This window comes from Streptomyces sp. NPDC058000 (assembly GCF_042886435.1).
Taxonomy (GTDB): domain Bacteria; phylum Actinomycetota; class Actinomycetes; order Streptomycetales; family Streptomycetaceae; genus Streptomyces.
In genome coordinates this window covers 1-55894 of sequence record NZ_JBHVQS010000023.1, presented here as the reverse complement: position 1 = coordinate 55894, position 55894 = coordinate 1, and the positions used below count along the sequence as shown (strand labels likewise).

Genomic DNA, 55894 nt, shown 5'->3' with positions numbered 1-55894 from the left:
CCCGGGCGCGCTGTGGCAGATCAAGCTGACCGGCAAGCTGGCCGACGGCTGGATCGAGTTCTTCTCCGTGATCCTGGTGGGCCTGGCGATGGTCGCCCTGGTGGTCTTCGTCGAGCAGGCGCAGCGGCGCGTTCCGGTCCAGTACGCGAAGCGGATGATCGGCCGTCGGTCCTATGGCGGTACGTCCACTTACATCCCGCTCAAGGTGAACCAGGCAGGTGTGATTCCTGTCATCTTCGCGTCGTCGCTGCTCTATATTCCGGCGCTGATCGCACAGTTCAGCGGGTCGAAGGCGGGGTGGGCGACCTGGATCGCCACCAACTTCACCAAGGGAAATCACCCCGTTTACATCGTTACGTACTTCTTGTTGATCGTTTTCTTCGCCTTCTTCTACGTGGCCATCAGCTTCAACCCCGAAGAAGTTGCCGACAACATGAAGAAGTATGGTGGCTTCATCCCGGGCATCCGGGCTGGTCGCCCGACGGCCGAGTACCTCAGCTACGTGCTCAACCGGATCACGTGGCCGGGCTCGCTGTACCTGGGGCTGATCGCGCTCGTACCAACAGTGGCGTTGGTGCTGTTCAACGCGAACCAGAACTTCCCGTTCGGCGGGACGAGCATCCTGATCATCGTGGGTGTGGGTCTGGAGACCGTGAAGCAGATTGAGAGCCAGCTTCAGCAGCGCAACTACGAAGGGTTCCTCCGCTGATGCGAATCGTCCTCGTCGGACCCCCGGGGGCCGGTAAGGGTACGCAGGCTGCGTACCTTGCCAAGAACCTCGCGATCCCGCACATCTCCACGGGGGACCTTTTCCGGGCCAACATCTCGCAGGGCACGCCCCTGGGCGTTGAGGCGAAGTCCTACATGGACGCCGGAAACCTCGTGCCGGACTCGGTCACCATCGGAATGGCCGAGGACCGCATGGAGCAGGCCGACGCGGCCGAGGGCTTCCTGCTGGACGGCTTCCCGCGCAACCTCGGCCAGGCCGAGGCGCTGGACGCCTACCTCCAGCGCAAGGGCCTCAAGCTCGACGCCGTCCTGGACCTGGAGGTCCCGGAGGGCGAGGTCGTCAAGCGGATCGCCGGCCGGCGGATCTGCCGCAAGGACTCCAGCCACGTCTTCCACGTCGAGTACAACACCTCGCAGGTCGAGGGCGTTTGCGACGCCTGTGGCGGCGAGCTGTACCAGCGCGAGGACGACCGCGAGGACACCGTGCGCAAGCGGCTGGAGGTCTACCACTCGGAGACCGAGCCGATCATCGACTACTACAAGGCCCAGGACCTGGTCGTCACGATCCCGGCCCTCGGCAAGGTCGCGGAGGTCACCCAGCGGGCGATGAACGCCCTGGGTCGCGGCGAGTAAAGCGTTGCTTCTGTACGGCCGCGGTGCCCGGCACGGGTGCCGCGGCCGTAGTGTTGGTTGGGCGGGAATGACCCGCGGACGAGAGTGAAGGCGGAAGGCACCGGCATGCTGGAGATCAAGAACCCCGCACAGATCGCGAAGATGCGCGAGGCGGGGCTGGTGGTCGCCGCCATCCACGCGGCCACCCGTGAGGTCGCGGTGCCGGGCGCCACCACCAAGGACCTGGACGACGCGGCGCGCAAGGTGCTCGCCGAGCACGGCGCGAAGTCCAACTTCCTTGGGTACGGCGGCTTCCCCGCCACGATCTGCACCTCCGTGAACGACGTCGTGGTGCACGGCATCCCGTCCGCCGACACGGTGTTGCAGGACGGCGACATCATCTCCATCGACTGCGGCGCGATCATCGAGGGCTGGCACGGCGACGCCGCGTACACCGCCTTCGTCGGGTCCGGACACTCCGCGGAGCTGGTCGAGCTCAGCCGGGTCACCGAGGAGTCGATGTGGGCGGGGATCGCCGCGGTCGCCAAGGGCAACCGGCTGGTGGACATCTCCAAGGCGATCGAGGGCTACATCCGTCGCCAGCCCCGGCCGGCCAGCGGCAAGTACGGCATCGTCGAGGACTACGGCGGCCACGGCATCGGCTCGCAGATGCACATGGACCCGCACCTGCTGAACTACGTCGACCGCAAGCGCGGCCGCGGCCCGAAGCTGGTGCCCGGCTTCTGCATCGCCATCGAGCCGATGGTCAACCTCGGCACCGCCAAGACGCACGTCCTCGAAGACGACTGGACGGTCAAGTCCAACGACGGCAGCTGGTCCTCGCACTGGGAGCACTCGGTCGCGCTGACCGAGGACGGTCCGCTGGTGCTCACCGCTCCTGATGGCGGCAAGGCCAAGCTCGCGACCCTCGGTATCACCGCGGCGCCGGACCCCCTGGCCTAGTCCGGCCTCTGCCCCGGGCCCGTGACGATCAGGAAAGTCCCCGACGCCTGGTCCGGGCCCAGGTGCATAACGATCTCCGCGGGCGGGCAATAACCCTGGATTCGTCTTTTCTCAGGCGCTGACGTAGACTGACGCGTCGGCTCTCGTGCACCCGTGTGCCCGCACGTCGGGTTCGGCAGTGCAAGTGAGTTGATCAAGGTAGCCGATCGGAAGGCGAAGCGTGGCCAAGAAGCAAGGTGCCATCGAAATCGAGGGCACCGTGATCGAGTCTCTGCCGAACGCAATGTTCAAGGTGGAGCTCCAGAACGGTCACAAGGTCCTCGCGCACATCAGCGGCAAGATGCGGATGCACTACATCCGTATCCTCCCGGATGACCGGGTCGTCGTGGAGCTCTCTCCCTACGACCTGACGCGTGGCCGTATCGTCTACCGCTACAAGTAGATCTTGCCGACGCCCCGCTCCCGTGGGGCAGCGGCACTGACCCGGAGAACCTCACATCCCATGAAGGTCAAGCCGAGCGTCAAGAAGATCTGCGACAAGTGCAAGGTGATCCGCCGCCACGGCCGGGTCATGGTCATCTGCGACAACCTGCGCCACAAGCAGCGCCAGGGCTGACGCACGCCGACCAACCTGCATTTCGCAGTTTTCGCGCGACGCAAGCACAAAACGTACATAAGCAGTCACCCGACCCCCGCATCTGTCGCGTGGGGACGACACCCCCGGCTCGGAGGCCGGGGACCCGGCTCGTAATTCTGCAGAGTCTTACGGGAACGGTGCTGCGGAAGACCTCCGAATAGCCATCAGGAGCCACATCAATGGCACGCCTCGCAGGCGTTGATCTCCCGCGCGAAAAGCGTGTGGAGGTCGCCCTCACCTACGTCTTCGGTATCGGGCGGACGCTCTCGCAGCAGACCCTCGCCGCCACCGGCGTGAACCCGGACACCCGGGTGCGCGACCTGGCCGAGGAAGACCTGATCAAGATCCGCGAGTACGTGGACAACAACCTCAAGACCGAGGGTGACCTCCGTCGCGAGATTCAGGCCGACATCCGCCGCAAGGTCGAGATCGGCTGCTACCAGGGTCTGCGTCACCGCCGCGGTCTGCCGGTGCACGGTCAGCGCACCAGCACGAACGCCCGTACCCGCAAGGGTCCGCGTCGCGCGATCGCCGGCAAGAAGAAGCCGGGCAAGAAGTAGTCCTCAGCAGGACCACGACAGCGGTCTTCGCTGTAGGACCGACTACCTCCACGGGAGATTTTGAATGCCTCCGAAGGGCCGTACGGCCGGCGCCAAGAAGGTGCGCCGCAAGGAGAAGAAGAACGTCGCCCACGGGCACGCTCACATCAAGAGCACGTTCAACAACACGATCGTTTCGATCACCGACCCGACCGGGAACGTGATCTCTTGGGCCTCTGCCGGCCACGTCGGCTTCAAGGGCTCGCGCAAGTCCACCCCCTTCGCCGCGCAGATGGCCGCCGAGTCGGCTGCCCGTCGCGCGCAGGAGCACGGCATGCGCAAGGTCGACGTCTTCGTCAAGGGTCCGGGCTCCGGCCGTGAGACCGCGATCCGCTCCCTCCAGGCCACCGGCCTTGAGGTGGGTTCGATCCAGGACGTCACCCCCACCCCGCACAACGGATGCCGCCCGCCCAAGCGTCGCCGCGTCTGACCCACTGAAGTAGGAGACAACTAGACAATGGCGCGTTACACCGGGGCCGACTGCAAGCGTTGCCGTCGGGAGAAGCAGAAGCTCTTCCTCAAGGGGAGCAAGTGCGAGAGCGCGAAGTGCCCGATCGAGATCCGTCCTTACCCCCCGGGTGAGCACGGTCGCGGGCGCACCAAGGACAGCGAGTACCTGCTCCAGCTTCGTGAGAAGCAGAAGTGCAGCCGTATCTACGGTGTCCTTGAGAAGCAGTTCGTGGGCTACTACAAGGAAGCGAACCAGAAGACCGGCAAGACCGGTGAGAACCTTCTGCGCATCCTTGAGACCCGCCTCGACAACGTGGTCTACCGGGCCGGCTTTGCCAAGTCCCGTGACCACGCTCGTCAGCTGGTCCGCCACGGACACGTTCAGGTCAACGGCCGCAAGACCGACATCCCGTCGGCCCGCGTCGCCGTGAACGACATCATCGAGGTCCGCGAGGGCTCCAGGAACCTGACCCCCTTCGAGGTGGCCAAGGCGGAGGCCGGCGAGAAGACCGTCCCGGCGTGGCTGGAGGCGATCCCCTCGCAGCTGCGGATCCTCGTGCACAGCCTGCCCGAGCGCCAGGTGATCGACACCCAGGTGCAGGAGCAGTTGATCGTCGAGCTCTACTCCAAGTAAGAGCTTCAGCGGAATGGTCCGGGCGGTACGGAGCCAATGGCGTCGTACCGCCCGTACCCTTTGAAGTACAGCGGGCGTCAAATAGCGGGCGTCCACGACTGAAGGAAAGACACCATGCTGATTGCTCAGCGTCCCTCGTTGACCGAAGAGGTCGTCGACGAGTACCGCTCCCGGTTCGTGATCGAGCCGCTGGAGCCCGGCTTCGGCTACACCCTCGGCAACTCCCTGCGCCGGACCCTGCTCTCCTCGATCCCGGGTGCGGCGGTCACGTCCATCCGCATCGACGGTGTGCTGCACGAGTTCACCACCGTGCCGGGCGTCAAGGAAGACGTCACCGACCTGATCCTCAACATCAAGCAGCTGGTCGTCTCCTCGGAGCACGACGAGCCGGTCGTGATGTACCTGCGCAAGCAGGGCCCGGGTCTGGTCACCGCCGCCGACATCGCGCCCCCGGCCGGTGTCGAGGTGCACAACCCCGACCTGGTCCTGGCCACGCTGAACGGCAAGGGCAAGCTGGAGATGGAGCTGACCGTCGAGCGCGGTCGCGGCTACGTCTCCGCGGTGCAGAACAAGCAGGTCGGCCAGGAGATCGGCCGGATCCCGGTCGACTCGATCTACTCGCCGGTCCTCAAGGTCACCTACAAGGTCGAGGCGACCCGTGTCGAGCAGCGCACCGACTTCGACAAGCTGATCGTCGACGTCGAGACCAAGCAGGCGATGCGTCCGCGTGACGCCATGGCCTCGGCCGGTAAGACCCTGGTGGAGCTGTTCGGCCTCGCTCGCGAGCTGAACATCGACGCCGAGGGCATCGACATGGGCCCGTCCCCCACGGACGCCGCCCTCGCCGCCGACCTGGCGCTGCCGATCGAGGAGCTGGAGCTCACCGTCCGCTCCTACAACTGCCTCAAGCGTGAGGGCATCCACTCCGTGGGTGAGCTCGTGGCGCGCTCCGAGGCGGACCTGCTCGACATCCGCAACTTCGGTGCGAAGTCGATCGACGAGGTCAAGGCGAAGCTGGCCGGCATGGGCCTGGCGCTCAAGGACAGCCCGCCCGGATTCGACCCGACCGCTGCCGCCGACGCCTTCGGCGCGGACGACGACGCGGACGCCGGGTTCGTCGAGACCGAGCAGTACTGATCTGCCTGACGGCGGGGTGGCCGAGTGGTTTCGGCTGTCCCGCCGTCCCGGCTGAGGTGTTCGTCCTCAAGCGCCGGACGGGCTGATTTTTCCCAGCTGGAGGTCCAGGGGATATCCCCTGGACCAAATGCTGTGCGACTTCCGCGGGGCGGCCGCCTCGTGGGAACTGACACCGGTACCTGATACGGCCGGTGCAGCAATGAAGGAGATACACCATGCCGAAGCCCACCAAGGGCGCCCGTCTGGGCGGCAGCGCTTCGCACCAGAAGGCGCTCCTGCGCAACCTGGCGACCAGCCTCTTCGAGCACGGCCGCATCACCACGACCGAGGCCAAGGCCCGTCGTCTGCGTCCGTTCGCGGAGCGTCTGGTGACCAAGGCGAAGAAGGGCGACCTTCACAACCGCCGCCAGGTCATGGAGCTGATCTCGGACAAGAGCGTCGTGCACACGCTCTTCACCGAGATCGCGCCGCGGTTCGCGGAGCGTCCGGGTGGCTACACCCGTATCACCAAGATCGGCAACCGTCGTGGTGACAACGCTCCCATGGCCGTCATCGAGCTGGTCGAGGGCGAGATCGCCAAGAAGGCGACCGTCGCCGAGGCCGAGGCCGCGACCAAGCGCGCGGTGAAGGAGTCCGAGGCCGCGGCCGAGGCTCCGGCCGAGGAGTCGAAGGACGCCTGAGTCCGTCGTCGCTGAACGGTGAGCGGGTCCGTCCCTTCGGGGGCGGGCCCGCTTCCGTCTGTGGTGGGCCTGAGAGGATTGCTGGTGTGAGTGACGAAGTGAAGCCCGGGTTCGTCCGGGTGCGGCTGGACCTGTCGTACGACGGCGCGGAGTTCTCTGGATGGGCCAAGCAGCGTGAACGGCGCACGGTCCAGGGGGAGTTGGAGGGCGCGATCCGGACGGTGACGCGGTCGGGCGAGACGTACGAGCTCACCGTCGCCGGGCGGACCGATGCCGGGGTGCACGCCCGTGGGCAGGTGGCGCACGTGGACCTGCCGGCGGAGCTGTGGGCCGAGCACGGCGATCAGCTGCTGCGGCGGCTGGCCGGGCGGTTGTCCAAGGACGTCCGGGTGTGGCGGATCTCCGAGGCGCCGTACGGCTTCAACGCGCGGTTCTCGGCGATCTGGCGGCGGTACGCGTACCGGGTCACCGATCACCACGGGGGTGTCGATCCGCTGCTGCGGGGACACGTGCTGTGGCACGACTGGGAGCTGGACGTGGAGGCGATGAACGCCGCCTCGCGGCCGCTGCTGGGGGAGCACGACTTCGCGGCGTACTGCAAGCGGCGGGACGGTGCGACGACCATCCGCACGCTCCAGGAGCTGAGCTGGGAGCGGGACGCGGCCGGGATCATCACGGCGACGGTGCGGGCGGACGCGTTCTGTCACAACATGGTGCGGTCGCTGGTGGGGGCGCTGCTGTTCGTGGGCGACGGGCACCGGCCGGTGGACTGGCCGGGGAAGGTGCTGGCCGCCGGGGTGCGGGACTCCGCCGTCCACGTCGTCCGGCCGCACGGGCTGACGCTGGAGGAGGTCGGGTACCCGGCCGACGAGCTGCTGATGGCACGGAACAAGGAAGCGCGCAACAAGCGGTCGCTGCCCTCGTGCGGCGGCTGCTGAGGCGGTGCCCGCCCCGGGCCGCTCGGGCGGGGGTGGGCACCACTTCGCGGGTCAGGAGGTCTGGCCGGCCTTCCGCTGGGCTTCCTTGAGCTGCTGCTCGGCGGCCTTGGCGGCCTGGTCCTTGCCGCGCTGGGCGATCTGGGTGAAGGCGTAGGCGCCGCCGTCCCGGCCGATCTGCTGGGCCGGGTTCGCGCCGCCGGCGACGTCCTTGCCGTTGGTGTAGCCGGCGATGGTGAAGTACGCGTAGCGGCCGGTGGCGTTGGTGGTCATCAGGCACTTGCTGCCCTGGCAGAAGTTCGCGGGGACGCCGCCGCCGGCCAGCGGCATGAGGTTGGGCTTGTTCTCGTTCATCACCGCGGCGGCCTTGGCGGGCGAGTCGAAGACCGCGACGCCGATGGTGACCGCGACCCCGCCCTGGGAGTAGGTGGCGCGCAGCAGCTGCTTGCAGCCGTTGTGGCTGAGCGAGGAGACCAGGGCTCCCTGGGCGCCGGCGGTGCAGTCCGCGGAGCTGTCGGTGCTGGTCTGCGGGTAGCTGTGCTCGCCGACGACCATGCTCTTCTGCGAGAAGAGGGTGGCGGGGGTGAGCGGCGCGGTGTCCTTCTTGGGGTCGGAGATGTAGTCCTGCGGGTTGGGCGGGGGCGGGACCGAGACGTCGGGGAAGGACGGCTTGTCGTCCGGCAGGGCGGACTGCCCGGAGGCGCTGGGGTGGGCCGAGGGGTTGCCGTTGGAAGAACTGGTGCTGTTCATCACGGCGGCGGCGACGATGCCGGCGACCGCGAGCACGGCGACCGCGCCGCCGCCGATCATCATCCAGCGCTTGCGGCGGGAACGCGCCTGGCTCTCGTCGGCCAGTGCCTCCCAGTTCGGAGTGGAACCCCCCGGGCCGTCGAACGGCCCCCCTTGCCCAAAGCTCATGCCGCGCATCCTAATGGGCGGAGCCGGCGGTGTGGCGGGGGGAGCGGATCCGGTCGGGGCCGGTGCGGGGGCCGGGTGCCGTGGGCTGCGGTGACGGCCCGGATCCGGGCCGCGGGGCGGGATGCGGACGGGGTCGCCGATGCGGCGACGGGGACTCGCCCGCACGTCTGTCCGGGGCGCGTTTTGACCCGTACGGGGTTGGGTCAGTATCCTGCTGGTTCGTTATGCGTATGGGCTTGCTCTATCTCACGTGAGGGGCCTTACGCCGGCTAGCCGAGTCGCTGACCAGCGGTGGACGATCGGGTTGCGTCGCCCGTAGTGCCACCTCACTGTGTGAGCAGTCGCGGTGCCAGTACAGGACCCTTCCCCGAGGTCCCATGGACCTGGGGTACCCCAACTCACGAAGCGAAGGCTAAGACGTGCGTACGTTCAGCCCCAAGCCCGGCGATGTTCAGCGCCAGTGGCACATCATTGACGCGCAGGACGTTGTCCTGGGCCGTCTGGCCAGCCAGACTGCGTCCCTCCTCCGGGGTAAGCACAAGCCGGTTTACGCCCCTCACGTTGACACCGGTGACTTCGTCATCATCATCAACGCCGAGAAGGTGCACCTCTCCGGCAACAAGCGCACCCAGAAGATGGCCTACCGCCACTCCGGTTACCCGGGTGGTCTGCGCTCCGTCCGTTACGACGAGCTGCTGGCCAAGAACCCCGAGAAGGCCGTCGAGAAGGCCATCAAGGGCATGCTCCCCAAGAACACCCTCGGCCGTCAGATGCTCTCGAAGCTGAAGGTCTACGCGGGCGCCGAGCACCCGCACGCTGCGCAGCAGCCGGTCCCGTTCGAGATCACCCAGGTCGCGCAGTAAGTCCGGCCACCCCCTAAGACGACAGAGAATTCTTAAGGAGCATCGTGGCTGAGACCACCCCCGAGACCCCGCTGGACGAGGTTGAGGTCGAGGAGTACACCACCGAGACCGAGGTTCCGCTGGAGGGCGAGTACACCTCCGAGTCCCTCGCGTCCCGCTTCGGCGAGCCGCAGCCGGCCGCCGGCCTGGGCCGTCGCAAGAACGCCATCGCCCGCGTCCGGATCGTCCCGGGCACCGGCCAGTGGAAGATCAACGGCCGCACCCTTGAGGGCTACTTCCCCAACAAGGTGCACCAGCAGGAAGTCAACGAGCCCTTCAAGGTGCTCGAACTGGACAACCGCTACGACGTCATCGCCCGCATCGCCGGCGGCGGCATCTCCGGCCAGGCCGGTGCGCTGCGCCTGGGCGTGGCCCGTGCGCTGAACGAGGCGGACGTGGACGCCAACCGTCCCGCCCTGAAGAAGGCCGGGTTCCTCAAGCGTGACGACCGTGCGGTCGAGCGCAAGAAGGCCGGTCTCAAGAAGGCCCGCAAGGCTCCGCAGTACAGCAAGCGCTAGTCGCGCGCTGCACGCAGGCAGCTCTTGGCGAACGCCCCGGTGGCACTTCCGTGCTGCCGGGGCGTTCGGCTTTTGGGGACCGGCGGCGTATACCTGGAATCCAAGCCCCGGTCACAGCTCATCTACTTCGGAGGACACCAGTGGCACGACTCTTCGGCACGGACGGTGTGCGCGGTGTCGCCAATGCGGACCTGACGGCGGAGCTGGCGCTCGGTCTGTCGGTCGCGGCGGCGCACGTGCTGGCCGAGGCGGGAACGTTTGAAGGACACCGGCCGGTGGCCGTGGTCGGACGCGATCCGCGGGCGTCGGGGGAGTTCCTGGAGGCCGCGGTGGTCGCCGGCCTGGCCAGTGCCGGTGTGGACGTGCTCCGGGTGGGCGTGCTGCCGACCCCGGCGGTGGCCTACCTGACCGGGGTGCTCGGCGCCGACCTGGGCGTGATGCTCTCCGCCAGCCACAACCCGATGCCCGACAACGGCATCAAGTTCTTCGCCCGCGGCGGTCACAAGCTCGCCGACGAGCTGGAGGACCGGATCGAGAAGACCTACCGCGCGCACAGCTCCGGTGAGCCGTGGGAGCGGCCGACCGGCGCCGGGGTGGGGCGGGTCACCGACTACGACGAGGGCTTCGACAAGTACGTCGCGCACCTGGTCGGCGTGCTGCCCAACCGCCTGGACGGGCTCACGATCGTCATCGACGGGGCGCACGGTGCGGCCGCCCGGGTCTCGCCGGAGGCGTTCGCGCGGGCCGGCGCCGAGGTCGTCACCATCGGCACCGAGCCGGACGGGCTGAACATCAACGACGCCTGCGGCTCCACGCACCTCGAAAAGCTCCGGGCCGCCGTCATCGAGCACGGTGCCGCCCTGGGTGTCGCCCACGACGGTGACGCGGACCGCTGCCTGGCCGTGGACCAGGCCGGCAACGAGGTCGACGGCGACCAGATCCTGGCCGTCCTGGCGCTCGGGATGCGCGAGGCCGGGACGCTGCGCAAGAACACCGTCGTCGCCACGGTCATGTCCAACCTGGGCTTCAAGCTGGCCATGGAGCGCGAGGGCATCGACCTCGTGCAGACCGGGGTGGGCGACCGGTACGTGCTGGAGGAGATGAAGGCGCACGGGTTCGCGCTGGGCGGCGAGCAGTCCGGGCACGTCATCGTGCTGGACCACGCCACGACCGGCGACGGGACCCTCACCGGTCTGATGCTGGCGGCCCGGGTCGCGGCGACCGGTCGGTCGCTGGCCGAGCTGGCGGGCGTGATGGACCGGCTGCCGCAGATCCTCATCAACGTCCCCGACGTCGACAAGGCGCGGGTGGACAGCTCCGCCGAGCTGGCCGCGGCGGTCGCCGACGCGGAGCGGGAGCTGGGCGCCACCGGGCGGGTGCTGCTGCGTCCGTCCGGCACCGAGCCGCTGGTCCGGGTGATGGTCGAGGCGGCCGACATCGAGCAGGCGCGGGCGGTCGCGCAGCGGCTCGCCGACGCGGTCAAGTCCGCGCTGGGGTAACGGAGTTCCACCACGGCGGGGTCGCCCGTGGACGGCAGTGCCGCTGCCGTTCGGGGCGACCCCGCCGTGGTGTCTACAGCTTCCGCAGCGACAGTCGCTGCACCTTGTGGTCCGGGCCCTTGCGGAGGACCAGGTTGGCGCGGCCGCGGTTGGGGGCCACGTTCTGCTCCAGGTTGGGCCGGTTGATGGTGCGCCACATCGTGCGGGCGTAGTCCAGTGCCTCCTCCTCGGAGACCTGGGTGTACTTGCGGAAGTACGAGGACGGGTCCTGGAAGGCGGTCTCGCGCAGCTTGCGGAACCGGCCGAGGTACCACCGCTCGATGTCCTCGGTGCGGGCGTCCACGTAGACCGAGAAGTCGAAGAAGTCAGCGAGGCCCAGGCGGGTGCGGCCGTCCTTGCCGGGCAGGGCCGGCTGGAGGACGTTGAGGCCCTCGACGATGAGGATGTCGGGCCGGTGCACGGTCAGCTGCTCGCCGGGCACGATGTCGTAGATCAGGTGCGAGTAGACGGGCGCGGTGACCTTCGCCTTGCCGGACTTCACGTCGGCGACGAACCGGGTCAGCGCCCGGCGGTCGTAGGACTCCGGGAAGCCCTTGCGGGACATCAGTCCGCGGCGGTGCAGCTCGGCGTTGGGGAAGAGGAAGCCGTCGGTGGTGACCCGCTCGACGCGCGGGTGCTCGGGCCAGCGGGCCAGCAGCGCCTTGAGGAGCCGGGCGGTGGTGGACTTGCCGACCGCGACGCTGCCCGCGACGCCTATGACGAACGGGGTGCCGGGCTGGGAGCCGTGGCCGTTGCCGGTGTCGTCGAGGAAGGTGTTGAGGGCGCCGCGCAGGTTGCTGGTGGCGCCGACGTAGAGGTTGAGCAGTCGGGAGAGCGGGAGGTAGACGTCGCGGACCTCGTCGAGGTCGATGACGTCGCCCAGGCCGCGCAGCCGCTCGACCTCCTCGGCGGTGAGCGGCAGCGGGGTCTTCTCCCGTAGGGCGCTCCACTCCGCGCGGGTCAGGTCGACGTACGGCGAGCTGTCGGTGCGGCGTCGTTGCTGCGGATCCGTCGTCTGAGGCACGGGCCCATTGTCCGGGGTGGGCGCGGGCGGCCCGCGGCGGGGTGGCGGTGCGGCGGCCGGGCCCGACCGGACCTGTACGTCTGTACCCCGCGGGCGGTGCCCGGTACGGTCGGTGACCGGGGGCGGCGCCAGGGGCGCGCCGTGCGGACACAGGGGGGCGGCGTGCGGGCACGCCTGGTGGAACTGTTGCGCGAGCGGGCCGGGGAGCGTCGGCTCCGGGCGGCGGGCGCGCGGTCCGCGGCGGACGGCTTCGAGGCCCGGGTCCATGCCGAACTGGCCGAGGAGTTGCCCGACGAGGACCTCGGGGAGGACTTGGCGGACTTCCTGGACCGTTACCGGCCCGGCGCCGACCCGGAGGCCGACGAGGAACTCCTCGAACGGGTCCGGGAGGCGCGGGACCGAATAGCTCGCGGGTATTGAGAAGGCCCCGGCGTAGGCTGCCTCCATGTGCGGAATCGTGGGATACGTGGGCGGGCAGAGCGCGCTCGATGTAGTGCTGGCCGGGCTGAGGCGGCTGGAGTACCGCGGCTACGACTCGGCCGGGGTCGCGGTGCTGGCTGACGGTGGGTTGGCGGCGGCCAAGAAGGCCGGCAAGCTGGCCAACTTGGAGAAGGAGCTGGCCGACCGGCCGCTGCCCACGGGCACGGTGGGGATCGGCCACACTCGCTGGGCGACGCACGGCGGTCCGACGGACGGCAACGCCCACCCGCACCTGGACAACGCCGGCCGGGTCAGCGTCGTCCACAACGGCATCATCGAGAACTTCGCCGCGCTCCGCGCCGAACTCGCCGAGCGGGGCCACGTGTTGGCGTCGGAGACGGACACCGAGGTGGTCGCGCACCTGCTGGCCGAGGAGTACTCCTCGTGCGGGGAGCTGGCCGAGGCGATGCGGCAGGTGTGCCGGCGGCTGGAGGGGGCGTTCACCCTCGTCGCGGTGCACGCCGACGCGCCGGACGTGGTCGTCGGGGCGCGCCGCAACTCCCCGCTGGTGGTGGGCATCGGCGAGGACGAGGCGTTCCTGGCCTCGGACGTGGCGGCGTTCATCGCGTACACCCGGGAGGCCGTCGAGCTGGGCCAGGACCAGGTCGTGGAGCTGCGCCGGGACGGGGTGACGGTCACCGACTTCGACGGGGCGCCCGCGCAGGTCCGGTCGTACCACGTCGACTGGGACGTCTCGGCCGCCGAGAAGGGCGGCTACGACTACTTCATGCTCAAGGAGATCGCCGAGCAGCCGAAGGCGGTCGCGGACACCCTGCTGGGCCGGGTCGATGCGGCCGGGGTGCTCGCGCTGGACGAGGTGCGGATCCCGCCGGCGGTGCTGCGGGAGGTCACCAAGGTCGTCATCGTGGCGTGCGGGACCGCCTATCACGCCGGGATGATCGCCAAGTACGCCATCGAGCACTGGACGCGGATCCCCTGCGAGACCGAGCTGGCCAGCGAGTTCCGTTACCGGGACCCGATCCTGGACCACCGCACGCTGGTGATCGCGATCAGCCAGTCCGGCGAGACCATGGACACCCTGATGGCGCTGCGGCACGCCCGCGAGCAGGGCGCCCGGGTGCTCGCCATCTGCAACACCAACGGGTCGACGATCCCGCGTGAGTCGGATGCGGTGCTCTACACGCACGCCGGGCCGGAGGTCGCGGTGGCGTCCACCAAGGCGTTCCTGACCCAGCTGGTCGCGGTCTACCTGGTCGCGCTGTACCTCGGGCAGGTGCGCGGGACCAAGTGGGGCGACGAGATCCGGGACGTGGTGCGCGAACTGGCGGCCATCGGCACGCAGGTGCAGCAGGTGCTGAGCACCATGGAGCCGGTGCGCGAGCTGGCCCGTTCGCTGGCGGACAAGAACACCGTGCTGTTCCTGGGGCGGCACGTCGGCTACCCGGTGGCGCTGGAGGGCGCGCTCAAGCTCAAGGAACTGGCGTACATGCACGCCGAGGGCTTCGCGGCCGGCGAGCTCAAGCACGGTCCGATCGCGCTGATCGAGGAGGACCTGCCGGTGGTCGTGGTCGTCCCCTCGCCCCGCGGCCGGTCCGTCCTCCACGACAAGATCGTCTCCAACATCCAGGAGATCCGGGCCCGGGGCGCCCGCACCATCGTGATCGCCGAGGAGGGCGACGAGACGGTGGTGCCGTACGCCGACCACCTCGTCCGGATCCCGCGTACGCCGGTGCTGCTCCAGCCGCTGGTGTCCTCCGTACCGCTCCAGGTGTTCGCGTGTGAGCTGGCCACCGCCCGGGGCAACGAGGTCGACCAGCCGCGCAACCTCGCCAAGTCGGTCACGGTGGAGTGACCGGGTGATCATCGGGGTTGGGATCGACGTTGCGGAGATCGACCGGTTCGACGCGGCGCTGCGGCGGACGCCGGAGCTGGCGCACCGGTTGTTCATCGGGACGGAGTTGATGCTGTCGAGCGGCGAACGGCGGGGCATCGCCTCCCTGGCGGCCCGGTTCGCCGCCAAGGAGGCGGTGGCCAAGGCGCTGGGCGCGCCGGGCGGTCTGCACTGGACGGACGCCGAGGTGTACGTCGAGGACAGCGGGCAGCCGCGGCTGCGGGTGCGCGGCACGGTCGCCGCCCGCGCCGCGGAACTCGGCGTACGGCACTGGCATGTGTCGCTCAGTCACGATGCCGGGGTCGCCTCGGCGGTGGTGATCGCCGAGGGGTAGTCGGAACGGGGGCCCGTGCCGTTGCTGCGCGCTGACCCGGTGTCATCCGGTGTCATCCGGTGTACGGGGCGGCCCGCGGAGGGCGTGCGCTCCCGCCCTCGCCGCGCCCCGGTGTGACACTTGGCCGCATGAGGACTGCCTACAGCGTTGAGACCGTGCGGGCCGCCGAGCAGGAGCTGATGGCCCGGTTGCCCGAGGGGGCCCTGATGCAGCGGGCGGCGGCCGGACTGGCCGTCGCCTGCGCGGAGTTGCTGGGCCGGGTGTACGGCTCCCGGGTGGTGCTGCTGGTGGGCAGCGGCGACAACGGCGGGGACGCGCTGTACGCCGGTGCCCGGTTGGCGCGCCGCGGCGCAGGGGTGGCCGCGGTGCTGCTCGCGCCCGAACGGGCCCACGCCGGCGGTCTGACGGCGCTCCGCGCGGCCGGCGGCCGGGTGTCGGCCGACCCGCTGCGCGACCTCGGGCGGGCCGATCTGGTGGTGGACGGCATCGTGGGCATCGGTGGCCGTGGCGGGCTGCGCCCGGAGGCCGCCCGGCTGGCCCGCGCGGCCCGGGAGGCGGCGATCGTGGTGGCGGTCGATCTGCCGAGCGGGGTGGACGCCGACACCGGCGAGGTGCCCGGCGACGCCGTACGGGCGGACGCGACCGTCACGTTCGGCGCGTACAAGCCGGGTCTGCTGATCGATCCGGCGCGCGAGCGGGCCGGGGCGCTCCGCCTGGTGGACATCGGCCTGCGCCCGTCGGTCACCGCCGACGTGGAGGCGCTCCAGCACGCGGAGGTGGCGGCGCTGTTGCCGCGGCCGGCCGCGGAGAGCGACAAGTACCGGCGGGGCGTGGTCGGGGTGGTCGCCGGGTCGGCGCGCTATCCGGGGGCGGCGGTGCTGGCGGTGGCCGGTGCGCTGCGGGGCGGCGCCGGGGCGGTGCGGTATGTGGGGCCGGCGGCGGACGCGGTGCTGGCGCGGTTCCCGGAGACACTGGTGCACGCCGGCCCGCCGGGGAAGGCCGGCCGGGTCCAGTCGTGGGTGATCGGGCCGGGGATCGGCGACGAGGCGGGGGCGTTGGACGAGGTGCTGGCGGCGGACGTCCCGGTGCTGGTGGACGCGGACGGGCTGCGTTTCCTGACGCCCGATCAGGTGCGGCGGCGGGCGGCCGGGACCCTGCTGACGCCGCACGCCGGGGAGGCGGCGGCGCTGCTGGGGCGGGGGCGTGCGGAGGTCGAGGGGGCGCGGCTGGGCGCGGTGCGGGAGCTGGCGGGGCGGTACGGGGCGACGGTGCTGCTGAAGGGCTCGACGACGTTGGTGGCCGATCCGGATGTCGGGGTTCCGGTACGGGTCAACCCCACCGGGACGGGCTGGCTGGCGACGGCCGGCAGCGGGGACGTGCTCTCCGGCCTGACCGGGGCGCTGCTGGCCGCGGGCCTCGCCCCGCGCGACGCCGGCTCGGTGGGCGCCTATCTGCACGGCCTCGCGGGGCGCCGGGCGGCCGGGCGGCACGGGGAGCCGATCGTGGCGTCGGAGGTGGCGGGGGCGTTGGGGGCGGCCTGGGAGAACGTTCTTTCCTGACGGCCTGCGTTGGGGCCGCGGGGGCGGTCGCGAACGCCTCCGCGCGCCGCCACGGCGCGCCTGCCGACCCCCGCGGGGACGGGGCGGAATGCGAAGCCACCCCCACCACAACGTGGGAAGGCGGCCGGCGCGGCGCCTCGCCTGCGACACTGAGGGGGATGAACGAGACAGCGATGCGAGCCCGTGCCGCCATTGACCTCGCCGCCGTGCGGTCGAACGTCCGTGCACTGCGGAAGCGTGCCCCCCGGGCGCAGCTGATGGCCGTCGTGAAGTCCGACGCCTACGGACACGGCGCGGTCCGCTGCGGCCGCGCCGCCCGCGAGGCCGGCGCGCCCTGGCTGGGCACGGCCCTGCCGGAGGAGGCGTTCGCGCTGCGCGAGGCCGGTGACAGCGGCCGACTGCTGTGCTGGCTGTGGACGCCGGGCGGGCCCTGGGGCCGAGCGATCGAGCAGGACGTCGACGTCTCGGTGAGCGGCATGTGGGCGCTGCGGGAGGTCGCGGCCGCGGCGCGGGGCGTCGGGCGCGCCGCGCGGGTGCAGCTCAAGGTCGACACCGGTCTCGGTCGCAACGGCTGCCCGCCCGAGGAGTGGACGGAGCTGACCGCCGCGGCCCGTGCCGCCGAGGCCGAGGGCGTGCTCACGGTCACCGGTGTCTGGTCGCACTTCGCCTGCGCCGACGAGCCCGGGCACCCGTCGATCGCCGCCCAGCTGGCGGAGTTCCACCGGGCGCTGGCGGTCGCCGAGGCGGCCGGACTGCGCCCGGAGGTGCGGCACATCGCCAACACCCCGGCGCTGCTCACCCTCCCCGAGGCCCACTTCGACCTCGTCCGGACCGGGATCGGCGTCTACGGGGTCTCGCCCAGCCCCGAGGTCGGCACGCCGGAGGACTTCGGGCTGCGGCCGGCGATGACGTTGGAGGCGTCGTTGGCGTCGGTCAAGCGGGTGCCGGGCGGGCACGGGGTGTCGTACGGGCACCACTACACGACGCCGGGGGAGACGACTCTGGCGCTGGTCCCGCTGGGGTACGCCGACGGGATCCCGCGGCACGCCTCGGGCACGGGCCCGGTGCTGATCGCCGGGAAGTGGCGGAGGGTCGCGGGGCGCATCGCGATGGACCAGTTCGTGGTCGACCTGGGCGGGGACCGCGCCGAGGTCGGTGAGCAGGCGGTGCTGTTCGGGCCCGGGGACCGCGGCGAGCCGAGCGCGGAGGACTGGGCGCGGGCGGCCGGGACGATCGGGTACGAGATCGTCACGCGGATCGGGAAGCGGGTGCCGCGCGTCTACGTGGACAGCGAGGTGCCCGCGCAGGCCGGGGACCGCAGAGAAGGGGACACGGCGTTGACGGGGGGTGTGGCATGACCGACGGTACGGAGGTCGCGGCACAGGCCGTCGAGACGGCCGCGGAGGCGGCGGGCAACTGGGCCAAGGCGGGCCGCCAGGCGGGCTTCGCGGGCCTGGCGATCGGCGTGGTCGCGGCGGGCGCGGCGGCCGGGGTGGCCATAGAGCGCCTGACGGTGGGCCGCGGGATGCGTCGCCGGGCCCGGCTGGCGCTGGACGCGGAGGGCCCGTACGGCACGCTGCGCGGCACCTCGGGAGCGGCGGTCGCCGAGGACGGGACCGAGCTGTACTACGAGGTCGACGAGGTGACGGACGGCCCGGCGGTCAGGGCCCCCAAGGGCGGCCGGGCGGGCAAGGAGGTCCGGGCGGTCCAGGAGGCCCGGGGCGGGCTGCACAAGCGGCTGACGGCGGCCCTGGGGCGGCGGTCCCCGGCGCCCACGGTCGTCTTCAGCCATGGGTACTGCCTCGGCCAGGACTCCTGGCACTTCCAGCGCGCCGCGCTGCGCGGCGCGGTCCGTACCGTCCACTGGGACCAGCGCAGCCACGGCCGCTCGGCGCGCGGCCACGGGCAGATCGACGGGACGGAACCGGTCACCATCGACCTGCTGGGCCGGGACCTGAAGGCGGTGCTGGACGCCGCGGTGCCCGAGGGGCCGATCGTGCTGGTCGGGCACTCCATGGGCGGGATGACGGTGATGGCGCTGGCCGACCAGTTCCCCGAGTACGTGGCGGAGCGGGTGGTCGGCGTGGCGCTGATCGGGACGTCGGCGGGCCGGCTGAGCGAGGTCGGGTTCGGGCTGCCGTCGATGGGCTCGAAGGCGTTCCACTGGCTGGCGCCGGGGGTGCTCAAGGCGATGGGGCGGCAGAGCGAGATCGTCGAGCGGGGCCGGCGGGCCACCGCCGATCTGTTCGCGGGCCTGATCAAGCGCTATTCGTTCGGCACCCAGGACGTGGATCCGGCGATCGCGCGGTTCGGGGAGCGGCTGATCGAGGCGACCCCGATCGATGTGGTCGCCGAGTTCTTCCCGGCGTTCGCGGTGCATGACAAGACCGAGGCGCTGGTGGCGTACGACGCGGTGCCCGCGCTGGTGCTCGCCGGGGAGGAGGACCTGATCACCCCGGCCGAGCACAGCCGGACCATCGCCGAGGTGCTGCCCGACGCCGAGCTGGTGTGCGTCCCGGACGCCGGGCACCTGGTGATGCTGGAGCGGCCCGAGCTGGTCAACGACCACCTGGTGGGGCTGGTGGAGCGGGCGAGCGCGGCGGCCCGCCGGTCGCGTACCGCGCGGGCCTGAGCCCGGCCCGCGGCGCCGGTCCCGGGCCCGGTACGGGACCGTCACCCCGTCCGGGCCGTACCATTTGCGGCATGAGCACCACTGGCGTGACCGCCCGCGTAACCGTCAAGTCCCCCGATCAGATGCAGGAGTTGGGTCGCCGGCTGGCGCCGCTGCTGCACCCCGGCGACCTGGTGCTGCTCACCGGTGAGCTGGGCGCGGGGAAGACGACGCTGACCCGCGGCCTGGGCGAGGCCCTGGGTGTGCGGGGTGCCGTGACCTCGCCGACCTTCGTCATCGCCCGGGTGCACCCGTCGCTCACCGGCGGGCCGGCGCTGGTGCACGTCGATGCGTACCGGCTCGGCGGCGGCCTGGGCGAGATGGAGGACCTGGACCTCGACGTCTCGCTGCCGGAGTCGGTGGTGGTCGTCGAGTGGGGCGACGGCAAGGTCGAGGAGCTGTCGGAGGACCGGCTGCACGTCGTCATCGGGCGGGCCGTGGGCGCGGACGCGCCTGGTGGGCTGGACGGGCACCCGGAGGAGGACGCGGATGACGTCCGCGAGGTGACGGTCACCGGGATCGGCGCGCGCTGGGCGGAAGCCGGGCTTCCGGAGCTGGAGATCTGCTGACAAAAGGGTCGTGAGGGCTCTTATCGGGCGAGGTGCGCCGGTAGTTTCCGACAAGCCGTCGGCAAGATGTTGCGCGGGCGGTGTCAGGCGTGGTCACATGGGGGAAGAGCCCTGGTTAGGTGTACCTAAGTAGAGCCTAACCCCTGTCGCTTGCCCCAGGAGCCCGGGAGGCGTCCATGTCCCCCCACCAGCCCTCTCCCGCGTCCGAACGGCACGCGGACGCCCCCGTCGCGGCGGCCGGGCGCGCCGAACGGACCGCGCGGAAGACCCCGCCGACCATGAACGAACTGCTCGCGGCCTGCGCCGCGGCCAACGCCGTCTCCACGCCGCCGGACGCCGCAGAGGAGTCCCGTGCGGGCAAACGGGACGACCCGGGCGAGTCGGGTGAGGTGAGGGAAAGCGTCGGGCCCGGCGGGCGGACGTCCACTCCGGGGCGCGACGCCGCGTAACCCACAGGGACGAAGCGGCAGGGCGCGGACCGGCCCGCGCCGCCGGCTCAGGGAACGACGACGACCTTCGCGCCGCGCACCGCGAAGTCCCACAGCGCCGCGCCGTCCTCGCGCGACTCCCGGATGCCACCGGTCTTCTTGGCGTGCGCACCGCCCGGGGTCGGCGTGGAGCCGTCGACCGCCGCGCTGAAGCCGACGACCACCCCGTTCACGTTGGCGAACAGCACCACGTGCTCGATCGCCACCCCGTCCGAGCCGGTCACGCTCACCGACCGCGAACTGACCGGGTACGTCCCCGGCACCGGGGACACCGTGCTCGGCGCCACCGTGAACGTCCGCTGCGCCGCACCGTCCGCGCCGACCAGCCAGACCCGCTTGGCGCCCAGCGCGTACACCACGCGCTTGCCGCTGCCGGACTGCGCCGGGACCGGGGCCGGGGCCGGCGGCTTGTCCTTCTTGTCGTGCTGGTCGCCGGCGGCCGGCTTCTTGTCGGCGGCCCGGGCGTCACCCCGGAGCGGGGTCAGCGGGCCGGAGGCGGAAGCGGATGCCTGGAAGCCGAGCAGGCCGATCGCGACCAGGGCGGCCGCGGTGAGACCGGTGACGATCGTGCTGCTCTTAGCGGGCACCGCGGTGCCACCTTTCCGTCCGCTCCCGGCCGCGGGCGGGGAGAATGCTGGGCTGGGCTGACTGGGGATCGACGGTAGCACCGGAACCGGCACCGCCGGCCGCGCCGTAGTCTTTAAGGCGTGCTGCTGCTAGCTCTTGACACCGCCACCCCCGCCGTCACCGCCGCGCTCCACGACGGCTCCCGCGTTCTCGCCGCCGCCGGTGAGGTGGACGCGCGCCGGCACGGCGAACTGCTGCTGCCCGCCGTCGACCGGGTGCTGGCCGAGGCCGGGCACAAGCTCGCCGAGGTCACCGACATCGTGGTCGGCGTCGGCCCCGGCCCCTACACCGGGCTGAGGGTGGGGCTGGTGACCGCCGCCACCTTCGGCGCGGCACTGGACGTCCCCGTCCACGGCCTGTGCTCGCTGGACGGCATCGCCTACGCCTCCGGGCTGACCGAACCCTTCGTCGTGGCCACCGACGCCCGCCGCAAGGAGGTCTACTGGGCCCGCTACGGCGACGCGCGGACCCGGCTCACCGAGCCCGCCGTGGACCGCCCCGCCGACCTCGCCGACCAGGTCGCCGGGGTCCCGGCGGTGGGCGCCGGCGCGCTGCTCTACGACACCGTCTTCACCGGCGTACGGCGCGACGGGCCCGCGCACCAGTCCGCCGCCGCGCTGGCCGGACTGGCCGCGCGGAAGCTGGCCGCCGGCGAGGAACTGCTGCCGCCGCGCCCGCTGTACCTGCGCCGCCCCGATGCCCAGGTGCCGGCCAACTACAAGGTGGTCACTCCGAAGTGAGTGGCCGAGCCGACGTCACCGGCCCGTCCGCCGAGCTGCGGGAGATGCGCTGGTGGGACCTTGACCCGGTGCTGGAGCTGGAGCGTGGCCTCTTCCCCGAGGACGCCTGGTCGCCGGGGATGTTCTGGTCCGAACTCGCGCACGCCCGCGGCCCGCTGGCCACCCGCCGCTACCTCGTCGCCGAGTCGGCCGGCCGGGTCGTCGGCTACGGCGGACTGGCCGCGATCGACGGCACCGGCGACATCCAGACCATCGCCACCGCCCGCGATCAGTGGGGCACCGGGCTCGGCGGCCGGCTGCTGACCGCGCTGCTGGCCGCCGCCACCGACTTCGAATGTCAGGAGGTGCTGCTGGAGGTGCGGGTCGACAACACCCGCGCCCAGCGCCTCTACGAGCGCTTCGGCTTCGAGCCGATCGGCTTCCGCCGCGGCTACTACCAGCCCGGCAACGTCGATGCGCTGGTGATGCGCCGCCCCACCCAGACCTCCTCCGAAGCACCCTCCGTACAAGGAACGTGAACATGGCTGACTCCCGCGGCGGACCGCTCGTCCTCGGTATCGAGACCTCCTGCGACGAGACCGGTGTCGGCATCGTCCGCGGCCACACCCTCCTCGCCGACGCGATCGCCTCCAGCGTCGACGAGCACGCCCGTTTCGGCGGGGTGGTGCCCGAGGTGGCCTCCCGCGCCCACCTGGAGGCGATGGTCCCCACCATCCAGCGCGCGCTGAAGGAGGCCGGGGTCGCCGCCTCCGACCTGGACGGCATCGCGGTCACCGCGGGCCCCGGTCTGGCGGGCGCCCTGCTGGTGGGCGTCTCGGCCGCCAAGGCGTATGCCTACGCCCTCGGCAAGCCGCTCTACGGCGTCAACCACCTCGCCTCGCACATCTGCGTCGACCAGCTGGAGCACGGCCCGCTGCCGGAGCCGACGATGGCGCTGCTGGTCAGCGGCGGCCACTCCTCGCTGCTGCTGGCCCCGGACATCACCTCCGACGTCCGGCCCCTGGGCGCGACCATCGACGACGCGGCGGGCGAGGCGTTCGACAAGGTGGCGCGGGTGCTCAACCTGGGCTTCCCGGGCGGCCCGGTCATCGACCGCTACGCCCGCGAGGGCAACCCGGAGGCGATCCGCTTCCCGCGCGGGCTGACCGGCCCCCGCGACGCCGCCTACGACTTCTCCTTCTCCGGCCTGAAGACCGCGGTGGCCCGTTGGATCGAGGCCAAGCGGGCGGCCGGCGAGGAGGTGCCGGTGGCGGACGTCTCGGCGTCCTTCCAGGAGGCGGTCGTCGACGTCCTGACCCGTAAGGCCGTCCGGGCCTGCAAGGACAACGGCGTGGACCACCTGATGATCGGCGGCGGGGTGGCGGCCAACTCCCGGCTGCGGGCGATGGCCCAGCGGCGCTGCGAGGACGCCGGCATCCGCCTGCGGGTGCCGCGGCCCAAGCTGTGCACCGACAACGGGGCGATGGTCGCGGCCCTGGGCGCCGAGATGGTGGCCCGCAACCGCCCGGCGTCCGCCTGGGACCTCTCCGCGGACTCCTCGCTGCCGGTCACCGAGACCCATGTCCCGGACCCGCACGCCCACTCCCACGGCCCCGGCGACGACCACGGTCACGGTCACGCACCCGACCACGACCACTTCCACGAGCTGAGCAAGGACAACCTGTACTCCTAGGGTCCCGGACCCGTACGGGCTCCGGCGCGACGTCTATCCTGGTGGCCGGGGCGCAGGGGAACCGCCCCGTTCGCATACCGGGGGACGACGGGGGACGGCGCGATGGACTGGTGGTATCTCTTCTTTCTGACCGGGCCGGTCCTCTACGCCGGATCCGCGGTGCGCGGCACGCTCCGTAAGGCGCTGAAGACGCGGCACAAGCGCAAGCTGGCCCTGATCGAGGCGCGTCGCGAGGAGCGCCTGGCGCTGGAGGCCGTGGACCGGCCGCCCGTCCCGGTGTGCGGCTGCGAGCACCACCTGGCCAAGCACGACAAGCAGGGCAAGTGCCACGAGACGGTGCGGACCGCGGTTGCCTGGGACGCGGACCACCAGCCCGTCCGGTACGAGGCCCGGCAGTGCAGCTGCCAGCAGTACGTGGGCCCGGAGCCGCTCTCCCGGGTCTACGCCGAGGACCTGACCGACCTGGCCTGAGCCGCCGTCAGGCGTCCTGCCCGGCGGGGTGCCCCAGCAGCATCGTGGGCGCCCCCGCGACCCGGGTGAGGAAGATCGTGCAGGACCGCCGCCCGCCGCCGAGCTTGAGCTTCTTGCGCAGTTCCTCGGGCTCCACCGCGGACCCCCGCTTCTTGATCACCGCGATGCCCACCCCGCGCTCCCGCAGCAGCGCCTTCAGCTTCTTGACGTTGAAGGGCAGCACGTCGGTGATCGCGTAGGCGGTCGCATACGGCGTCGGCACCAGCTGATCCGCCGTCACGTACGCGATCGTCGGATCGATCAGTCGCCCGCCGACCTGCTCGGCGACGTCCGCGACCAGGTGGGCGCGGATCACGGCGCCGTCCGGCTCGTAGAGCCAGCCGCCGACCGGGCCCGGTTCGGGGTCGGGCAGGCCGGCGCCGACCAGGGAGTCCCCGGAGGGCAGCAGGGTGGCCCGGCGGGTGCCGCCCCGGCCGGTGCCGAACCACAGGACGGCCTCCTTCACGTCCCCGGCGTCGGAGATCCACTCCGTCTCGACGTCCTCGGGCAGCGCCTCGTGCGGCACCCCCGGCGCGATCTTCAAGGCCGCGTGCGGCGCCGTCCGGGCCGCCTCGATCGCCCAGGACAGCGGCGGCGAGTACGCCTCGGGGTCGAAGATCCGGCCCCCGCGGACTTTGCTGCGCCGCGCCGGGTCCACGAACACCGCGTCATATCCGGCGGTGTCGACCTCCGTGACGTCCGCGCACCGGACCTCGATCCGGTCCGCCAGCCCCAGCGCCTCGGCGTTCGCCCGGGCCGCCGCACAGGTCAGCGGATCGCGGTCCACGGCCAGTACCCGGATCCCGGCCCGGGCCAGCGCGAGCGCGTCGCCGCCGATCCCGCAACACAGGTCGGCCAGGGTCCGCACGCCGAGCGCGGCGAGCCGGGCGGCGCGGTGGGCGGCCACCGGGGCGCGGGTGGACTGCTCGACGCCGTGCGGGGTGAAGTACATCCGCGCCGCGTCCGGGCCGAACTTCGCGGCCGCCCGCTGCCGCAGCCGGGCCTGCCCGAGGGCGGCGGAGACCAGTGGCGCGGGGTGGTCGCGGCGCAGCCGGGTGGCGGCCGCGAGTTCGTCCGCCGGGTCGTAGTCCCGTAGGAGGGCCAGCAACTGCTGCCCCTCGGGGGCGAGCAGTGCGGAGAAGGTGTCGAGGTCGGTCACCCGCACCATTGTGGGCCAGCCGTGGGGTCGGCCCGCGGACGGTCCCGCCCGCGGGCCGGCCGGAGCCGCCGGGTCCAGCCGCCGTCGTCGATCAGACCTCGGGCGTGGGCCCGGAGATCCGCGGCACCCGCTGGGTGGCATCGGCGTCCGGCCGCTCGGGGGCCGGCCGGACCGGTTCCCGCCGCCGCTGGGCGCTGTCGCTGATCCGCAGCAGCAGCGCCACCATCACCCAGTTCGCCACCATCGACGAGCCGCCCTTGGCGAGGAACGGCAGCGCCTTGCCGGTGAGCGGGATCAGGCCCGTGACGCCACCGGTGACGACGAACACCTGGAGCAGCAGCGCCCCGGCGAGCCCGACCGCCAGCAGCTTGCCGAACGGGTCGCGGGCGGTCAGCCCCACCCGCAGCCCGCGCTGGGCCAGCAGGCCGTACAGCAGCAGGACGGCCATCACTCCGGCCAGTCCCAGCTCCTCGCCGACGGTGGTGAGGATGAAGTCGCTGTTGCCGGCGAAGCCGATCAGCTCGGGGTGGCCCTGGCCCAGGCCGGAGCCTCCTATACCGCCGCTGCCGAAGCTGAACAGCGCCTGCGCCGCCTGGTCGGAGATCAGACCCGGCGGCCGCTGGTTCGGCGGCAGGAAGATGTCCATCGGGTGCAGCCAGGCCATCACCCGGCCCTTGACGTGCGGTTCGGTGGAGCCGACGACGCCGGCGCCCACCACGGCCATGAGCAGACCGCAGACCACCCAGCTGGTGCGCTCGGTGGCCATGTAGAGCATGATCACGAAGACGCCGAAGAAGATCAGCGAGGTGCCCAGGTCACGCTCGAAGACCAGCACCAGCAGGCTGATCACCCAGATCGTGAAGATCGGCCCGAGCTGCCGGCCCGGCGGCAGCTGCATGCCCATCACCCGGCGCCCGGACAGCGCCAGCGCATCGCGGCTGACGGTGAGATAGCCCGCGAAGAACACCACGATCATGATCTTCACGAACTCGCCGGGCTGCAACGACAGCGGCCCGAGCAGGATCCAGCGCTTGGCGCCGAACTGGTCCGCGCCGAAGAACGCCGGCGCCATCAGCAGCACCAGTGCGACGGCCATCGTCAGATAGATGTAGCGCTGGAGCAGCCGGTGGTCGCGCAGCACCATCAGGATGACGATGCAGACCGCCACCCCGATGACCGTCCACACCAGCTGCCCGGTCGCCGCCTGCGCCTGATGGAGCCGGGGTTTCTCCGCGTAGGTGATGTCCAGCCGGTGCAGCAGCACCAACCCCAGGCCGGTGATCATCGTCGCCACCGGCAGGATCAGCGGATCGGCGCGCGGTGCGAACCGGCGGACGACCAGGTGCGGCACCAGCGCGATGAAGAAGACGCTCACCGCGAAGCCGGCCAGCCCGCCGGGGAGCTGCCCCTTCATGGACAGCTCGGTGTAGGCGTAGCCGAAGACGGTGATGAATACGACGAAGCCGAGCAGCCAGGCTTCGGTGCGCCTACGGTTCGGGGCCTGGGCCAGCGCGGCGAACGTCATGGTGCGTTCGGCGTCGCTCTCCGGTCCCCCGGGATCCCGGGGAGCGCTGGTCAGTCCACGCACGGTTCCTCCGCCATCGATGGGTCTGGGCCGCGGGGCGGCCGGGTCGTGGCCCGGATTCAGCGGTCCCAGGGGCTAGACGGGGCGGCCGCGGGCCGGGTTGCAGCCGGGGGGAAAGGTGTGTCCGATTCCACGCCCGGCCACCGGCAGCAGACACGGTACGCGTCTCCGGCGCGCTGGCACTCCGCTTGACCGAGTGCTAACCGCGTCATAGTCTCAGCGTTGGCACTCTCCCTATGGGAGTGCCAACACGGCGACGGGCAGACCCGGCACCCGCGACGACGGATCGACCTGGTCGCCACCTCAGACAGTTAACCCCGTGAGATCTCCGAAGGGGGAGGTCGGATCGTGACGACCGCCAGCTCCAAGGTTGCCATCAAGCCGCTTGAGGACCGCATTGTGGTCCAGCCGCTCGACGCCGAGCAGACCACGGCCTCGGGCCTGGTCATCCCGGACACCGCGAAGGAGAAGCCCCAGGAGGGCGTCGTCCTGGCGATCGGTCCGGGCCGCTTCGAGGACGGCAAGCGCATCGAGCTCGACGTCCAGGTCGGTGACGTCGTGCTCTACAGCAAGTACGGCGGCACCGAGGTGAAGTACAACGGCGAGGAGTACCTCGTCCTCTCGGCTCGCGACGTGCTCGCGATCGTCGAGAAGTAAGTCACCCGGATTTGCCCTGATCTGCGCCCCTGGTTCCCGCGTTCTCACCGACCCGGGGCAGGGGCGCAGTTCGTTTGAGCGAGAGCGGTCACGGCGGCGAGGCCGACGATCGCGACGAGAGGACTTGAAGCACCCATGGCGAAGATCCTGAAGTTCGACGAGGACGCCCGTCGCGCCCTTGAGCGCGGTGTCAACAAGCTGGCCGACACGGTCAAGGTCACCATCGGCCCCAAGGGCCGCAACGTCGTCATCGACAAGAAGTTCGGTGCCCCCACCATCACCAACGACGGTGTCACCATCGCCCGCGAGGTCGAGGTCGAGGACCCGTACGAGAACCTGGGCGCCCAGCTCGTCAAGGAGGTGGCGACCAAGACCAACGACATCGCGGGTGACGGCACCACCACCGCCACCGTGCTGGCCCAGGCCCTGGTCCGCGAGGGTCTGCGCAACGTCGCCGCGGGTGCTTCCCCGGCCGCCCTGAAGAAGGGCATCGACGCCGCCGTCAAGGCCGTCTCCGACGAGCTGCTGGCGACCGCCCGCCCGATCGAAGACAAGTCCGACATCGCCGCCGTGGCCGCGCTGTCCGCCCAGGACCCGCAGGTCGGCGAGCTGATCGCCGAGGCGATGGACAAGGTCGGCAAGGACGGTGTGATCACCGTCGAGGAGTCCAACACCTTCGGTCTGGAGCTGGACTTCACCGAGGGCATGGCCTTCGACAAGGGCTACCTGTCGCCGTACATGGTCACCGACCAGGAGCGTATGGAGGCCGTCCTCGACGACCCGTACATCCTGATCCACCAGGGCAAGATCTCCTCCATCCAGGACCTGCTGCCGCTGCTGGAGAAGATCATCCAGGGCGGTGCCTCCAAGCCGCTGCTGATCATCGCCGAGGACGTCGAGGGCGAGGCCCTGTCCACCCTCGTCGTCAACAAGATCCGCGGCACCTTCAACGCGGTGGCCGTCAAGGCCCCCGGCTTCGGTGACCGCCGCAAGGCGATGCTCGGCGACATGGCCACCCTCACCGGTGGCACCGTCGTCGCCGAAGAGGTCGGCCTCAAGCTCGACCAGGTCGGTCTGGACGTGCTGGGCACCGCCCGCCGCGTGACCATCACCAAGGACGACACCACCCTCGTCGACGGCGGTGGCAACTCCGAGGACGTCCAGGGCCGCGTCGCCCAGATCAAGGCCGAGATCGAGAGCACCGACTCCGACTGGGACCGCGAGAAGCTCCAGGAGCGCCTCGCCAAGCTCGCCGGCGGCGTCTGCGTGATCCGCGTCGGCGCGGCCACCGAGGTCGAGCTCAAGGAGAAGAAGCACCGTCTGGAGGACGCCATCTCCGCGACCCGCGCCGCGGTCGAGGAGGGCATCGTCTCCGGTGGTGGCTCCGCGCTCGTCCACGCCGTGAAGGTCCTGGAGGGCAACCTCGGCAAGGACGGCGACGAGGCCACCGGTGTCGCCGTGGTCCGCCGCGCCGCCGTCGAGCCGCTGCGCTGGATCGCCGAGAACGCCGGTCTGGAGGGCTACGTGATCACCTCCAAGGTGGCCGAGCTCGACAAGGGCAACGGCTTCAACGCCGCCACCGGCGAGTACGGCGACCTGGTCAAGGCCGGCGTCATCGACCCGGTCAAGGTCACCCGCTCCGCCCTGGAGAACGCCGCCTCCATCGCCTCCCTCCTCCTGACGACCGAGACCCTGGTCGTCGAGAAGAAGGAAGAGGAAGAGCCCGCCGCCGGTCACGGCCACGGCCACGCGCACTGACGCTCCACGCGCACCCGCCGGCCGTACACCCGCCGGCACCCGTCGAGGCCCGGTCCCGCTCCACTGCGGGACCGGGCCTCGCCCGTACCCGGGTCCCCTTTCTGGCTTTGCGGCTTTCTGGCTTTCCGGCTTTGCGGCCCGCCGTCAGGCCGAGTGCCCCAGCCCCTCCCGCCGCACCGGCTCCGCGAACGGCAGCCCCTGCGCGTACCGCTCCAGCTCGTCGAGGGCATGGTCGGCCATCCGGTGCAGCTCCGTGCCAAGGGAGCCGGCGAGGTGCGGGGTGAGCAGCACGTTGGGCAGCTCGTACAACGGGGAGTCCGCGGGCGGGAGTTCGGGCTCGGTGACGTCCAGCACCGCACCGAGCCGCCCGCTGCGCAACTCGGCGACCAGCGCCGCCTCGTCGACCAGGGAGCCGCGGGACGTGTTGACCAGCGTCGCCCCGTCCGGCATCAGGGCCAGCTCGCGGGCGCCGATCAGGTGCCGGGTGGCGGGCACCTCCGGGGCGTGCACGCTCACCACCTCGCTCCCCGCGCACAGCTCCGCCAACGGAACCTTCCGCACCCCCAGCCGCCCCGCCTCCTCCTCATCCACGAACGGGTCGTACAGCAGCACCCGTAGGGCGAACGGGCGCAGCAGTTCGATGACGCGACGGCCGATGCGGGAGGCGCCGACGATGCCCACGGTGCGGCCGTGGTTGCCGGCGCCGTCCAACTCGCGCAGCCAGTCGTGGGGGGCGCGCAGGGTGCGGTAGCGGTGCGCGGCGGGCAGTACGCGCTTGTTGGCGAACAGGATGGCGGCCAGGGTGTACTCGGCGACCGGCAGCGCGTTGACCGCGGCGGCCGAGCTGACGACGATGCCCCGGTCCCAGCAGGCGTCGGTGACGTGCTGCTTGACGGAACCGGCGGCGTGCACGACGGCTCGCAGCCGGGGCGCCGCGGCGAGCACCTCCGCGGTGAGCGGCGGCGCACCCCAGCAGGTCAGCAACACCTCCGCCGCGCCCAGGGCCGCCGCTATCCCGGGCCCCGGCGCGGCCAACTCGTGCGCGACGAGCCGACTGTCCGTATGGGCCAGACGTGCCAACCGGACCCGCTGCGATTCCCCGAGCAACCGCTCGGCGATACCTGGCCCCATGGCCAGAAGAAGAGCTGGGCGCATCTCTCGACTCCTCGTACGTGGTGGTGAGGGTGGCGGGCGGCCTCCACCGGCTCCGGCGGTTGCTGCCTGCCCGCCGCGGTGGCGCGCAATCCCACACAAGCCACGCGCCACCCCGGCCACCACGTGGGAAGCCGAGCCGCCCCGCTACCGTTCCGGTATGACGACTGCACTGATCACAGGAGCAACGGCCGGCATCGGCGCCGCATTCGCCCGCCGACTCGCGGGCGACGGGCACAGCGTGGTGCTGGTGGCCCGGGACGAGAAGCGGCTCCGGGAGCAGGCCACCGAACTGCACGACCGGCACGGGATCGAGGCGGAGGTGCTCAGCGCCGACCTGGCGACCGAGGAGGGGATCGCCGCCGTCGAGGCGCGCCTTACGGACGCCAAGCACCCGGTGGACCTGTTGGTCAACAACGCCGGCTTCGGCAACAAGGGCGAGTACCTCGAAGTCCCGATGGCCGACGAGTTGGCGATGCTCAAGGTGCACTGTGAGGCGGTGCTGCGGCTCACCACGGCCGCGGTGCGCGGGATGCGCGAGCGCCGGCGCGGGGCCGTGGTGAACGTGGCGTCGGTCGCGGCGTTCGTCCCGCGCGGTACGTACGGCGCGAGCAAGGCGTGGGTCGTGCAGTTCACCCAGGGTGCCGCCCGCGACCTGGCCGGCAGTGGGGTGCGGCTGATGGCGCTGTGCCCGGGCTTCGTGCGGACCGAGTTCCACCAGCGGGCCGGGATGGGGACGGACAACATCCCGGGCTGGATGTGGCTCGACGCGGACAAGCTCGTGGACGCGGCCATGAAGGACCTCACGCGCGGCAAGTCGCTGTCCATCCCGGACCCGCGCTACAAGGCCATGATGGGCGCCGTGAAGCTGGCACCGCGCGGCCTCCTCGGCGGCCTCACCTCCCGTACGGGGCGGAAGTACGGCCCCCAGTAGGGGAGTTGATGACGGACCGCCCCCGGGGCGATCCGCCCCGGGGGCCCCGTGCCGTCAGTTCGCCGTGTGCTCCAGGTACTTCACCGCTGCCGTCCGGGCCTCCTCCGGCAGGGGTTCGCCCGCCTCCAGGAGGCGCGGCAGCAGTGCGCGCCGGGTGGTGAGGGCGTGGAACATCAGCGCGATGGTGATGTCGTGCTCGGGCCGGTGCTCGACGCGTACGGTGTCGCCGGCGCGGATCTCGCCGGCTTCCAGGACCCGCAGGTACGCGCCGGGCACCGCGGCCTCGGTGAACCGCTTGATCCAGCCGCGTTCGTCCAGCCAGCCCTGGAACGTGCGGCAGGGGATCCGGGGTGAGGTGACCTCCAGCAGCACGTCGGCCCCGACGCGCCAGCGTTCGCCGATGCGGGCGTCGGTGACCTCCAGGCCGGTGGTGGTGAGGTTCTCGCCGAAGGCGCCGTTGGCCAGCTCGCGGTCCAACTGCCGCTGCCAGTCGTCGAGGTCCTCGCGGGCGTAGGCGTAGACGGCCTGGTCGTCACCGCCGTGGTGACGCAGGTCGACCACCGCGTCGCCCGCGAGGCCGCTGCCGCCGGTGCCCTTGGGGCCGGGGGCGGTCACCGCCACGGGCCCGCCCACCGGGCGCTTGTCGATGCCGGTGCCGCCCTCGGCGGAGGTGTAAGGGGCGGCGAAGGCCCGCCCCACGTTCACGGTCAGCAGCTTCGCGTTCATGACCGTACGGTAGGACACCCGGCAAAAGCCGTCATTCGATTTTTCACGATCTGTCCAAGATTCGCTTATGCTTGAGTCGTGATCGAAGCTCGCCATCTACGGGTACTGCGCGCCGTCGACCGGACCGGTTCCTTCTCCGCCGCCGCGCGGGAGTTGGGATGCACCCAGCCCGCGGTCAGTCAGCAGATGAAGGCCCTGGAACAGTCCGTCGGCACCCCGCTGCTGGTGCGCGCCGGGCGCGAGATGCGCCTGACGCAGGCGGGCGAGGCGTTGGTCCGGCACGCGGCCGGCATCCTGGCGGGGCTCACCGCGGCCGAGGAGGAGGTCGCGGCGATCGCGGGCCTGCGCGCGGGGCGGGTGCGGCTGGTGTCGTTCCCGTCGGGGAGTTCCACGCTGGTGCCGACCGCGCTGGCCAGGATGCGGGCCGCGCACCCGAGGGTCCGGGTGTCGCTGGACGAGGCCGAGCCGCCGCGCTCGATCGAACTGCTGCGGAACGGCGACTGCGAGATCGCGCTGGCCTTCCGCTACCCGGAGGTGCGCGGCGCGGATCCGTCCGCCGGGGCTGAGTGGGCGGACCTGGTGGTCCGGCCGGTGCTGTCGGACCGGTTGATCGGGCTGGTGCCGGAGGGGCACCGGCTGGCGAAGGCCGGTACCGCGTGCTTCGCGGACCTGGCCGACGAGCCGTGGATCGCGGGCTGCCCGCGCTGCCGCACGCATCTGGTCGAGGTCTGCGAGCGTGCCGGGTTCACCCCGCGCATCGACTTCGCCACCGACGACTATCCGGCGGTGATCGGGCTGGTCGGGGCGGGGCTGGGGGTCGCGGCGCTGCCGGAGCTGACCCTGGAGTCGGTGCGGCCCAAGGGGGCGGCGACGGTGCGGATGGAGCCGCCCGTGCACCGCGAGATCGTCGCGCTCACACTGCCGGACCTGGCGCATGTGCCCGCGGTCGGGGCGATGCTGGACCAGCTGGCGGACGCCGCGGGGCGGTGACCGTCGCGGACCCGGAGGGTCAGGGGCCCGAGGGCCGGGACCCTGAGCCGTGCAGGAACGTTTCTTCGAACGGTGATTCGTGGCGACGGTCAGGCGCCCGGCATGCTCGCGTGGCCGGGCAGTGAACTGGCCGGGACCATCCGGTGGCGGGCCCGGCCCATCAGCTCCTCGCGTTCGTCCTCGGTGAGGCCGCCCCAGACGCCGTAGGGCTCGCGGACGGCCAGCGCGTGCGCCGCGCACTGGGCCCGCACGGGGCAGCGCATGCACACCTCCTTCGCCGACGCCTCCCGCGCGCTGCGGGCCGCCCCCCGCTCGCCCTCGGGATGGAAGAAGAGCGAGCTGTCCACGCCGCGGCAGGCGGCCAGCAGCTGCCAGTCCCAGAGGTCTGCGTTCGGGCCCGGGAGGCGGGAGAAATCTGCCATTGCTTGTCCCCTCGGAAGCGATGCGCGTCGGGCTCGGTGCTCACGACGGTACATCTACTGTCTAAGTAGATGTAAATATGACTCATTGCGAATCTAGTCGCAGTCAACGCGAAAATGGAAGAAACAGAGCCAAATAGGGCATAGGGTGCACGCGCGGATGCCGACTGCTCAGCGAGTCGTCTGCGTATCCGGCTCCTCACGGAGCGTGCTGAACTCGGTCACCGAAGCCGTAACTCTTTCGAGTGACCGTCGTTGAGTGTGCGGAGGCGGTTGACAGAGGTAGCCCTCGGGCAGGTGTCCGAAAGGGTTGGTCGATCGCCCAGGTGACGATACGTACCAGCCTGGAGGCTCAAGGTGACGCGCATCAGCTGCGGAGGACGGTCATGACATCCGTCCTCGTCTGCGACGACTCCCCGCTTGCCCGAGAGGCGCTTCGACGGGCGGTTGCGACCGTGCCCGGTGTCGAGCGCGTGACCACCGCGGCCAATGGCGAGGAGGTCCTCCGCCGCTGGGGGGCCGACCGCTCGGATCTGATTTTGATGGATGTGCGGATGCCCGGCCTCGGTGGTGTCGAGACCGTACGCCGGCTGCTGTCCGCCGACCCCGGTGCCCGGATCATCATGCTCACGGTGGCCGAGGACCTGGACGGGGTCGCGCTGGCGGTCGCCGCCGGCGCCCGCGGATATCTGCACAAGGACGCCTCGCGCGCCGAACTGCGCGCGACGGTGACCCAGGCCCTGGCCGACCCGACGTGGCGGCTCGCCCCACGCCGGCTGCGGTCCGCCGAGATGGGTGCCGCGCCGACCCTCACCGCCCGGGAGATCCAGGTACTGGAGGGCATGAGTCACGGCCGCTCCAACGCCGAGATCGGACGTGAGCTGTTCCTCTCCGAGGACACCGTCAAGACGCACGCGCGGCGGCTTTTCAAGAAGCTGGGCGCCTCCGACCGGGCGCATGCGGTGGCGCTCGGCTTCCGCTGGGGTCTGGTCCGCTGAACCGTCGTGACGTGCAGCGATGCGGGGGAATGAAGATCCCCGCCCGCCCTGTGGCGGGCGGGGCGGCATGATGCCCCGCACGCCGCCCGGTGCCACGGCGGCCCGATTCCCCGCGCGGTGCCGCATGCTTGAGGCATGGAGTTCCTCGGGGACGGGTCGGTCGGGCACGAGGGGAGGGCGCAGGAGATGACAGCCGGCGCACCTGCCGCGCATAACGCTTCGGCGCACAAGCGTGGACCTGATGCCGCGGATCGTTCGCCGTCAAGGCACCATGGACCGATGCGCGATGACGGGAAGCAGGAGATCGGCGCTCTCGTCGCACGCGCCGTCGAGGGGGATCGGCAGGCTACCCATGACCTGCTGGCCCACGTCCACCCACTGGCCCTGCGCTACTGCCGCACCCGGCTCTCCCGGCTGCCCGGCGACGCCCGGCACTTCGTCGAGGACCTGGCGCAGGAGGTCTGTGTCGCGGTGCTGTGTGCGCTGCCCCGCTACCGCGACACCGGGAAGCCCTTCGAGGCGTTCGTCTTCGCCATCGCCGGTCACAAGGTCGCCGATCTCCAGCGGGCCGCGATGCGGCATCCCGGCAGTACGGCCGTGCCGTCGGACGAGATGCCCGAGCAGCCGGACGATTCGCTGGGTCCCGAGGAGCGGGCGCTGCTGAGCAGCGACGCCGAATGGGCCAAGAAGCTGCTGGCCAATCTGCCGGAGAACCAGCGGGAGCTGGTCCTGCTGCGGGTGGCGGTGGGGCTGACGGCCGAGGAGACCGGGCAGATGCTGGGGATGTCACCCGGTGCGGTGCGGGTCGCCCAGCACCGTGCCCTGAGCAGGCTGCGGGCGCTGGCCGAGCAGTAGTCCGCGGAGAGTGCGGAGTCCGATGGAGTGCCGTCCGGCCCGTTCCGCGGCGGGAAATCACCGTAGGAAAGTACGAGTGACGAGCCCCTCATTGCTCGTGGGTTGGGACACTCTACAAGGCCGTTAGCATGGGAGTCCGCGCTGAGGCAAGAGCATTGGGGAAGGTGTCATGAGTGACAACGTCGAGGGTATGCCCGCCAAATTCGCCATGCTCGGGCTGACATACGACGACGTGCTGCTGCTGCCCGGCGCGTCGGAGGTGCTGCCCAACACCGTGAACACCGCGTCCCGCGTCTCGCGGAACGTCCAGGTGAACATCCCGCTGCTCTCAGCCGCGATGGACAAGGTCACCGAGGCGCGGATGGCGATCGCCATGGCGCGTCAGGGCGGTGCGGGCGTCCTGCACCGCAACCTGTCGATCGAGGACCAGGCCAACCAGGTCGACCTGGTAAAGCGCTCCGAGTCCGGGATGGTCACCGACCCGATCACGGTCCGGCCGGACGCGCCGCTGACCGAGGCGGACGCCCTCTGTGCCAAGTTCCGGATCAGCGGGGTGCCGGTCACCGATGGCGTGGGCAAGCTGCTGGGCATCGTGACCAACCGCGACATGGCCTTCGAGATGGACCGCAGTCGTCAGGTCCGCGAGGTCATGACGCCGATGCCGCTGGTCACCGGCAAGGTCGGCATCTCGGGCGAGGACGCCATCGAGCTGCTGCGCCGCCACAAGATCGAGAAGCTGCCGCTGGTCGATGACGCGGGCGTGCTCAAGGGCCTGATCACCGTCAAGGACTTCGTCAAGGCGGAGAAGTACCCGAACGCCGCCAAGGACGCCGAGGGCCGGCTGATCGTTGGTGCCGCGGTGGGCGTCGGCGACGCGGCCTACGACCGGGCCCAGGCGCTGGTCGAGGCCGGCGCGGACTTCCTGGTCGTGGACAGTGCGCACGGTCACAGCCGCGGCATCCTCGACATGATCGCCAAGATCAAGTCCAACATCAGCGTGGACATCGTCGGCGGCAACGTCGCCACCCGCGAGGGCGCCCAGGCGCTGATCGACGCGGGCGTGGACGGGGTGAAGGTCGGCGTCGGCCCCGGCTCCATCTGCACCACCCGGGTGGTCGCCGGTATCGGCGTCCCGCAGGTCACCGCGATCTACGAGGCCGCGAAGGCGTGCCACGCGGCGGGCGTGCCGCTGATCGGCGACGGTGGTCTGCAGTACTCCGGTGACATCGCCAAGGCGATCGCCGCCGGTGCGGACACCGTCATGCTGGGTTCGCTGCTGGCCGGCTGCGAGGAGTCGCCGGGCGAGATGGTCTTCGTCAACGGCAAGCAGTTCAAGTCCTACCGGGGCATGGGCTCGCTGGGTGCGATGCAGTCGCGCGGCCAGGCCCGGTCGTTCTCGAAGGACCGCTACTTCCAGGACAACGTCCTCTCCGAGGACAAGCTGGTGCCGGAGGGCATCGAGGGCCAGGTGCCCTACCGCGGCCCGCTGGCCTCGGTCGCGCACCAGCTCGTCGGCGGTCTGCGTGCCTCCATGGGCTACGTCGGCTCGGCCGACATCCCCGAGCTCAAGGAGAAGGGCCGGTTCGTGCGGATCACCGCGGCGGGCCTGAAGGAGAGCCACCCGCACGACGTCCAGATGATCACCGAAGCCCCCAACTACGCGCGGAGCTGATGCGGCACTCTTCGCGGAGTGACGGCCGGATGCGCCCCCAGTCTTCCCCGTCGGGGATACTGGGGGCGTATCCGTAGGAAGGCAGAACCAGTGACTGAGATCGAGATCGGGCGCGGCAAGCGCGGCCGCCGGGCATACGCGTTCGACGACATCGCCGTCGTACCCAGTCGGCGCACCCGCGACCCGAAGGAGGTCTCGATCGCCTGGCAGATCGACGCCTACCGCTTCGAGCTGCCGTTCCTGGCGGCCCCGATGGACTCGGTGGTCTCGCCGCAGACCGCGATCCGCATCGGTGAGCTGGGCGGTCTCGGGGTGCTCAACCTCGAAGGGCTGTGGACCCGCTACGAGGACCCGGAGCCGCTGCTGGCGGAGATCGCGGAGCTGGACGGCACCGCCGCCACCAAGCGGCTCCAGGAGATCTACGCCGCGCCGATCAAGGAGGAGCTGATCGGGCAGCGGATCAAGGAGGTGCGCGAGGCCGGTGTGGTCACCGCCGCCGCGCTCTCCCCGCAGCGCACCGCGCAGTTCTCCAAGGCGGTCGTGGACGCCGGTGTGGACATCTTCGTGATCCGCGGCACGACGGTCTCCGCCGAGCACGTCTCCAGCGCCGCCGAGCCGCTGAACCTCAAGCAGTTCATCTACGAGCTGGACGTGCCGGTGATCGTCGGCGGCTGTGCGACGTACACCGCGGCGCTGCACCTGATGCGGACCGGCGCGGCAGGCGTGCTGGTCGGCTTCGGCGGCGGGGCCGCGCACACCACCCGCAACGTCCTGGGCATCCAGGTGCCGATGGCGACCGCGGTGGCCGATGTCGCCGCCGCCCGCCGGGACTACATGGACGAGTCCGGAGGCCGGTACGTGCACGTGATCGCCGACGGCGGCGTGGGCTACTCCGGCGACCTGCCCAAGGCGATCGCCTGCGGTGCGGACGCGGTGATGATGGGCTCGCCGCTGGCGCGGGCGACGGACGCGCCGGGCCGCGGCCACCACTGGGGCATGGAGGCGGTCCACGAGGACGTGCCGCGCGGCAAGCGGATGGACCTGGGCGTGGTCGGCACGACCGAGGAGGTCCTGTGCGGTCCCTCGACGACGCCGGACGGCTCGATGAACTTCTTCGGCGCGCTGCGCCGGGCGATGGCCACCACGGGCTACTCCGAGTTGAAGGAGTTCCAGCGGGTGGAGGTCACGGTCGCGCCGCGGCGGTAGTTTCCCACGTTGCCGGGTTTCCCGCCGTGCCTCGTCCGTGTTCTTGACCCGCCTTCGGCGGGAGCGGGGGAGGTTGGGGTGGGGGCCCCGGCGTGTGGTGGGTTCCGGGGGCCCTGACCCCTTCCGTATCGTGCGGGCCCCGCGCCCCGGTGGGGGGAAGGAACGAAGACCCGGCTGTGCCTCGGCGCGGCCGGGTTTTGTGTTTACAGGCGGTGGGCGGCGCCGGTGGGGGTGGCGCCGCGGGTGTCCAGGAGGAGTTGTGCCTTGACGGCCAGGCCCTGGAGGTCGTACGTGCGGTGGGGCTGGAGCAGCACCGTCAGGTCGGCGGCGGAGGCGGCCTCGTAGAGGGATTCGGCGCGGGGGACCGGGCGGCCGTGGACCTCCCACTGGGGGACGTAGGGGTCGTGGTAGGTGAGGTGGGCGCCCAGGTCGCGCAGGCGGGCGGCGACCTCGCGGGCCGGGGTGCCGGCCAGGTCGGCCAGGTCGGGTTTGTAGGTGACGCCGAGCAGCAGGATCCGGGCGCCGCGGGCGGATTTGCCGTGTTCGTTCAGGAGGGTGGTGCAGCGCTGGATGACGTAGGCCGGCATCCGGTCGTTGATTTCCTGGGCGAGTTCCACCATCCGGAGCGGTGCGCCGGCCGAACGGCTGCGTGGGGGGCGGTGGTTGGGGTCGATGGGGGCGGCGTGGCCGCCGACGCCGGGGCCGGGGCGGAAGGACTGGAAGCCGAACGGCTTGGTTTCGGCGCAGCGGATGACGTCCCACAGGTCGACGCCGATCTCGTGGCAGTAGACCGCCATCTCGTTCATCAGGGCGATGTTGATGTGCCGGTAGTTGGTCTCCAGCAGGTGGGCGGTCTCCGCCTCGCGGGGGCCGCGGGCGCGGACCACCTTGTCGGTGAGCCGGCTGTAGAAGGCGGCGGCGGCTTCGGTGCAGGCGGGGGTGAGGCCGCCGATGACCTTGGGGGTGTTGCGGTAGCGGTGGGTGCGGTTGCCGGGGTCGTGGCGGGCGGGGGAGCAGGCGAGGTGGAAGTCGCGGCCGGCGGTGAGGCCGGAGCCCGCTTCGAGGAGGGGGCGGAGGACGTTCTCGGTGGTGCCCGGGTAGCCGGCGGATTCGAGGATGACGGTGGTGTGCGGGCGCAGCCGGGTGGCCAGGGTGCGGGCGGCGTCGGCTAGGGCGGACAGGTCCAGGGTGCGGTCCTCGTTGAGCGGGGTGGGGGCGCAGAGGACGGCGGTGCGGACCCGGCCCAGGGCGCCGGGGTCGGTGGTGGTGCGGAAGCCGGCGGCGAGCAGCCGGCGGACCTCGGTGGTGGACAGCGGGCCGCCGGCGCCGGGGAGGGCGGCCGCGCGGGGATCGGGGTCGTAGCCGATGGTGGTGAGGCCGGCGGCGGTGGCGGCCTGGGCGAGGGGGAGACCCAGGTGACCGAGTCCGATGACGGCGAGGTCTGCGGGCATGCTGCGGCCGTCCTTCCCGAGCGAGTGTGTGGGGCCCTGCGCGGTGTCCTCGTGGCGGTCGGGAGTCGCGCGGACGCACCGGCTACCAAAGGGGCATAAGTAGACTAAGCGGATATTTGACCCAGAATGGGTATTGGTGGATCAAGGTGGCCGGGTGTTGCCACCGTGAGCGGAAGGCGGTTGCCGGAACCAAGCGCGGACAGAATCGACGGACGGGGGGTCCAGCTCCGAATCACAGCGGGAGGCAGTGGTGAAGACAGCGACACTCGGACCGGCGCAGCGCGCCAAGGCACTCACCCAGATGGCGGAGCGGGAACTGGACGTGCTGGTGGTCGGCGCCGGCGTCGTCGGCGCCGGCACCGCCCTGGACGCCGCGACCCGCGGGCTGGACACCGGACTGGTCGAGGCCCGTGACTGGGCGTCGGGCACCTCCAGCCGGTCGAGCAAGCTCATCCACGGCGGCCTGCGGTATCTGGAGATGCTGGACTTCGCGCTGGTGCGGGAGGCGTTGAAGGAGCGCGGGCTGCTGATCCAGCGGCTGGCGCCCCACCTGGTCAAACCGGTCCCGTTCCTCTATCCGCTCCAGCACAAGGGCTGGGAGCGCTGGTACGCCGGCTCCGGCGTGGCGCTCTACGACGCGATGTCGGTCTCGTCCGGACACGGTCGGGGACTGCCCGTCCACCGCCACCTCTCGCACCGCCGGGCGCTGCGGGTGGCGCCCTGTCTGCGGAAGGACGCGCTGGTCGGCGCGTTGCAGTACTACGACGCGCAGATGGACGACGCGCGGTACGTCACCACGCTGGTGCGGACCGCGGCCGCCTACGGGGCGCACGTCGCCAACCGGGCGCGGGTGGTGGGCTTCCTGCGCGAGGGCGAACGGGTGGTCGGCGCGCGGGTGCAGGACGTCGAGGGCGGTGTGGCGCACGAGATCCGGGCCCGGCAGATCGTCAACGCGACGGGCGTGTGGACCGATGACACCCAGGCGCTGATCGGGGAGCGCGGCCAGTTCCACGTCCGCGCCTCCAAGGGCATCCATCTGGTCGTCCCCAAGGACCGGATCCACTCCAGCACCGGGTTGATCCTGCGGACGGAGAAGAGCGTGCTCTTCGTCATCCCGTGGGGGCGGCACTGGATCATCGGCACCACGGACACCGACTGGGACCTGGACAAGGCGCACCCGGCGGCCTCCAGCGCCGATATCGACTACCTGCTGGAGCATCTGAACTCGGTCCTCGCCACCCCGCTCACCAGGGACGACGTGGAGGGCGTCTATGCCGGGCTGCGGCCGCTGCTGGCCGGCGAGTCGGACGCCACCAGCAAGCTGTCGCGGGAGCACACGGTCGCCCACCCGGTGCCGGGCCTGGTGGTCGTCGCGGGCGGCAAGTACACCACGTACCGGGTGATGGCCAAGGACGCGGTGGACGAGGCGGTGCACGGGCTGGACGCCCGGGTCGCCGAGTGCGTCACCGAGGACGTGCCGTTGGCGGGCGCGGAGGGCTACCGGGCGCTGTGGAACGCGCGGGCCCGGATCGCCGCCCGGACCGGTCTGCACGTGGCGCGGATAGAGCATCTGCTGAACCGTTACGGGGCGCTGGCCGAGGAGCTGTTGGAGCTGGTGGTGGCCGACCCCTCGCTGGGCCGGCCGCTCGCCGCCGCCGAGGACTACCTGCGTGCCGAGGTGGTCTACGCCTGCACGCACGAGGGCGCCCGGCACCTCGACGACGTGCTGACCCGGCGTACCCGGATCTCCATCGAGACCTTCGACCGCGGTACCCGCAGCGCCCGGGAGGCCGCCGAGTTGATGGCGCCGGCCCTGGGCTGGGACAGCGCGCAGATCGAGAAGGAGATCACGCACTACGAGAAGCGGGTGGAGGCGGAGCGCGAATCGCAGCGCCAGCCCGACGACCTGACGGCCGATGCGGCCCGGCTGGGCGCTCCGGACATCGTGCCGCTGACGTAGGCGGGTCGGGCCGTCAGCCGCTCGGCTCAGCCTCGTCGGCCGCGGGGCGCGCAGAACTCGGCGGCCAGGAGGGCGGCGCCGTCGGTCCGGCCGGCCGGGGTGTCGGTGTTGACCCGGTAGCTGACCAGGTGTCGGCCGTCGGCGGTGCCCGCGGTCTGCGCGTACGAGCCGTTGATGTCGCCGTTGTGGCCCCAGACCGTCACCCCGCAGGGCAGCCGGGTGGCGTAGACGCCCAGGCCGTACGCGCCGCCGGTGGCCCGCTCGCTGCGCAGCTGGGCCATCTGGCGGGGTGCCAGGAGTTTTCCGCCCAGCAGCGCGGCGAAGAAGTGGTTGAGGTCGACCAGGGTGGTGATCATCTCGCCGGCCGCGCCGGCCCGGCTGGGGTTGAAGGCGGTGCTGTCCACCCGGTGGCCGTCGATCCGGGAGTAGCCGCGGCCGTGCGGTGCGGGCAGCGCCGGGCTGTTGCCGGGGAACGAGGTGCCGCGCAGGTCGAACGGGGCCAGGATGCGGCGCCGCAGCTCGTCGGCGTACGGGTGCCCGGTGACGCCCTGGATTACCAGGCCGAGGACCAGGTAGTTGGTGTTGGAGTAGGCGAAGGGGGCGCTTCCCACGCCTTTGGGGCCATGGGGGAGGGCGCCGGACGCGGCGGTCGGCGGGTGGTCGAGCGCGATCCGCAGCAGCTCGACCGGGGTGTACCGGTCGTAGCGGTGGGCCGGGAAGCCCGGGCCGGACAGCTGTTCGGCGAGGTGGGGGTCCGCGGTGTAGTTGAACAGGCCACTCGTATGGTCGAGCAGTTGGCGGATCGTCACCCGGTGCAGATCGTTCGCGCCGCCCGCGCCGGTGCGCGGCACTCCGGGCGGCAGGTGGTCCGCGACGTGGTCGTCCAGCCCGAGCCGGCCCTCCCCGACGAGTTGCAGGACCACCGTCGCGACGAGGGTTTTGGTGAGACTGCCCGCCCGGAAGCGGTCCAGGCGGCCCATCTTCCGGCCGCTGCGCAGGTCGGCCACGCCGACCGCGGAGAACTGCGAGGCGGCCAGGTGGCCGTCCCAGGTGACCAACGCGGCCGCGCCGGGCGCGCCGTCGGCCACCAGGCGGTGCAGCGCGGTCGTCGTCGCCGGCGGTCGGGACGCTCCCGGGGAGGGCGCGGCGGCGCGCGGGGTGCTCGTACACGCCGTCAGGACCAGGGCGGCCAGGGCGGCCAGGACGGTGCGGGTGGCGGAGCGCAGCGGGCCGGGCGCGGCCGGGCGGTGCGGGCGGAGGGGCAAAAGAACTCCCGTCGTCGGGGTCATCATGACGGGTGGGTGGCGCCCTCCGGCATCCACCCGGGCCTTCCGCACGGCCGCGGATGAGAGAGAATGAAGGCCCTGCCAGGGTGGGTTGTCCGAGTTGGGCCAGTTTGGTGATCGATGGAGAATCGAGGCTGCCAACTCGGCTGGATTGCAGAGGGGATTCAGTGGGCGACGAGGTCGAGATGGACGGCAAGGAGGGCAGGCTGCTCGCCGGCCGGTACCGGCTCGCCGATGTTCTCGGCCGGGGCGGAATGGGCACCGTCTGGCGGGCCGGCGACGAGGTGCTGGGCCGCACGGTCGCGGTCAAGGAGCTGCGCTTCCCCGGCGGTATCGAAGAGGACGAGAAGCGTCGTCTGATCACCCGCACCCTGCGCGAGGCCAAGGCGATCGCCCGGATCCGCAACAACGGCGCGGTGACGGTCTACGACGTGGTCGACGAGGACGACCGGCCGTGGATCGTGATGGAACTGGTCGAGGGCCGCTCGCTGGCCGAGGTCGTCCGCGACGACGGCCCGCTCACTCCGCGCCGCGCCGCCGAGGTCGGTCTCGCGGTGCTCGACGTCCTGCGCGCCGCCCACGGCCAGGGCATCCTGCACCGCGATGTGAAGCCGTCCAACGTCCTGATCTCCGACGACGGCCGGGTCGTGCTCACCGACTTCGGTATCGCACAGGTCGAGGGCGACCCCTCGGTGACCTCGACCGGCATGCTCGTCGGCGCGCCCTCGTACATCTCGCCGGAGCGGGCCCGCGGCCAGAAGCCGGGCCCGCCCGCCGACCTGTGGTCGCTGGGCGGCCTGCTGTATGCGTGCGTCGAGGGCGTTCCCCCGTACGACAAGGGCTCGGCGATCGCCACCCTGACCGCCGTGATGACCGAACCGGTCGAGCAGCCCAAGAGCGCCGGGCCGCTGGAGGACGTCATCTACGGCCTGCTGGTGAAGGACCCGGCGGGCCGGCTGGACGAGGCCGGGGCGCGGGCGCTGCTGCTGGCGGTCATCCACGCCCCGGAGCCCAAGCCGGAGCCCCCGATGGACGCGACGCGGGCGATGACGCTGCCCACCGCGCCGGCGGAGTCGGAGCCCGCGGAGCGGGCCGGTGCCAAGCCCGCCAAGAGCACCGCCAGGCCCCGGGTGCCGAAGAAGCCGAAGGGGAAGCCGACGGTCGGGGCGGCCGCCGCGTCCGGTGCGGCGTCCGGAACGGCGCAGAAGGCGACGCAGAAGTCGGCGCAGAACACGGCGGGGAAGGCGGCCGAGGGCGGTGCGGCGGCGAAGCCGGCGGCGGCGCGGGAGTCCGGCAGGTTCGGCACGGACGGCAAGTCCGGCAAGGGCGCTGCCGCGGCCAAGACCGTCGACGGTGGTTCCCCGGCCCGCCCCGGGTTCGACGCGGACGCCGCCAAGGAGCGGGTGCGGGCGGCCCTGACGTCGGTGCGGAACGCCGCCGCGGCGGCCCGGTCCGATTCCAGACCCGGCGACGGGGACGGCCGTCCCGCCCCGCCGCGCGCCTCGGTGACCGATGTCGTCCCGCGCCGCACGTTGATCATCGGGGTGGTCGTGGTCGTCGTCGTCCTCGGGACGCTGCTGGCCCTGGCGTTCAGCGGTGGTGACGGCAGTAACTCCGCCGGCAAGAGCGGCAAGGGCGGCAAGGGCACGGCCGTGGGCCGGGACGCGACCCAGTCGGCCGCCGCGAGCCAGGACTCCGGCACGGACGGCGCCACCACCCCGGGTGGGGCGAAGCCGGGCGCTGGCACGGACGACAAGGGCGGTAAGGGGGGCAACGGCGGGAAGAAGGGCGGGGCGGCGGTCCCGGACGGCTTCGCGCAGGTCACCAACGGCGGGTTCCACTTCGCCATGGTGATGCCCAAGGGGTTCAAGCAGACCGACACGGCAGGGCAGAACTCCGGCGCCATATACAGCGCCTCCGGCGGTTTCCCGCGCATCCAGGTCGACTACAACGACTCGCCCGGCCAGGACGCCGCGGCCTCCTGGCGCAGTCAGGAACCCAGCGTGGCCGGCTCCAGCGACAACTACCACCTGCTGGGCATCAAGGCCATCGGCTGGCGCGGCTACCCGACCGTCGCCGACTGGTCGTTCACCCGCCAGCAGCACGGCGAGGACGTGCGGGTGCTCAACCGCGGCTTCCGCGCCGACGACAACCACGGCTACGCCATCATGATCACCTGCAAGGCGGGCGCCTGGGACGACAAGGAGTGCCGGGAGTTGCGGAACACCGCCTTCCGGACCTTCGCGGTGAAGGACTGACCCGCCGCGGCGGGCGGACCGACCCACGGCCGCTGGGGACGGACACGGCGCGCGACGCGGTCCGACGGGCTCAACTGTCGGTGCTGCCACGTATCGTGAGAAGTCCACAGTCGTACGCATCCGCCCCCGGCGGGAGCGGCGCACGCTGAGGGGAGGCGCGTCGTGGACGAGTACGCGGGGAGAGTGCTCGCCGAGCGCTACCGCCTGCCGGCGCGGCCGTTCGCCGAAGGTTCCGGCGCCGCGGCGGACGGTTTCGACGTCCCCGCCGCCGACCGGTGCGCCGAGACCCGGGCCTTCGACACCTACAGCGGGCAGGAAGTGCTGATCCGTCAGGTGCCGCTGCCGGAGGTGGTGGACGCCGAGGTGATGGCGGGCGACGGCGGCGGGGCGGACGGGTATCCGGCGGACGGGCGTGCGGAGGATGGTTTCGGCAGTGGTGGCCGGGTGGCGGGCCACGGCCGGCGGGCCACGGCGGGTGCCGAGCGCGATCCCCAGGACCCGGTCGTCCGGCGCGCCCTCCAGGCGGCGACGGCCGCCGCCCAACTCCCCGACCACCCGCTGCTCGACCAGGTCTTCGACGTCTTCGCGCAGGACGGCAGCCTGTGGATCGTCGGGGAGCTGCTCCCCGCCCGCCCGCTGTCCGCACTGCTCGCCGGGCGGACGCTGAGCCCGCACCGCGCCGCGGAGATCGCCGCCGATCTGCTCACCGCCGTGCGAGCCCTGCACGCGCACGGCTGGCTCCACCGGAACATCACCGCCCGGACGGTCCTGGTCTGTGACGACGGCCGGGCCGTGCTGACCGGTTTGGCGGCCGGCGCGGCGCAGGAGGCGCTGTGCGGGTACGACCCGGTGCCGAGGGCGCCGGCCGCGGAGGTCTCGTTGGCCAAGGCGGCCTCGGGGCGCGGTGCCGGGGACGCCGGGGCCGAGGGTGGTGCTGATGCCGGTGGTGCGGTCGGCGCGGGCCTGACCGGACTCGCTGCCGAGCGGGCCCGGCAGGCGCGGTTCCAGGTGGTCGGCGCGGTGACCGAGCGCTGGGCGCCGGAGCAGGCCGGGCCGACGGACCGGGCCGGGGCGCCGCTGGGGCCGGCCGTGGATCTGTGGGCGGTGGGCGCCCTGCTGTTCCGCGCGGTGCAGGGCCGTCCGCCGTTCCCCGAGGAGAGCGCCGTCGAGCTCGCGCGGCTGGTGGGGGCGCAGGCGCCCGCGAAGGCCGTGGAGGGCGGGGTGCTGCGGCCCGTCATCGAGGCGCTGCTGTGCCCGGATCCGGCCGGGCGGCCGGGGGCCGAGGAGCTGCGCGGCCGGCTGCGGGGGCTGGTGCGGACGGCACCGGAGCCGGAGCTGGGCCGCCGGACGGTGTCCCTGCCCGCGTGGGACGGGCCCGCCGATCCGCGGCGGCTGCCGATCCTCCGGCGCCGGGGCGAGCTGGTCCGCCAGCGGCGACCGAAGAAGCTCCGGGCGGGCCCGGCCCGGTCCGCCGGGCGGCCCGTGGCGCCCCGCCCGCCCAAGGCCCCCCGGTCCGCCGGGCGTTCGTCGGTTGGGGTGCAGGCGCCGGTGGAGCTGCCGGGCCAGGTCGGGGTCGGTCCGGTGCCGCAGCGGCGTCCCGGGCGGGGGCCGCGGAACCTGGGCCGGGTGCTGCTCACCGCGATCCTGCTGCTGATGGTGGCCGGCATCGCCTGCGCCGTGCTGTTCCTGCCGAAGTCCGGGGCGGACGCGGCGGGCGGTCCGTCCGGCGCGGACCTCTCCGGCACCTCGGGCGCGGGGCCCGGCCGCAGCCCCGCCCCCTCGCCGGGCGGGGGCGGCGACGACGGCAAGGGCGCCGGCCGCCCGCCGGGCACCGGCGCGCCGCAGACCACCGCCCCCGGCGATCTCGCCCCCGGTTTCGTGCTGCGTACCGATCCCCTGGGGTTCCAGATCGCGGTGCGCAAGGGCTGGCAGCGCCACGCCGACGCGGACCGCGGCCAGGTGCGCTACACCGGCGGCGGCTACGAGCTGTTGGTGGTGCCGGGCCGCGATGCGACCGCGCAGTTCGGCACCGACCCGATGGCGTACCAGCTGGACAAGGAGCCCGAGTTGGCGCCGTTCCGGGATGCCGGCTGGTCGTCGGTCTCCGGGCGGCGGCGGATCGACGTCGGGCAGACGGCGATGGCCGAGGCCACCTTCACCTGGAAGGACGGCAGCGGCCACCAGCTCTACGCCCGCAACCTCGCGATGATCGACAAGGGGTGCTACCACCTCGTCCTGGTCATCGGCCCGGACGGCGGCCGCGCCGAGGTGGACCGGCTGTACGCCCAGGCGAGCAGCGCCTACCGCCCCAACCAGCCCTGAAAAAAGGGCTGTTGCGGGCCGTCATGGCGTGCTCAGTTCGCGTTCCAGCGGGGTGCGGAAGCGTGGGGTGACGCGGACGTCGCCGAGCCAGGCCGCCAGCCGCGCCGCCTCCGTCGCGACCGCCTCGGCGGCGGCGCTGCCGCCCTCGTCGGACAGCAGGTGCGAGGCGATCTCCCCGTCGGGGCGCTGCGCCCAGCTGCCGATGATCCGGCCGTTCCACCACACCGTCGGCCCGATGTTGCCGCTGCGGTCGAAGAGCCGGGGCGTCATGGCCGGGTCGAGGTACCAGTCGCGGGCCTTCCAGCCCATCGCGGTCGGGTCGAGGCCGGGCAGCAGGGCGGCCCACGGTGCGGGCGTCGGGACGGGGTCGAGGTCGTCGGGCAGCGCGACCCCGGTGCTGCTGCCGCCGCCGTCGTCCAGGGTGACCTCGACGGCGCCGAGGGCGGCCAGTGCGTGCCGGGTGTCGGTGCGCGTCCAGCCGGTCCACCACGTGAGGTCCTCGACGGTCGCCGGGCCGTAGGCGGCGAGCCAGCGGCGGGCGAGTGCGGCGCGCGCCTCGGGGGCCGGCGGTGCCGCCAGGTCGACGAGCGCGGTGCCGGGTGCCCAGCGGAAGGTGCTGCTGGTCCAGCCGCCGCGCGGCCGGCTGCGGCGGATGCTGCCCTCGGCGGCCAGCGTCCGCAGCAGCCGGCTGGTGACCGCGACGGTGGCCTCGTAGGGCTTGCCGGGGGAGTTCACGATGGTGGCGCGCAGCTCGGGCACGTCGGCGGAGAGGTCCGCGGCGGTCGCCTCGCCGCGGGCGGCCAGTGCGGCCAGCGTCCGGTCCGTCACCTCCGCCAGTCGCCGTTCGTCCCACCCCAGTCCCTCCCGGACCCACGTGACCAGGCCCCGCCGTTCCTTGGCGGCGACGGCCCGGGCGGTGGAGGACGCGATGACCGGTGCCAGTTCCGCGTCGATCGCGAAGAGGGTGCGCCGCATGCACAGCATCCGCACCAGCGACCGGTCCTCGTACAGTGCCCGCTCGACCTCCTTGGGGTCCGGGACGGCCAGTCGGGCGCCGGCCGCCAGGTGGACGGTGGCCGGGTCGCTGGCGTGCAGGGCGACGACCGCGTTGGCGGTCTCTTCGGCGGTGGCCGCCCGGCGGTCGGGGGCGAGCAGATGCCGCCGGCCGAGCCGGGCGCGGCGCTGGGCGGTGTCGATCCGGGGCCGGGTGCGGGGTGCGGGGTGGCTCATGGCGCCCGACCGTAGTGGGCATCTAGGACAAGTTCTGTCCGCTACGAGTGGGCCGCGAACCGTTCTCGTAGTTCCTGCTTGAGCACCTTGCGCAGGGTCGCTCCGCGCGGCAGGGCGGGCAGCACCTCCAGTCGTTCCGGCAGTTTGTGCCGGGCGAGTCCTTGGGCGAGCAGTCGCGAGGTGACCGCGGCGAGCGTCAACTCCGGTGCGCCCGGCGGCTGTTCGACCACGGCGCAGACCAGTTCCCCGCGCTCGGGGTCCGGCAGCCCGATGACCGCGGCGTCCGCGATGCCCGGGTGGTCGTAGAGGAGGTCCTCGATCTCCCGGGCGGAGATGTTCTCGCCCTTGCGGATGATGATGTCCTTGAGGCGGCCGGTGATGACGAGGTGCCCGGTGGGGGTGAGGTGCCCGAGGTCGCCGGTGCGCAGGAAGCCGTCGGCGGTGAAGGGGGCGGCGGTGAAGGGGTCGCCTCCCGTGTCCCCGGGGCACGGGGGAGGGTCCGGTTCGTCCAGGTAGCCGCGGCAGACGGCCGGGCCGCGCAGCAGGATCTCCCCGCTCTCCGGCGCGATCCGGATCTCCATCCCGGCGGGCGGCCGGCCGTCGGTGGTGGCCAGCAGCTCGGCGCTGTCGTGCGGGTCGCCCATGGTGACCATCGGGGCTTCGGTGAGGGCGTAGCCGTGGGTGAGCTGGCAGCCCAGCTCGGCCACCACCTCGTGGTACAGCGCGGGTGGTTTGGGCGCGCCGCCGCCGGCCAGTAGGCGCAGTGCCGGCAGCAGTCGCCGCCCCGGCGGCAGGGCGCGCTGGGCGGTGAGGAAGAGGGTGTAGAAGGCGGTGGAGCCGCCGGCCACGGTGACCCGGTGGCGGCGGTAGGGGGCGAGTGCGGCGGGCAGTGCGAAGTGCTCCAGGAGGACGGCCGGGATGCCGTGGGTGAGCAGCATGACGGTGTAGTCGGGCCCGGCGACGTGGGCGTACGGGAAGGCCATCGAGCCGACGTCGTCGGGGCCCAGGCGCAGTGCCGCGGCCAGGCAGGCGCCGGCGGTGCGCAGACTGCGGTCGGTGTGCAGCACGCCGCGGGGGGCGGCGCTGGTGCCGGAGGTCCAGTAGATCCAGCGGGGTGCGTCGGGGTCGGTGGGCGGCGGGGGCAGGGTGGCCGGGTCGCCGTCCGGCAGGGGGGCGTACGCGTCGATGACGGTCGGTGGCGCGGGCAGCTCGGCGGCCAGGCGGTGCGCCGTCGCGGTGTGGCCGGTGTCGCGGTGGCGGCCGGGCCCACCGGGTACGACGAAGAAGGCGGCGCGGGTGCGGCGCAGCACCTGGCCCAGCTCGTGTGCGCGGTAGCGCGGCAGGACCGGGCTCTGTACCGCGCCGAGCCGGGCCAGGGCCAGGCTGACCAGCACCGTTTCGATCCGGGTGGGCAGTTGCCAGACCACCCGGCTGCCGGGGCGGACGCCGTGTGCGGCCAGTCCGGCGGCGACCCGTTCGGCGCGTTCGCGCAGCCCGCCGAAGGTGATCCGGCGCTCGTCCCGGGCGGATTCCGCGCCCTGGATGAGGGCGGTGGCGTCCGGTGTGCGGGCGGCGCGCCAGGCGACCAGGTCCCACATGGTGCTGCCGGTCATGTGGGCCTCCAGCCCGTTGCTGACGATGCGTCAGATCGAGGTCCGAGGGTAAGGGCCGATGCCTTGTCGGTCCAGGGGGCCGGGGCTAGCCTGGAACCGAATCTGACGCACCATCAGTTACGTGGGTGCGGGACGACCGACAGGGGCGAGGGGAAACGATGGCGAACCCGACCGAGCCACCGCGCGGCACCGACGCCGACGACCAGGCGGGCGCGCCCGCCGACCGCCGCGGGACCCGGCGCCCGACGACGCACCGGGACCGCTAGTGGACCTCACCTTCACCGAGGAGGAGGAAGCCTTCCGGGCCCGGCTGCGGACCTGGCTCGCCGAGGTGCTGCCGAAGCTGCCGCCGAAACCCGCCGCCACCGACTGGCCCGGCCGGCGGTCCTACGACGCGGCCTGGCAGCGGATGCTGTACGACGCCGGGTACGCCGGCCTGCACTGGCCCGCCGACGCCGGCGGCCAGGGCGCCACCCCCACCCAGCACCTGATCTTCCTGGAGGAGACCGAGAAGGCCGGCGCGCCCTACGTCGGCGCCAACTTCGTCGGGCTGCTGCACGCCGGCCCCACCATCGCCGCCGAAGGCACCGCCGCGCAGCGCGCCCGCTGGCTGCCGCCGATCCTGCGCGGCGACGAGATCTGGTGCCAGGGCTTCAGCGAACCGGACGCCGGCTCCGACCTGGCCGCGCTGCGCACCCGGGCGGTCCGGGACGGCGACGCCTACGTGGTGACCGGCGCCAAGATCTGGACCTCGCACGCCGAGGTCGCCGACTGGTGCGAACTGCTCGTCCGCACCGACCCGGAGGCCCCCCGGCACCGCGGCATCAGCTGGCTGGCGATGCCGATGGACGCCCCCGGGGTGACCGTGCGACCGCTGCGCACGCTGGCCGGCTCCACGGAGTTCGCCGAGATGTTCCTCGACGAGGTCCGGATCCCGGTCGACAACCGCATCGGCGCCGAGCACGACGGCTGGCGGGTGACGATGGTGACGCTCTCCTTCGAACGCGGCACCGCCTTCGTCGGCGAGGTGGTGGCCTGCCGCCGGGTGCTCGCCGAACTGGCCCGCGCCGCCCGCGCCAACGGCCGCTGGGACGACGCCGTGCTCCGCCGCCGACTGGGCCGGCTGAACGCCGAATTCGCCGCACTGTGGCGGCTGACCCAGTGGAACGTCAGCGAGGCAATGGGGGTCCCCCCTGGTCATGGGGGTGCCCCCGCGCGAGCGAAGCCGAGCGTGGGGGAGACGTCGAGACCTCGGGGGCGGGCCGGCGGCGTCCCCGGCATCGGCGGCTCGGTCTTCAAACTGCGCTATTCGCACGCCCGCCAGGAGCTCTACGACGCGGCGGCCGAGGTGCTCGGCGGGCAGGCGCTGGACGCGACGCACCCCTGGGTCGCCGACCGGCTCTCGGCCCTCTCGTACACCATCGCCGCGGGCACCTCGCAGATCCAGCGGAACATCGTCGCCGAGCGGATCCTCGGCCTGCCGAAGGGGCGGTGAACGGTCCGGTGGACTTCCAACTCAGCCTGGACCAAAGGGCGTTGCGGGCCGGCACCCGAGAGCTGCTGACCGGCCGCTTCGACCGGGACCGGCTGCGCGCGGCCGTCGACGACCCGGCGTTGGACCGCGCGCTGTGGCGGCAACTGGCCGACGCCGGGTTCTTCGCGCTACGGCTCCCGGAGGCGGCGGGCGGCGTCGGGCTGGGACTGCCGGAGGCCGCCCTGGTCTTCGAGGAGGCCGGCCGGGCACTGCTGCCGGGTCCGCTGGTGGCCGGACACCTGCTGGCCGGTGCGGTGGACGGGGTGGCGACCGGTGAACGGATCGTCGCCCTGTGTGACGACTCGACCGACCCGGTGCTGTGGGAACACCCGGCCGACTGCGACGAGTTGATCTTCCTGGAGGGGGGTGCGCCGGGGCATACCGGCCGGGCGCACCGGAGTGCGCCCGCCGAGGTCACCCGCGCCCCCTTCACGTCGGTCGACCCCCTCACCCCGCTCGCCCGCGTCACCGACCACCCGCGCACCACCCCCTGCGACGACCTGGACGTGCCCCGGCTGCGCCGCGAGGCGGCCCTGCTGACCGCCGCCCAGCAGCTGGGCAGCGCGGCGCGGACGGTGGAGATGGCGGTCGCCCACGCCCGGCAGCGCACCCAGTTCGGCGCGCCCATCGGCTCCTTCCAGGCGGTCAAGCACCTGTGCGCCGGGATGCTGGTCCGCGCCGAGCTGGCCCGCGTCGCGGTCTATGCGGCGGCGGTGACCGGGGACGCCCTCGACATCACGGGCGCCAAACTGCTGGCGGACGAGGCCGCGGTGCACAACGCCCGGGACTGCCTCCAGGTGCACGGCGGTATGGGCTTCACCTGGGAGGCCGATGTCCATCTGCACCTCAAGCGGGCCTGGCTGCGGGCCGAGACGTGGGGCGGCGCGCGGGAGGCGACGGAGCGACTGGCGGACGCGCTGGTGGGGTGAGGGGGTGGTGCGCCGGCGCTCGTCGAAGATCACGGAGCGTCGCGAGCGCGCCGCCGATGTCAGACTCTGGCAGCCCGTGTGCGAAATATCGGACGCCTCACACATAAGCGGTCACGGAGGGTCGATATCGGGTTGTGTCCTAGGCGTGACTCGTCACACGCGGGAGTCGGCGGTGTGCTCGGGTACGCTCCGTGGGGTGCGAGTGGTTCTGTGGCGCAATGGTCGCGGTGCCGTCGGAAGGACGGCTCCGGGGTACCGACTGCACGCCGCTCGCCTCGGGCGGGGCCCCGATGACCCCCCATGTTCGACTCCCCGCGCTGTGCGTCGCACAGTATGCCGCACGCATACTCCCTTGCGCTGGAATATGCCCGAAGCGGTTGTTGCGGTGACTGAACGTCAACCATGCTGTGCTTCGCCGGAGTCACGCACCGTGATTCCGTGGAGGCGCGAGGCGATGTTTCCGCCGGTTCGGATGGTGTGAGCGGTGCAGGTGCTTCAGGTGCAGTTGGAAGTGCGGCCCGACCCCGCGGAAGTGGGGCGGGCCCGGCAGTGGGCCCGGTCGAGGCTCGCAGGGTCGGGCATAGGGGCGGACGAGCCGCTCGCCGAGACGCTGATCCTGCTGATCTCCGAGCTGGTCACCAATGCGGTGGTGCACACCGGCTCGTCGGCCCGGCTCCGTATGTGCTTCTCGGGGACCGGTGCCGTGGTGGCCACCGTGCGGGTCGAGGTGGTGGACGCCAGCGCCCGGCCGCCCCGCCCCCGGCACGCGGACGGTGACGACACCAACGGCCGGGGGCTGGAACTGGTCGACGGCCTCGCGGACCGCTGGGGCTGGCAGCCGGAGGGGGCCGGCAAGCGGATCTGGTGCGAAGTGGACCGCGGGCAGTCGCTGCTGATGACGGCCGGTGCGGACCTGGGGGCGTATGACCCCGCTTGCGCCGCGACAAATAGGGCGTAGGTCGCTGAATCGGTTCGCCTGGCGCGGAATTAGTCCAGACCAGGTGTTGACGTGGCGTGCCCTGGTGATCACGCTTGGGGAAGCGATGCGCCGTGAGGGGACGGCAAGGTCGCGTCGGGCCGATGGCCCGCGGCCTTGGCGAGTGCGGATCGCATTCCGGAGCCGGGTGGCGGTCCGCGGTGCCGTGCTCGGGGCGCGCAGCGCGCGCCGCCACCCGGCCGGCCCGGGGTCGACGGCTGGCCGGAGGCGCCGCCTCGGACCTCACAACACCGCCACCGGCGCGACCGGACTGCCGGTTCCGCCGACGAACGGCTCCGCCATCGCGGCCAGCAGGAAGGCGTAGCGGCCCTCCTGCGCGCAGGCCGCCGACAGCTCCTCCAGATTCCAGTTCTGGCCCTGGAGCATGCCCATTTCGACCAGGTGCAGGGCGTGCACCGGCATCCACAGGCCCTCGACCTCCGGCGGGAAGATCTCGAAGGTCAGGGTGTCGTTGGCGACCGCGGCGACCCCGCGGGCGTGGAACCACTCCGGGGTGCGCAGCGAGAGCCCGGGCGACGGGAACGCGTACGCCTCCCGATCGCCGGCCAGGTAGTGCTGGAGCTGCCCGGTCCGGACCAGGACGACGTCACCGGAGCGGACCGTGGTCCCGGCCAGCTCCTCGGCGGCCTCCAGGTCCTCCGGCGTGACCGCGTGCCCGCCCGGCAGTCGCTCGGTGCCGTGCGCCCGGGCCACGTCGAGCAGTACGCCGCGGGAGGTGATCGGGCTGGCCTTCTCGATGCCCAGCGCGGTGGCGCCGCGGTGCGCGGTGATCGCGTCGGCGGGCCGGTCGTTGTAGAGCCGCCCGGAGTGCGAGACGTGGGTCAGGCCGTCCCAGTGGGTGGCGGCCTGGAGGCCCATGGTGACGGTGTCGTCGGAGGTGGCGACCGTGCCCGGGCCGAAGATCTCGTGGTTGATGGCGACCATGGTGTGCAGCGGGTTGACCCGCCCCGGGATCATGCCGGTCTGGACGCCGTCCTGTTGGAGCGGTAGCGCGAGGGGGATGCGGAGGCCGCTGCGGACGGTCGCGGCGGCGGCGCGCACCACCTCCGGGGTGATCAGGTTCAGGGTGCCGATCTCGTCGTCCGGGCCCCAGCGTCCCCAGTTGTTGACGCGCCGGGCGATGTCGTGGAACTCCTGCGGCAGGGGCATGGGTGCTCCTTGGCGTCGGGTGGGGGCGGTTCGGTTCGGGGCGAGGGCGGGGTGCGGCCGGTGGGTTGGCCGGTGCCGTCGTGGCTTGCCCCGCCCTCTTGTGCCCCTGGGTTGCGTCCGGGGTCTTGTGCTCGTACCGCGTCTGCTCAAAAATCTAACGGTCCGTCAGAAACCGTGGGAAGGGGCGCGGCATGGGGAACTTCTTGGCCGGCAAGGTGGTCGCCGTCACGGGGGCCGGCCGCGGCATCGGGCGGGCCGTCGCCCTGGCGGCCGCCGCCGAGGGCGCGAAGGTGGTGGTCAACGACTACGGCGTCTCCATCGAGGGCGGCGAACCCAGCAGCGAGGTGGCCGAGGCGGTGGTCAAGGAGATCGAGGCGGCGGGTGGCACGGCCACGGCCGTCGCCGACGACGTCTCCACGATGGCCGGCGGCCAACGGATCGTGGACACCGCGCTGGCCGAGTACGGCCGGATCGACGGCGTGGTGTGCGTGGCCGGCATCCTGCGCGAACGGATGCTCTTCAACATGTCCGAGGAGGAGTGGGACCCGGTCGTCGCCACGCACCTCAAGGGCACCTTCACGGTGTTCCGGGCCGCCGCGGCGGTGATGCGCAAGCAGAAGTCCGGCACGCTGATCGGCTTCACCAGCGGAAACCACCAGGGCAGCGTCGCCCAGGCCAACTACGCCTCGGCGAAGGGCGGCATCATCTCGCTGGTGCGCAGCGCGGCGCTCGGCCTGCACAAGTACGGGGTGACGGCGAACGCGGTGGCACCGGTCGCCCGGACGCGGATGTCGGCGAACGTGCCGATGGAGCTGAAGGAGATCGGCGAACCGGAGGACGTGGCGGCGTTCGTCGTCTACCTGCTGAGCGAACGGGCGCGGGCCGACGGGGTCACCGGCCAGGTGTACACCGTGGCGGGGCCGAAGATCGCGGTGTGGGCCCAGCCGAGGGAGCTGCGCTCCGTTTACGCCGACGGGGGCGGGTGGACGCCGGAGCGGGTCGCCGAGGCGGTGGCGGGGTCGGTCGGCGTTGACCCGATGCCGATGCTGACGCAGTTGGAGGAGATGGCGCGGGCTGCGGGGGCTGGGGAGCGGCCGAATTCGTAGTGGGGCCTGCGGTTGGCTTGCGGTTGGCTTGCGCCGCACGTGGTCGGCTGGCCCGCCGTGGGGGTTCGCGTTTTTGCGCCTGCGGCGCCGGGCCGCTGCGCGGGGCTGTTGGGTGCGGTGCCGGGTCTGCGGGGTGGGGGGGGTGGCGGCAGCAGAAGGATAAATGACGG

General features: G+C 72.2%; 54 protein-coding genes (1 of these 54 cut by a window edge). 41 read left to right on the top strand and 13 right to left on the bottom strand.

Annotation, left to right across the window (positions count from 1 at the left end; all coding sequences use genetic code 11):
- The 11 genes from secY to truA all read left to right on the top strand — a co-directional run.
- Positions 1-709: the 3' portion of a preprotein translocase subunit SecY gene (gene secY, locus ACFVT2_RS22515; RefSeq protein ID WP_390020595.1), read on the top strand. Its footprint begins 605 nt before the window's first position; only the last 709 of its 1314 coding nucleotides appear in the window; its start codon lies beyond the left edge, outside the window; it ends in the stop codon at positions 707-709.
- Complete coding sequence (locus tag ACFVT2_RS22510; protein ID WP_390020593.1) at positions 709-1362, top strand: adenylate kinase; 654 nt, start codon at positions 709-711, stop codon at positions 1360-1362. Before secY ends, ACFVT2_RS22510 begins: the two co-directional genes overlap by 1 nt.
- Before the next feature lie 105 nt (positions 1363-1467).
- Positions 1468-2304, top strand: a complete 837-nt coding sequence (gene map, locus ACFVT2_RS22505; protein ID WP_390020590.1) for a type I methionyl aminopeptidase — start codon at positions 1468-1470, stop codon at positions 2302-2304.
- A 220-nt stretch (positions 2305-2524) separates the two neighbouring features.
- Positions 2525-2746 (top strand): translation initiation factor IF-1, encoded by a 222-nt coding sequence (gene infA, locus ACFVT2_RS22500; RefSeq protein WP_003956442.1) that lies wholly within the window; start codon positions 2525-2527, stop codon positions 2744-2746.
- 60 nt (positions 2747-2806) lie between these two features.
- Positions 2807-2920 (top strand): 50S ribosomal protein L36, encoded by a 114-nt coding sequence (gene rpmJ, locus ACFVT2_RS22495; protein ID WP_003956441.1) that lies wholly within the window; start codon positions 2807-2809, stop codon positions 2918-2920.
- Positions 2921-3120: 200 nt separating this feature from the next.
- Positions 3121-3501, top strand: a complete 381-nt coding sequence (gene rpsM, locus ACFVT2_RS22490; RefSeq protein ID WP_384594962.1) for a 30S ribosomal protein S13 — start codon at positions 3121-3123, stop codon at positions 3499-3501.
- Between the two features lie 64 nt (positions 3502-3565).
- Positions 3566-3970 carry a 30S ribosomal protein S11 gene (gene rpsK / locus ACFVT2_RS22485; RefSeq protein WP_004571845.1) on the top strand — a complete coding sequence of 135 codons (405 nt, stop codon included), beginning with the start codon at positions 3566-3568 and terminating at the stop codon, positions 3968-3970.
- 27 nt (positions 3971-3997) lie between these two features.
- Positions 3998-4624: a 30S ribosomal protein S4 gene (gene rpsD / locus ACFVT2_RS22480; protein WP_390020586.1), complete on the top strand. Its 627-nt coding sequence runs from the start codon at positions 3998-4000 to the stop codon at positions 4622-4624.
- Between the two features lie 114 nt (positions 4625-4738).
- Complete coding sequence (locus ACFVT2_RS22475; protein ID WP_003956430.1) at positions 4739-5761, top strand: DNA-directed RNA polymerase subunit alpha; 1023 nt, start codon at positions 4739-4741, stop codon at positions 5759-5761.
- A gap of 215 nt (positions 5762-5976) precedes the next feature.
- The gene (gene rplQ / locus ACFVT2_RS22470; protein ID WP_390020583.1) at positions 5977-6441 is read left to right on the top strand and encodes a 50S ribosomal protein L17; all 465 of its coding nucleotides are present in this window, start codon (positions 5977-5979) and stop codon (positions 6439-6441) included.
- A gap of 86 nt (positions 6442-6527) precedes the next feature.
- Positions 6528-7379, top strand: a complete 852-nt coding sequence (gene truA, locus ACFVT2_RS22465; protein ID WP_390020580.1) for a tRNA pseudouridine(38-40) synthase TruA — start codon at positions 6528-6530, stop codon at positions 7377-7379.
- A 51-nt stretch (positions 7380-7430) separates the two neighbouring features.
- Here the strand turns inward: truA and ACFVT2_RS22460 are convergent, their stop codons facing one another.
- The gene (locus ACFVT2_RS22460; RefSeq protein ID WP_390020578.1) at positions 7431-8294 is read right to left on the bottom strand and encodes a hypothetical protein; all 864 of its coding nucleotides are present in this window, start codon (positions 8292-8294) and stop codon (positions 7431-7433) included.
- Positions 8295-8713: 419 nt separating this feature from the next.
- On the opposite strand from ACFVT2_RS22460, the gene rplM reads away from it, so the two are divergent.
- The 3 genes from rplM (at position 8714) to glmM (ending at position 11213) form a co-directional block, all read left to right on the top strand.
- Positions 8714-9157: a 50S ribosomal protein L13 gene (gene rplM / locus ACFVT2_RS22455; RefSeq protein ID WP_390020575.1), complete on the top strand. Its 444-nt coding sequence runs from the start codon at positions 8714-8716 to the stop codon at positions 9155-9157.
- A gap of 44 nt (positions 9158-9201) precedes the next feature.
- Positions 9202-9714 (top strand): 30S ribosomal protein S9, encoded by a 513-nt coding sequence (gene rpsI / locus ACFVT2_RS22450; RefSeq protein ID WP_390020573.1) that lies wholly within the window; start codon positions 9202-9204, stop codon positions 9712-9714.
- A gap of 140 nt (positions 9715-9854) precedes the next feature.
- On the top strand, positions 9855-11213 hold the full coding sequence (gene glmM, locus ACFVT2_RS22445) for a phosphoglucosamine mutase (RefSeq protein ID WP_390020571.1): 1359 nt from the start codon (positions 9855-9857) through the stop codon (positions 11211-11213).
- A 73-nt stretch (positions 11214-11286) separates the two neighbouring features.
- Here glmM and coaA read toward each other — a convergent pair whose 3' ends face one another.
- On the bottom strand, positions 11287-12276 hold the full coding sequence (gene coaA, locus ACFVT2_RS22440; protein WP_390020568.1) for a type I pantothenate kinase: 990 nt from the start codon (positions 12274-12276) through the stop codon (positions 11287-11289).
- A 141-nt stretch (positions 12277-12417) separates the two neighbouring features.
- Between coaA and ACFVT2_RS22435 the strand changes: the two genes are divergently transcribed.
- From ACFVT2_RS22435 to ACFVT2_RS22400, 8 genes are all read left to right on the top strand, one after another.
- Complete coding sequence (locus ACFVT2_RS22435) at positions 12418-12696, top strand: hypothetical protein (protein WP_390020566.1); 279 nt, start codon at positions 12418-12420, stop codon at positions 12694-12696.
- A 25-nt stretch (positions 12697-12721) separates the two neighbouring features.
- Positions 12722-14569, top strand: coding sequence for a glutamine--fructose-6-phosphate transaminase (isomerizing) (glmS, locus tag ACFVT2_RS22430; RefSeq protein ID WP_390020564.1), 1848 nt, complete (start codon positions 12722-12724; stop codon positions 14567-14569).
- Positions 14570-14573: 4 nt separating this feature from the next.
- Positions 14574-14942, top strand: a complete 369-nt coding sequence (locus ACFVT2_RS22425; protein ID WP_390020562.1) for a holo-ACP synthase — start codon at positions 14574-14576, stop codon at positions 14940-14942.
- 128 nt (positions 14943-15070) lie between these two features.
- Complete coding sequence (locus tag ACFVT2_RS22420) at positions 15071-16501, top strand: NAD(P)H-hydrate dehydratase (protein WP_390020560.1); 1431 nt, start codon at positions 15071-15073, stop codon at positions 16499-16501.
- Positions 16502-16659: 158 nt separating this feature from the next.
- Positions 16660-17859: an alanine racemase gene (gene alr / locus ACFVT2_RS22415; protein WP_390020557.1), complete on the top strand. Its 1200-nt coding sequence runs from the start codon at positions 16660-16662 to the stop codon at positions 17857-17859.
- The gene (locus ACFVT2_RS22410; protein WP_390020555.1) at positions 17856-19133 is read left to right on the top strand and encodes an alpha/beta fold hydrolase; all 1278 of its coding nucleotides are present in this window, start codon (positions 17856-17858) and stop codon (positions 19131-19133) included. Before alr ends, ACFVT2_RS22410 begins: the two co-directional genes overlap by 4 nt.
- A 71-nt stretch (positions 19134-19204) precedes the next feature.
- Entirely contained in the window at positions 19205-19741 is a 537-nt protein-coding gene (gene tsaE, locus ACFVT2_RS22405) for a tRNA (adenosine(37)-N6)-threonylcarbamoyltransferase complex ATPase subunit type 1 TsaE (RefSeq protein WP_390020553.1), read from the top strand.
- Positions 19742-19917: 176 nt separating this feature from the next.
- Positions 19918-20190, top strand: coding sequence for a hypothetical protein (locus tag ACFVT2_RS22400; RefSeq protein ID WP_390020551.1), 273 nt, complete (start codon positions 19918-19920; stop codon positions 20188-20190).
- Positions 20191-20237: 47 nt separating this feature from the next.
- Here ACFVT2_RS22400 and ACFVT2_RS22395 read toward each other — a convergent pair whose 3' ends face one another.
- Entirely contained in the window at positions 20238-20816 is a 579-nt protein-coding gene (locus ACFVT2_RS22395; RefSeq protein ID WP_390020549.1) for a hypothetical protein, read from the bottom strand.
- A gap of 120 nt (positions 20817-20936) precedes the next feature.
- On the opposite strand from ACFVT2_RS22395, the gene tsaB reads away from it, so the two are divergent.
- From tsaB to ACFVT2_RS22375, 4 genes are all read left to right on the top strand, one after another.
- Positions 20937-21596 carry a tRNA (adenosine(37)-N6)-threonylcarbamoyltransferase complex dimerization subunit type 1 TsaB gene (tsaB, locus tag ACFVT2_RS22390; RefSeq protein ID WP_390020547.1) on the top strand — a complete coding sequence of 220 codons (660 nt, stop codon included), beginning with the start codon at positions 20937-20939 and terminating at the stop codon, positions 21594-21596.
- Between the two features lie 44 nt (positions 21597-21640).
- Positions 21641-22114: a ribosomal protein S18-alanine N-acetyltransferase gene (rimI, locus tag ACFVT2_RS22385; RefSeq protein ID WP_390020749.1), complete on the top strand. Its 474-nt coding sequence runs from the start codon at positions 21641-21643 to the stop codon at positions 22112-22114.
- Positions 22115-22116: 2 nt separating this feature from the next.
- Positions 22117-23268, top strand: a complete 1152-nt coding sequence (tsaD, locus tag ACFVT2_RS22380; RefSeq protein ID WP_390020544.1) for a tRNA (adenosine(37)-N6)-threonylcarbamoyltransferase complex transferase subunit TsaD — start codon at positions 22117-22119, stop codon at positions 23266-23268.
- Positions 23269-23370: 102 nt separating this feature from the next.
- Positions 23371-23739: a hypothetical protein gene (locus ACFVT2_RS22375; RefSeq protein ID WP_390020541.1), complete on the top strand. Its 369-nt coding sequence runs from the start codon at positions 23371-23373 to the stop codon at positions 23737-23739.
- Between the two features lie 7 nt (positions 23740-23746).
- Here the strand turns inward: ACFVT2_RS22375 and ACFVT2_RS22370 are convergent, their stop codons facing one another.
- Together ACFVT2_RS22370 and ACFVT2_RS22365 are read right to left on the bottom strand one after the other, a co-directional pair.
- Positions 23747-24946, bottom strand: a complete 1200-nt coding sequence (locus ACFVT2_RS22370; protein WP_390020539.1) for a methyltransferase domain-containing protein — start codon at positions 24944-24946, stop codon at positions 23747-23749.
- Between the two features lie 82 nt (positions 24947-25028).
- Positions 25029-26462: an FtsW/RodA/SpoVE family cell cycle protein gene (locus ACFVT2_RS22365; protein WP_390020746.1), complete on the bottom strand. Its 1434-nt coding sequence runs from the start codon at positions 26460-26462 to the stop codon at positions 25029-25031.
- A gap of 408 nt (positions 26463-26870) precedes the next feature.
- Here ACFVT2_RS22365 and groES point away from each other — a divergent pair, with 408 nt between their 5' ends.
- Positions 26871-27179 (top strand): co-chaperone GroES, encoded by a 309-nt coding sequence (groES, locus tag ACFVT2_RS22360; RefSeq protein ID WP_390020537.1) that lies wholly within the window; start codon positions 26871-26873, stop codon positions 27177-27179.
- Positions 27180-27314: 135 nt separating this feature from the next.
- Positions 27315-28937 (top strand): chaperonin GroEL, encoded by a 1623-nt coding sequence (gene groL, locus ACFVT2_RS22355; protein WP_390020535.1) that lies wholly within the window; start codon positions 27315-27317, stop codon positions 28935-28937.
- Between the two features lie 144 nt (positions 28938-29081).
- Here groL and ACFVT2_RS22350 read toward each other — a convergent pair whose 3' ends face one another.
- Positions 29082-30092, bottom strand: a complete 1011-nt coding sequence (locus ACFVT2_RS22350) for a hydroxyacid dehydrogenase (protein ID WP_390020533.1) — start codon at positions 30090-30092, stop codon at positions 29082-29084.
- A gap of 157 nt (positions 30093-30249) precedes the next feature.
- Between ACFVT2_RS22350 and ACFVT2_RS22345 the strand changes: the two genes are divergently transcribed.
- Positions 30250-31023: an SDR family NAD(P)-dependent oxidoreductase gene (locus ACFVT2_RS22345; protein WP_390020531.1), complete on the top strand. Its 774-nt coding sequence runs from the start codon at positions 30250-30252 to the stop codon at positions 31021-31023.
- A 54-nt stretch (positions 31024-31077) separates the two neighbouring features.
- On the opposite strand, the gene ACFVT2_RS22340 is transcribed toward ACFVT2_RS22345, so the two are convergent.
- A complete protein-coding gene (locus tag ACFVT2_RS22340; protein ID WP_390020528.1) occupies positions 31078-31749 on the bottom strand; it encodes an MOSC domain-containing protein in 672 nt (223 codons plus the stop codon).
- A gap of 78 nt (positions 31750-31827) precedes the next feature.
- On the opposite strand from ACFVT2_RS22340, the gene ACFVT2_RS22335 reads away from it, so the two are divergent.
- Entirely contained in the window at positions 31828-32739 is a 912-nt protein-coding gene (locus ACFVT2_RS22335) for a LysR family transcriptional regulator (protein WP_390020525.1), read from the top strand.
- An 89-nt stretch (positions 32740-32828) separates the two neighbouring features.
- Here the strand turns inward: ACFVT2_RS22335 and ACFVT2_RS22330 are convergent, their stop codons facing one another.
- Positions 32829-33161 carry a WhiB family transcriptional regulator gene (locus tag ACFVT2_RS22330; RefSeq protein ID WP_016571318.1) on the bottom strand — a complete coding sequence of 111 codons (333 nt, stop codon included), beginning with the start codon at positions 33159-33161 and terminating at the stop codon, positions 32829-32831.
- 383 nt (positions 33162-33544) lie between these two features.
- Here ACFVT2_RS22330 and ACFVT2_RS22325 point away from each other — a divergent pair, with 383 nt between their 5' ends.
- The 4 genes from ACFVT2_RS22325 to ACFVT2_RS22310 all read left to right on the top strand — a co-directional run bounded on the left by ACFVT2_RS22325 (position 33545) and on the right by ACFVT2_RS22310 (position 37889).
- Positions 33545-34156 carry a response regulator transcription factor gene (locus ACFVT2_RS22325; protein WP_003948568.1) on the top strand — a complete coding sequence of 204 codons (612 nt, stop codon included), beginning with the start codon at positions 33545-33547 and terminating at the stop codon, positions 34154-34156.
- 279 nt (positions 34157-34435) lie between these two features.
- Entirely contained in the window at positions 34436-35011 is a 576-nt protein-coding gene (locus ACFVT2_RS22320) for a sigma-70 family RNA polymerase sigma factor (RefSeq protein WP_018538709.1), read from the top strand.
- 169 nt (positions 35012-35180) lie between these two features.
- Positions 35181-36683 carry an IMP dehydrogenase gene (guaB, locus tag ACFVT2_RS22315; protein ID WP_390020521.1) on the top strand — a complete coding sequence of 501 codons (1503 nt, stop codon included), beginning with the start codon at positions 35181-35183 and terminating at the stop codon, positions 36681-36683.
- Positions 36684-36773: 90 nt separating this feature from the next.
- Complete coding sequence (locus tag ACFVT2_RS22310) at positions 36774-37889, top strand: GuaB3 family IMP dehydrogenase-related protein (protein ID WP_390020518.1); 1116 nt, start codon at positions 36774-36776, stop codon at positions 37887-37889.
- Positions 37890-38092: 203 nt separating this feature from the next.
- Here ACFVT2_RS22310 and ACFVT2_RS22305 read toward each other — a convergent pair whose 3' ends face one another.
- On the bottom strand, positions 38093-39340 hold the full coding sequence (locus ACFVT2_RS22305; RefSeq protein ID WP_390020516.1) for a nucleotide sugar dehydrogenase: 1248 nt from the start codon (positions 39338-39340) through the stop codon (positions 38093-38095).
- A 250-nt stretch (positions 39341-39590) separates the two neighbouring features.
- Here ACFVT2_RS22305 and ACFVT2_RS22300 point away from each other — a divergent pair, with 250 nt between their 5' ends.
- The gene (locus ACFVT2_RS22300) at positions 39591-41300 is read left to right on the top strand and encodes a glycerol-3-phosphate dehydrogenase/oxidase (RefSeq protein WP_390020514.1); all 1710 of its coding nucleotides are present in this window, start codon (positions 39591-39593) and stop codon (positions 41298-41300) included.
- 26 nt (positions 41301-41326) lie between these two features.
- Here the strand turns inward: ACFVT2_RS22300 and ACFVT2_RS22295 are convergent, their stop codons facing one another.
- On the bottom strand, positions 41327-42565 hold the full coding sequence (locus tag ACFVT2_RS22295) for a serine hydrolase domain-containing protein (RefSeq protein ID WP_390020743.1): 1239 nt from the start codon (positions 42563-42565) through the stop codon (positions 41327-41329).
- 188 nt (positions 42566-42753) lie between these two features.
- On the opposite strand from ACFVT2_RS22295, the gene ACFVT2_RS22290 reads away from it, so the two are divergent.
- Positions 42754-44844 carry a serine/threonine-protein kinase gene (locus ACFVT2_RS22290; RefSeq protein WP_390020512.1) on the top strand — a complete coding sequence of 697 codons (2091 nt, stop codon included), beginning with the start codon at positions 42754-42756 and terminating at the stop codon, positions 44842-44844.
- A gap of 162 nt (positions 44845-45006) precedes the next feature.
- Positions 45007-47166 carry a serine/threonine protein kinase gene (locus tag ACFVT2_RS22285; protein ID WP_390020510.1) on the top strand — a complete coding sequence of 720 codons (2160 nt, stop codon included), beginning with the start codon at positions 45007-45009 and terminating at the stop codon, positions 47164-47166.
- Positions 47167-47187: 21 nt separating this feature from the next.
- On the opposite strand, the gene ACFVT2_RS22280 is transcribed toward ACFVT2_RS22285, so the two are convergent.
- On the bottom strand, positions 47188-48396 hold the full coding sequence (locus tag ACFVT2_RS22280; protein ID WP_390020507.1) for a winged helix DNA-binding domain-containing protein: 1209 nt from the start codon (positions 48394-48396) through the stop codon (positions 47188-47190).
- 41 nt (positions 48397-48437) lie between these two features.
- On the bottom strand, positions 48438-50009 hold the full coding sequence (locus ACFVT2_RS22275) for a class I adenylate-forming enzyme family protein (protein WP_390020505.1): 1572 nt from the start codon (positions 50007-50009) through the stop codon (positions 48438-48440).
- 265 nt (positions 50010-50274) lie between these two features.
- Between ACFVT2_RS22275 and ACFVT2_RS22270 the strand changes: the two genes are divergently transcribed.
- The 3 genes from ACFVT2_RS22270 (at position 50275) to ACFVT2_RS22260 (ending at position 53430) form a co-directional block, all read left to right on the top strand.
- A complete protein-coding gene (locus tag ACFVT2_RS22270; protein WP_390020503.1) occupies positions 50275-51504 on the top strand; it encodes an acyl-CoA dehydrogenase family protein in 1230 nt (409 codons plus the stop codon).
- Positions 51505-51512: 8 nt separating this feature from the next.
- On the top strand, positions 51513-52472 hold the full coding sequence (locus tag ACFVT2_RS22265) for an acyl-CoA dehydrogenase family protein (protein WP_390020741.1): 960 nt from the start codon (positions 51513-51515) through the stop codon (positions 52470-52472).
- Positions 52473-52956: 484 nt separating this feature from the next.
- Positions 52957-53430, top strand: a complete 474-nt coding sequence (locus tag ACFVT2_RS22260; RefSeq protein ID WP_390020500.1) for an ATP-binding protein — start codon at positions 52957-52959, stop codon at positions 53428-53430.
- 261 nt (positions 53431-53691) lie between these two features.
- Here ACFVT2_RS22260 and ACFVT2_RS22255 read toward each other — a convergent pair whose 3' ends face one another.
- Positions 53692-54618: a cyclase family protein gene (locus ACFVT2_RS22255; RefSeq protein WP_390020498.1), complete on the bottom strand. Its 927-nt coding sequence runs from the start codon at positions 54616-54618 to the stop codon at positions 53692-53694.
- A gap of 191 nt (positions 54619-54809) precedes the next feature.
- Between ACFVT2_RS22255 and ACFVT2_RS22250 the strand changes: the two genes are divergently transcribed.
- Entirely contained in the window at positions 54810-55724 is a 915-nt protein-coding gene (locus ACFVT2_RS22250; RefSeq protein WP_390020495.1) for an SDR family NAD(P)-dependent oxidoreductase, read from the top strand.
- The last annotated feature ends 170 nt before the right edge of the window (positions 55725-55894 follow it).

Bases quoted from the DNA above. Each gene is read 5' to 3' on its own strand.
- ACFVT2_RS22375 (WP_390020541.1), top strand. From the start codon at position 23,371: ATGGACTGGTGGTATCTCTTCTTTCTGACCGGGCCGGTCCTCTACGCC.
- ACFVT2_RS22280 (WP_390020507.1), bottom strand. From the start codon at position 48,396: ATGAGCCACCCCGCACCCCGCACCCGGCCCCGGATCGACACCGCCCAG.
- ACFVT2_RS22275 (WP_390020505.1), bottom strand. From the start codon at position 50,009: ATGACCGGCAGCACCATGTGGGACCTGGTCGCCTGGCGCGCCGCCCGC.
- ACFVT2_RS22320 (WP_018538709.1), top strand. From the start codon at position 34,436: ATGCGCGATGACGGGAAGCAGGAGATCGGCGCTCTCGTCGCACGCGCC.
- ACFVT2_RS22410 (WP_390020555.1), top strand. From the start codon at position 17,856: ATGACCGACGGTACGGAGGTCGCGGCACAGGCCGTCGAGACGGCCGCG.
- guaB (WP_390020521.1), top strand. From the start codon at position 35,181: ATGAGTGACAACGTCGAGGGTATGCCCGCCAAATTCGCCATGCTCGGG.
- ACFVT2_RS22340 (WP_390020528.1), bottom strand. From the start codon at position 31,749: ATGAACGCGAAGCTGCTGACCGTGAACGTGGGGCGGGCCTTCGCCGCC.
- ACFVT2_RS22305 (WP_390020516.1), bottom strand. From the start codon at position 39,340: ATGCCCGCAGACCTCGCCGTCATCGGACTCGGTCACCTGGGTCTCCCC.
- tsaD (WP_390020544.1), top strand. From the start codon at position 22,117: ATGGCTGACTCCCGCGGCGGACCGCTCGTCCTCGGTATCGAGACCTCC.
- ACFVT2_RS22420 (WP_390020560.1), top strand. From the start codon at position 15,071: ATGAGGACTGCCTACAGCGTTGAGACCGTGCGGGCCGCCGAGCAGGAG.
- ACFVT2_RS22255 (WP_390020498.1), bottom strand. From the start codon at position 54,618: ATGCCCCTGCCGCAGGAGTTCCACGACATCGCCCGGCGCGTCAACAAC.
- rpsD (WP_390020586.1), top strand. From the start codon at position 3,998: ATGGCGCGTTACACCGGGGCCGACTGCAAGCGTTGCCGTCGGGAGAAG.
- ACFVT2_RS22345 (WP_390020531.1), top strand. From the start codon at position 30,250: ATGACGACTGCACTGATCACAGGAGCAACGGCCGGCATCGGCGCCGCA.
- tsaE (WP_390020553.1), top strand. From the start codon at position 19,205: ATGAGCACCACTGGCGTGACCGCCCGCGTAACCGTCAAGTCCCCCGAT.
- map (WP_390020590.1), top strand. From the start codon at position 1,468: ATGCTGGAGATCAAGAACCCCGCACAGATCGCGAAGATGCGCGAGGCG.
- rplQ (WP_390020583.1), top strand. From the start codon at position 5,977: ATGCCGAAGCCCACCAAGGGCGCCCGTCTGGGCGGCAGCGCTTCGCAC.
- rimI (WP_390020749.1), top strand. From the start codon at position 21,641: ATGCGCTGGTGGGACCTTGACCCGGTGCTGGAGCTGGAGCGTGGCCTC.
- ACFVT2_RS22330 (WP_016571318.1), bottom strand. From the start codon at position 33,161: ATGGCAGATTTCTCCCGCCTCCCGGGCCCGAACGCAGACCTCTGGGAC.
- rpmJ (WP_003956441.1), top strand. From the start codon at position 2,807: ATGAAGGTCAAGCCGAGCGTCAAGAAGATCTGCGACAAGTGCAAGGTG.
- ACFVT2_RS22460 (WP_390020578.1), bottom strand. From the start codon at position 8,294: ATGAGCTTTGGGCAAGGGGGGCCGTTCGACGGCCCGGGGGGTTCCACT.
- ACFVT2_RS22250 (WP_390020495.1), top strand. From the start codon at position 54,810: ATGGGGAACTTCTTGGCCGGCAAGGTGGTCGCCGTCACGGGGGCCGGC.
- ACFVT2_RS22400 (WP_390020551.1), top strand. From the start codon at position 19,918: ATGTCCCCCCACCAGCCCTCTCCCGCGTCCGAACGGCACGCGGACGCC.
- rpsK (WP_004571845.1), top strand. From the start codon at position 3,566: ATGCCTCCGAAGGGCCGTACGGCCGGCGCCAAGAAGGTGCGCCGCAAG.
- ACFVT2_RS22370 (WP_390020539.1), bottom strand. From the start codon at position 24,946: ATGGTGCGGGTGACCGACCTCGACACCTTCTCCGCACTGCTCGCCCCC.
- ACFVT2_RS22365 (WP_390020746.1), bottom strand. From the start codon at position 26,462: ATGACGTTCGCCGCGCTGGCCCAGGCCCCGAACCGTAGGCGCACCGAA.
- groL (WP_390020535.1), top strand. From the start codon at position 27,315: ATGGCGAAGATCCTGAAGTTCGACGAGGACGCCCGTCGCGCCCTTGAG.
- ACFVT2_RS22350 (WP_390020533.1), bottom strand. From the start codon at position 30,092: ATGCGCCCAGCTCTTCTTCTGGCCATGGGGCCAGGTATCGCCGAGCGG.
- ACFVT2_RS22475 (WP_003956430.1), top strand. From the start codon at position 4,739: ATGCTGATTGCTCAGCGTCCCTCGTTGACCGAAGAGGTCGTCGACGAG.
- rpsM (WP_384594962.1), top strand. From the start codon at position 3,121: ATGGCACGCCTCGCAGGCGTTGATCTCCCGCGCGAAAAGCGTGTGGAG.
- ACFVT2_RS22325 (WP_003948568.1), top strand. From the start codon at position 33,545: ATGACATCCGTCCTCGTCTGCGACGACTCCCCGCTTGCCCGAGAGGCG.
- ACFVT2_RS22510 (WP_390020593.1), top strand. From the start codon at position 709: ATGCGAATCGTCCTCGTCGGACCCCCGGGGGCCGGTAAGGGTACGCAG.
- glmS (WP_390020564.1), top strand. From the start codon at position 12,722: ATGTGCGGAATCGTGGGATACGTGGGCGGGCAGAGCGCGCTCGATGTA.
- alr (WP_390020557.1), top strand. From the start codon at position 16,660: ATGAACGAGACAGCGATGCGAGCCCGTGCCGCCATTGACCTCGCCGCC.